General features: G+C 65.2%; 42 protein-coding genes, 1 tRNA gene and 2 pseudogenes. 19 read left to right on the top strand and 26 right to left on the bottom strand.

Annotated features, from left to right (window positions below; all coding sequences use genetic code 11):
- From ACU0BR_RS00580 to aroC, 3 genes and pseudogenes are all read left to right on the top strand, one after another.
- Nucleotides 1-561 (top strand): annotated as a pseudogene (locus tag ACU0BR_RS00580) (cytochrome b); the annotation flags it as partial.
- 18 nt (nt 562-579) lie between these two features.
- Nucleotides 580-1,407 (top strand): cytochrome c1, encoded by an 828-nt coding sequence (locus tag ACU0BR_RS00575; protein ID WP_446154892.1) that lies wholly within the window; start codon nt 580-582, stop codon nt 1,405-1,407.
- Between the two features lie 216 nt (nt 1,408-1,623).
- Nucleotides 1,624-2,730 (top strand): chorismate synthase, encoded by a 1,107-nt coding sequence (gene aroC / locus ACU0BR_RS00570; RefSeq protein ID WP_446154891.1) that lies wholly within the window; start codon nt 1,624-1,626, stop codon nt 2,728-2,730.
- A 4-nt stretch (nt 2,731-2,734) separates the two neighbouring features.
- Here aroC and ACU0BR_RS00565 read toward each other — a convergent pair whose 3' ends face one another.
- The 4 genes from ACU0BR_RS00565 to ACU0BR_RS00550 all read right to left on the bottom strand — a co-directional run bounded on the left by ACU0BR_RS00565 (nt 2,735) and on the right by ACU0BR_RS00550 (nt 7,514).
- Nucleotides 2,735-3,700 carry a DMT family transporter gene (locus ACU0BR_RS00565; protein WP_446154890.1) on the bottom strand — a complete coding sequence of 322 codons (966 nt, stop codon included), beginning with the start codon at nt 3,698-3,700 and terminating at the stop codon, nt 2,735-2,737.
- A gap of 92 nt (nt 3,701-3,792) precedes the next feature.
- Complete coding sequence (locus tag ACU0BR_RS00560; RefSeq protein ID WP_446154889.1) at nt 3,793-4,083, bottom strand: HU family DNA-binding protein; 291 nt, start codon at nt 4,081-4,083, stop codon at nt 3,793-3,795.
- A gap of 141 nt (nt 4,084-4,224) precedes the next feature.
- Complete coding sequence (locus tag ACU0BR_RS00555) at nt 4,225-5,709, bottom strand: AMP nucleosidase (RefSeq protein WP_446154888.1); 1,485 nt, start codon at nt 5,707-5,709, stop codon at nt 4,225-4,227.
- A complete protein-coding gene (locus tag ACU0BR_RS00550; protein WP_446154887.1) occupies nt 5,706-7,514 on the bottom strand; it encodes an adenine deaminase in 1,809 nt (602 codons plus the stop codon). Before ACU0BR_RS00550 ends, ACU0BR_RS00555 begins: the two co-directional genes overlap by 4 nt.
- 143 nt (nt 7,515-7,657) lie before the next feature.
- On the opposite strand from ACU0BR_RS00550, the gene ACU0BR_RS00545 reads away from it, so the two are divergent.
- The 5 genes from ACU0BR_RS00545 to ACU0BR_RS00525 all read left to right on the top strand — a co-directional run bounded on the left by ACU0BR_RS00545 (nt 7,658) and on the right by ACU0BR_RS00525 (nt 13,605).
- Complete coding sequence (locus ACU0BR_RS00545; protein ID WP_446154886.1) at nt 7,658-8,419, top strand: class II aldolase and adducin N-terminal domain-containing protein; 762 nt, start codon at nt 7,658-7,660, stop codon at nt 8,417-8,419.
- 27 nt (nt 8,420-8,446) lie between these two features.
- Nucleotides 8,447-9,607: an acyl-CoA dehydrogenase family protein gene (locus ACU0BR_RS00540; protein WP_446154885.1), complete on the top strand. Its 1,161-nt coding sequence runs from the start codon at nt 8,447-8,449 to the stop codon at nt 9,605-9,607.
- A gap of 218 nt (nt 9,608-9,825) precedes the next feature.
- Nucleotides 9,826-11,862 (top strand): acetate--CoA ligase family protein, encoded by a 2,037-nt coding sequence (locus tag ACU0BR_RS00535; protein WP_446154884.1) that lies wholly within the window; start codon nt 9,826-9,828, stop codon nt 11,860-11,862.
- Nucleotides 11,863-11,877: 15 nt separating this feature from the next.
- On the top strand, nt 11,878-12,666 hold the full coding sequence (locus ACU0BR_RS00530; RefSeq protein ID WP_446154883.1) for a carnitinyl-CoA dehydratase: 789 nt from the start codon (nt 11,878-11,880) through the stop codon (nt 12,664-12,666).
- Between the two features lie 45 nt (nt 12,667-12,711).
- Complete coding sequence (locus tag ACU0BR_RS00525; RefSeq protein ID WP_446154882.1) at nt 12,712-13,605, top strand: SDR family oxidoreductase; 894 nt, start codon at nt 12,712-12,714, stop codon at nt 13,603-13,605.
- Nucleotides 13,606-13,639: 34 nt separating this feature from the next.
- Here ACU0BR_RS00525 and dxs read toward each other — a convergent pair whose 3' ends face one another.
- The 6 genes from dxs to ACU0BR_RS00495 all read right to left on the bottom strand — a co-directional run bounded on the left by dxs (nt 13,640) and on the right by ACU0BR_RS00495 (nt 18,912).
- Nucleotides 13,640-15,568: a 1-deoxy-D-xylulose-5-phosphate synthase gene (dxs, locus tag ACU0BR_RS00520; RefSeq protein ID WP_446154881.1), complete on the bottom strand. Its 1,929-nt coding sequence runs from the start codon at nt 15,566-15,568 to the stop codon at nt 13,640-13,642.
- A gap of 17 nt (nt 15,569-15,585) precedes the next feature.
- Nucleotides 15,586-16,455, bottom strand: a complete 870-nt coding sequence (locus ACU0BR_RS00515; RefSeq protein WP_446154880.1) for a polyprenyl synthetase family protein — start codon at nt 16,453-16,455, stop codon at nt 15,586-15,588.
- Nucleotides 16,455-16,697 (bottom strand): exodeoxyribonuclease VII small subunit, encoded by a 243-nt coding sequence (locus tag ACU0BR_RS00510; RefSeq protein ID WP_446154879.1) that lies wholly within the window; start codon nt 16,695-16,697, stop codon nt 16,455-16,457. Before ACU0BR_RS00510 ends, ACU0BR_RS00515 begins: the two co-directional genes overlap by 1 nt.
- On the bottom strand, nt 16,694-17,629 hold the full coding sequence (locus tag ACU0BR_RS00505) for a histone deacetylase family protein (RefSeq protein ID WP_446154878.1): 936 nt from the start codon (nt 17,627-17,629) through the stop codon (nt 16,694-16,696). The genes ACU0BR_RS00510 and ACU0BR_RS00505 overlap by 4 nt, the downstream gene beginning before the upstream one ends.
- A 72-nt stretch (nt 17,630-17,701) precedes the next feature.
- Nucleotides 17,702-18,406: a response regulator gene (locus ACU0BR_RS00500; protein WP_446154877.1), complete on the bottom strand. Its 705-nt coding sequence runs from the start codon at nt 18,404-18,406 to the stop codon at nt 17,702-17,704.
- A complete protein-coding gene (locus tag ACU0BR_RS00495; protein ID WP_446154893.1) occupies nt 18,403-18,912 on the bottom strand; it encodes a MarR family winged helix-turn-helix transcriptional regulator in 510 nt (169 codons plus the stop codon). Before ACU0BR_RS00495 ends, ACU0BR_RS00500 begins: the two co-directional genes overlap by 4 nt.
- Nucleotides 18,913-19,094: 182 nt before the next feature.
- On the opposite strand from ACU0BR_RS00495, the gene ACU0BR_RS00490 reads away from it, so the two are divergent.
- The gene (locus tag ACU0BR_RS00490) at nt 19,095-19,964 is read left to right on the top strand and encodes a branched-chain amino acid aminotransferase (RefSeq protein WP_446154876.1); all 870 of its coding nucleotides are present in this window, start codon (nt 19,095-19,097) and stop codon (nt 19,962-19,964) included.
- 117 nt (nt 19,965-20,081) lie between these two features.
- On the opposite strand, the gene ACU0BR_RS00485 is transcribed toward ACU0BR_RS00490, so the two are convergent.
- The 8 genes from ACU0BR_RS00485 to ACU0BR_RS00450 form a co-directional block, all read right to left on the bottom strand.
- Complete coding sequence (locus tag ACU0BR_RS00485; RefSeq protein WP_446154875.1) at nt 20,082-21,017, bottom strand: DMT family transporter; 936 nt, start codon at nt 21,015-21,017, stop codon at nt 20,082-20,084.
- A gap of 85 nt (nt 21,018-21,102) precedes the next feature.
- Nucleotides 21,103-21,327, bottom strand: a complete 225-nt coding sequence (locus ACU0BR_RS00480) for a hypothetical protein (RefSeq protein ID WP_446154874.1) — start codon at nt 21,325-21,327, stop codon at nt 21,103-21,105.
- A gap of 51 nt (nt 21,328-21,378) precedes the next feature.
- A complete protein-coding gene (locus ACU0BR_RS00475) occupies nt 21,379-22,425 on the bottom strand; it encodes a phosphatase domain-containing protein (RefSeq protein WP_446154873.1) in 1,047 nt (348 codons plus the stop codon).
- A 7-nt stretch (nt 22,426-22,432) separates the two neighbouring features.
- Nucleotides 22,433-23,476, bottom strand: a complete 1,044-nt coding sequence (queG, locus tag ACU0BR_RS00470) for a tRNA epoxyqueuosine(34) reductase QueG (RefSeq protein WP_446154872.1) — start codon at nt 23,474-23,476, stop codon at nt 22,433-22,435.
- Nucleotides 23,473-24,138 (bottom strand): FtsZ-binding protein FzlA, encoded by a 666-nt coding sequence (gene fzlA, locus ACU0BR_RS00465; protein ID WP_446154871.1) that lies wholly within the window; start codon nt 24,136-24,138, stop codon nt 23,473-23,475. The genes queG and fzlA overlap by 4 nt, the downstream gene beginning before the upstream one ends.
- A 53-nt stretch (nt 24,139-24,191) precedes the next feature.
- Complete coding sequence (gene mtgA / locus ACU0BR_RS00460) at nt 24,192-24,959, bottom strand: monofunctional biosynthetic peptidoglycan transglycosylase (RefSeq protein WP_446154870.1); 768 nt, start codon at nt 24,957-24,959, stop codon at nt 24,192-24,194.
- 78 nt (nt 24,960-25,037) lie between these two features.
- The gene (gene gltB / locus ACU0BR_RS00455; RefSeq protein ID WP_446154869.1) at nt 25,038-29,573 is read right to left on the bottom strand and encodes a glutamate synthase large subunit; all 4,536 of its coding nucleotides are present in this window, start codon (nt 29,571-29,573) and stop codon (nt 25,038-25,040) included.
- A 119-nt stretch (nt 29,574-29,692) separates the two neighbouring features.
- Complete coding sequence (locus ACU0BR_RS00450; RefSeq protein WP_446154868.1) at nt 29,693-31,126, bottom strand: NAD(P)-dependent oxidoreductase; 1,434 nt, start codon at nt 31,124-31,126, stop codon at nt 29,693-29,695.
- A gap of 212 nt (nt 31,127-31,338) precedes the next feature.
- Between ACU0BR_RS00450 and ACU0BR_RS00445 the strand changes: the two genes are divergently transcribed.
- Nucleotides 31,339-32,142, top strand: coding sequence for an undecaprenyl-diphosphate phosphatase (locus tag ACU0BR_RS00445; protein ID WP_446154867.1), 804 nt, complete (start codon nt 31,339-31,341; stop codon nt 32,140-32,142).
- Between the two features lie 18 nt (nt 32,143-32,160).
- On the opposite strand, the gene ACU0BR_RS00440 is transcribed toward ACU0BR_RS00445, so the two are convergent.
- Nucleotides 32,161-33,141 carry a complex I NDUFA9 subunit family protein gene (locus ACU0BR_RS00440; RefSeq protein ID WP_446154866.1) on the bottom strand — a complete coding sequence of 327 codons (981 nt, stop codon included), beginning with the start codon at nt 33,139-33,141 and terminating at the stop codon, nt 32,161-32,163.
- 183 nt (nt 33,142-33,324) lie between these two features.
- Between ACU0BR_RS00440 and ACU0BR_RS00435 the strand changes: the two genes are divergently transcribed.
- The 9 genes from ACU0BR_RS00435 (at nt 33,325) to ACU0BR_RS00395 (ending at nt 44,020) form a co-directional block, all read left to right on the top strand.
- A tRNA-Leu gene (locus ACU0BR_RS00435) sits at nt 33,325-33,410 on the top strand.
- A 304-nt stretch (nt 33,411-33,714) separates the two neighbouring features.
- On the top strand, nt 33,715-38,916 hold the full coding sequence (locus ACU0BR_RS00430) for a DUF7507 domain-containing protein (RefSeq protein ID WP_446154865.1): 5,202 nt from the start codon (nt 33,715-33,717) through the stop codon (nt 38,914-38,916).
- A 202-nt stretch (nt 38,917-39,118) separates the two neighbouring features.
- The gene (locus ACU0BR_RS00425) at nt 39,119-39,730 is read left to right on the top strand and encodes a ribonuclease D (RefSeq protein WP_446154864.1); all 612 of its coding nucleotides are present in this window, start codon (nt 39,119-39,121) and stop codon (nt 39,728-39,730) included.
- 9 nt (nt 39,731-39,739) lie between these two features.
- Nucleotides 39,740-40,714 carry a KpsF/GutQ family sugar-phosphate isomerase gene (locus tag ACU0BR_RS00420; protein ID WP_446154863.1) on the top strand — a complete coding sequence of 325 codons (975 nt, stop codon included), beginning with the start codon at nt 39,740-39,742 and terminating at the stop codon, nt 40,712-40,714.
- Between the two features lie 4 nt (nt 40,715-40,718).
- Entirely contained in the window at nt 40,719-41,339 is a 621-nt protein-coding gene (gene lptC, locus ACU0BR_RS00415) for an LPS export ABC transporter periplasmic protein LptC (RefSeq protein WP_446154862.1), read from the top strand.
- Between the two features lie 7 nt (nt 41,340-41,346).
- On the top strand, nt 41,347-41,841 hold the full coding sequence (locus ACU0BR_RS00410) for an LptA/OstA family protein (RefSeq protein WP_446154861.1): 495 nt from the start codon (nt 41,347-41,349) through the stop codon (nt 41,839-41,841).
- Nucleotides 41,838-42,614 (top strand): LPS export ABC transporter ATP-binding protein, encoded by a 777-nt coding sequence (gene lptB, locus ACU0BR_RS00405; RefSeq protein WP_446154860.1) that lies wholly within the window; start codon nt 41,838-41,840, stop codon nt 42,612-42,614. The genes ACU0BR_RS00410 and lptB overlap by 4 nt, the downstream gene beginning before the upstream one ends.
- 328 nt (nt 42,615-42,942) lie before the next feature.
- A complete protein-coding gene (gene hpf, locus ACU0BR_RS00400; RefSeq protein ID WP_446154859.1) occupies nt 42,943-43,518 on the top strand; it encodes a ribosome hibernation-promoting factor, HPF/YfiA family in 576 nt (191 codons plus the stop codon).
- Between the two features lie 37 nt (nt 43,519-43,555).
- Nucleotides 43,556-44,020, top strand: coding sequence for a PTS sugar transporter subunit IIA (locus ACU0BR_RS00395; protein WP_446154858.1), 465 nt, complete (start codon nt 43,556-43,558; stop codon nt 44,018-44,020).
- 47 nt (nt 44,021-44,067) lie between these two features.
- On the opposite strand, the gene ACU0BR_RS00390 is transcribed toward ACU0BR_RS00395, so the two are convergent.
- From ACU0BR_RS00390 to ACU0BR_RS00360, 7 genes and pseudogenes are all read right to left on the bottom strand, one after another.
- Nucleotides 44,068-45,492, bottom strand: a complete 1,425-nt coding sequence (locus ACU0BR_RS00390; protein WP_446154857.1) for a nodulation protein NodH — start codon at nt 45,490-45,492, stop codon at nt 44,068-44,070.
- A 6-nt stretch (nt 45,493-45,498) separates the two neighbouring features.
- Nucleotides 45,499-47,196, bottom strand: coding sequence for a DUF5927 domain-containing protein (locus tag ACU0BR_RS00385; protein WP_446154856.1), 1,698 nt, complete (start codon nt 47,194-47,196; stop codon nt 45,499-45,501).
- A 12-nt stretch (nt 47,197-47,208) separates the two neighbouring features.
- Nucleotides 47,209-48,219 carry a glycosyltransferase family 2 protein gene (locus ACU0BR_RS00380; protein ID WP_446154855.1) on the bottom strand — a complete coding sequence of 337 codons (1,011 nt, stop codon included), beginning with the start codon at nt 48,217-48,219 and terminating at the stop codon, nt 47,209-47,211.
- A gap of 53 nt (nt 48,220-48,272) precedes the next feature.
- Complete coding sequence (locus ACU0BR_RS00375) at nt 48,273-49,538, bottom strand: glycosyltransferase (protein ID WP_446154854.1); 1,266 nt, start codon at nt 49,536-49,538, stop codon at nt 48,273-48,275.
- The gene (gene galE, locus ACU0BR_RS00370) at nt 49,519-50,544 is read right to left on the bottom strand and encodes a UDP-glucose 4-epimerase GalE (protein ID WP_446154853.1); all 1,026 of its coding nucleotides are present in this window, start codon (nt 50,542-50,544) and stop codon (nt 49,519-49,521) included. Before galE ends, ACU0BR_RS00375 begins: the two co-directional genes overlap by 20 nt.
- A gap of 2 nt (nt 50,545-50,546) precedes the next feature.
- Nucleotides 50,547-51,440 carry a UTP--glucose-1-phosphate uridylyltransferase GalU gene (galU, locus tag ACU0BR_RS00365; protein ID WP_446154852.1) on the bottom strand — a complete coding sequence of 298 codons (894 nt, stop codon included), beginning with the start codon at nt 51,438-51,440 and terminating at the stop codon, nt 50,547-50,549.
- A gap of 169 nt (nt 51,441-51,609) precedes the next feature.
- Nucleotides 51,610-51,811, bottom strand: a pseudogene (locus tag ACU0BR_RS00360) (glycosyltransferase family 2 protein); the annotation flags it as partial.

The following is a 51,811-nucleotide window of genomic DNA, read 5'->3' as shown; positions in this document are numbered from 1 at the left end:
CTGGTGGGCTTCATGCCCAATTACCTGGGGCACCCCGACAACTATATCGAGGCGAACCCGCTTTCGACACCTGCGCATATCGTTCCCGAGTGGTACTTCCTGCCGTTCTACGCGATCCTGCGGGCGTTCACCTCGGATGTCTGGGTGGTGCAGATCGCCAGTTTCCTGACCGCGGGCATCGTGGATGCCAAGTTCTTCGGCGTGCTGGCGATGTTCGGCTCCATCGCGGTGCTGGCGCTGGTGCCGTGGCTTGACACCTCGGGCGTGCGCTCGGGCCGGTACCGGCCGATGTTCAAGTGGTGGTTCGCGCTGCTGGTCGTCGACTTCTTCGTGCTGATGTGGCTGGGCGGGATGCCCGCCGAGGAGCCCTACGCCAGCTTCTCGCTGATCGCGGCGGCCTACTGGTTCGCGTATTTCCTGATCATCCTGCCGCTGCTGGGTGTGATCGAAAAGCCGCTGGCACGGCCCGAAACCATCGAGGAAGACTTCAAGGCCCACTATGCCCTGCACGGCGAAGGCGCGAGCGATACGCGTGCGACCCGCCCTGAACCGGCCGAGTGATTGGAAAGGACTGACCCCGTGAAATTCAAGATACCGGCCCTCGGCGCCATCGCGGCACTGGCTCTAAACGCAGCGGTCCTCCCCGCCCCCCTCCTGGCCGAAGAGGGCGGGGAGCCGCAGATCGAAAATATCGACTTCTCCTTCGACGGGATCTTCGGTTCCTACGATCCGCTGCAACTGCAGCGCGGGCTGAAGGTCTATACCGAGGTCTGTTCCGCCTGCCACGGCTTGAAATTCGTGCCGATCCGGTCACTGGCCGAACCCGGCGGCGTCGCCCTGCCCGAGGAGCAGGTCCGCGCCTATGCGACCCGCTTCGAGGTATTCGACAAGGAATTGAACGATTTCCGCCCGGCCAAGGAAACCGACAACTTCCCGCCGTCGCAGATGGCGAATGCGCCCGACCTCAGCCTGATGGCCAAGGCGCGCGCCGGGTTCCACGGCCCCTATGGCACCGGGATCAACCAACTGGTCAAAGGCATGGGTGGTCCCGAATACATCACCTCCCTGCTGCAAAGCTACACCGGCAAGGAAAAGGAAGAAGCGGGCGTCGTTCTCTATGAAAACACCGCCTTTCCCGGCGGCTGGATCGGTATGCCGCCGCCGCTGGCCGGTGGCGAGGTCGAATTCGACGACCAGCATCCGAACGAGCTGCGCAACGAGGCGGAAGATGTCTCTGCCTTCCTGATGTGGACGGCGGAACCCAAGCTGCCGGGTCGCAAGTACACCGGGCTGCTGGGCGTCTTGTTCCTGACGCTTCTGGCGGGGCTGCTTTACCTGACGAACAAGCGTATCTGGGCCCCGGTCAAGCGCCGCGACAAGCGCGAGACCACCGATACCAACGCCTGATCCCGCGCCCTGCGCTGGCCCAAGGACGCCACCGGAACGAAAACGCCCCCGCAGCCCTCTGCGGGGGCGTTTTCGCATCTGGGCGGACCGCCCTGCGGATGCACCCTTCCCCACGATGCCGAGCCGACACCGAGCCGACGCGCGCGGCCCCGGCCCGATTTCATCTTGAGGCACTGCCGCACGCCCGCTAGACCGCTGACAAAGGAGCCTGCGACCATGAGCATCAATACATTCGGCAGAGCGTTTCGCGTGACCACCTGGGGCGAAAGCCATGGCCCCGCCCTGGGCGCGACGGTCGACGGGTGCCCGCCGGGTGTGCAGCTGGACGAGACGATGCTTCAACGCTGGCTGGATCTGCGCAAGCCCGGGCAAAACAAGTTCACCACCCAGCGCCGCGAGGCCGACGCGGTCGAGATCCTGTCGGGCGTGTTCGAAGGGCAGACCACCGGCACGCCGATCCAGCTGATGATCCGCAACACCGATCAGCGGTCCAAGGATTATGGCGACATCGCCGAGAAATTCCGCCCCGGCCACGCCGATATCAGCTATTGGCAGAAATACGGCATTCGCGACTATCGCGGCGGGGGCCGATCTTCGGCCCGCGAAACGGCCGCGCGGGTGGCGGCGGGCGGTGTGGCACGGGCTGCGCTGGACATGCTGATGCCCGATCTGCGCATCGCCGGGTATATGCTGCGCATGGGCGCGCATGAGATCGCCCGCGAGCGCTTTGACGCGGAGGCGATCGCGCAGAACCCCTTTTGGTGCCCGGATGCTGTGATGGCGGATAAATGGGCCGAATATCTCGACGGGCTGCGCAAATCCGGCAGCTCGGTCGGCGCGGTGATCGAGGTGGTGGCGCAGGGCCTGCCCGCCGGACTGGGCGCGCCGGTCTATGGCAAGCTGGACACCGATCTGGCCGCCGCGATGATGAGCATCAACGCCGTCAAGGGGGTGGAAATCGGCGAGGGCATGGCCAGCGCCACCCTGACCGGCGAGGAAAACGCCGATGAGATCTTCATGGGCAACGATGGCAAGCCTGCCTATTCCTCGAACCACGCGGGCGGCATTCTGGGCGGTATTTCGACCGGGCAGGACGTGGTCGTGCGCTTCGCGGTCAAGCCGACGTCCAGCATCCTGCAACCCCGCCGCACCATCACCCGTTCGGGCCAGCCCACGGAGATCGTGACCAAGGGGCGCCATGATCCTTGCGTCGGCATCCGCGCCGTGCCCGTGGGCGAGGCGATGATGGCCTGCGTGCTGCTCGATCATCTGTTGCTGCACCGCAGTCAGGTCGGCGACGGGCCGCGCGGCGTGATCGGCTAGGCGGCTATTTCGACGCGTAACAGGCCGCGTCGGCCCGTGATGGCTCGGCTTTTGGTGTTTCGCTTTTCGGCCCCTCGGATCCTGGCGTAACGGGCCCCGCGACCGCGGGTTTCTGACGGCTCAGCTGGACGGCGAGGATACCGCCCATGATGATCGCCACTCCCAGCAGATCGCGCGGCCCCAGCGCCTCGCCCAGCAGCACGGCGGCGATCGCCACGCCGAAGAACGGGTTGAGGAAGTGATAGGTGGCCGCGCGGGTGGCTCCGATACGCCCCACCAGCCTGAACCAGACCCAGGTGGCCGCGAGGCCCGGAATCAGTGTGGTATACAGGAAAGCCACCACCAGCTCGTAGGACCAGGCAACATCCCACGGCTCGAACACGAAGGCGGGGCCTGCCAGGATCGCACTGCCGACCAGCAGCTGCAGGCCCACGACCATCAACAGATTTCCGCCGCTGGAAGCATTGCGCACCGTCAGCGTCGCGTAGGCCAGCGCCACCGCCGCGATGACGCACAACAAGATGGCGAACGGGTCGGTCCCGCCCGAGATGCGCGCGCTCATGATGATGGCGACGCCGATGAACCCCGCAATCACGCCCATGACGCCCACGACCGGCAGGCGTTCGCGAAAGATCAGCCAGTTCGCCGCCGCCACAAGCAGCGGCATGGTGGAGCCGATGACCGCGGCAAGCGAGGCCTGCACGGTCTGCATCGCGTAGAAGTTCAGCCCGAGATAAAGCGCATTCTGGCACAGCCCGAAGATCAGAACCGCCGTCCACTGCTTGCGGCTGAGACGCCACGACTGGCCCGTCGCGCGCGCCAGTGCGACCCCGACCAGCCCCGAGATCAGGAACCGGAACACCAGCGCCGTCATCGGCGGCGCGTCGGTCACGATGATGCGCGCGGCGGTAAAGGCGCTCGACCACATCAGCGCAAAGCCCAGCCCCATGGCCAGCGACTTCAGATCCATTTGAATTGCCTTCCGTTCCCCGACCCGATGACAGGCCAAAGAAAAAGGGCCGCCGGAGGCGACCCTAATCCGCTCATCGACAGGCGCAAGGCTCAGTCGTTGACACTGTCTTTCAGAGCCTTGGCGATGGTCACCTTGACCACGCGGTCGGCGTCTTTCTTGATCTGCTCGCCGGTGGCGGGATTGCGCACCATACGCTCGGGGCGCTCGCGGCAATAGAACTTGCCGACACCGGGCAGCGTCACGGCACCGCCGTCGGCGACGGTTTCGGTGATCATGCCGGTCAATGCCTCAAGCGCGGCATTGGCGGTTTTCTTGTCCACGTCGGCACGTTCGGCAAGCGTCGCAACCAACTGAGTCTTCGTCATGGGCTTTTGGGCCATCGGGGCGTCTCCTCGTTCCGATCCTTTTGGCGGATCTTCTGCGCGCAGTTAAAATGATAAAATCCCGCCACACAACTGTTAGCCTTCTAGCTATGGCGCTTTTTCACTGATTTTCTGCATTTGGGCCACGCAATCGCGCGATTACAGAAAGGCCGTCTCCTCAAAACTGCGCAATTTGCGCGAATGGAGTCGTTCCAGCGGCATTTCCGACAGCAGCTCCATCGCGCGGATCCCGATCTTCAGGTGCCGTCCGACCTGCGCGGTATAGAACTCCGACGCCATGCCCGGCAGCTTGAGCTCCCCGTGCAGCGGCTTGTCGGACACGCACAGCAAGGTGCCGTAGGGCACGCGAAAGCGAAAGCCGTTGGCCGCGATCGTCGCGCTTTCCATGTCGAGCGCCACGGCGCGCGACTGGCTCAGCCGGTGGACGGGGCCGGAATGGTCGCGCAATTCCCAGTTGCGGTTGTCGATGGTGGCGACGGTGCCGGTGCGCATGATCCGCTTGAGGTCATAGCCCTCCAGCGCGGTCACCTCCTCCACCGCGGTTTCCAGCGCGATCTGGATTTCGGCCAGCGCCGGGATCGGCACCCAGACCGGCAGGTCGGCATCCAGCACGTGGTCTTCGCGCAGATAGGCATGGGCCAGCACGAAATCGCCCAGCTGCTGGCTGTTGCGCAGGCCCGCGCAATGGCCGACCATGATCCAGGCGTGCGGGCGCAGCACCGCGATATGATCGGTCGCGGTCTTGGCGTTCGACGGGCCGACGCCGATATTGACCAGCGTGATCCCCCGGCCGTTTGCCTTTTTCAGATGAAAGGTCGGCATCTGCGGCAGCTTTGCCGGAAGTGCCATGGGCGCATCGGATTCGGTGATGACCTGATTGCCCGGCCCCACCAGCGCGATATAGCCGCTTTGCGGATCGGCCAGCGCGGTGCGGGCGTAGGCCTCGAACTCTTCCACATAGAACTGATAGTTGGTGAACATCACGTGGTTCTGGAAATGCTCGGGCCGGGTCGCGGTGTAATGCGCCAGCCGCGCCAGCGAATAATCCACCCGTTGCGCCGGGAAGGGTGCGAGCGGCCCGGTGCCGTCGGGATTCTTGAACCCGTGACCGTTGACGATATCGTCGTTGGTCGTCGCAAGATCCGGCACGTCGAAGACATCGCGCAGCGGGAAGGACAGCGCGCCTTCGTGGGGAACCGCCAGGTCGGGCACCTCCGAGACCGCGAAATGCATCGGGATCGGCGTGTCGGAGGCGCCGATCGTGACGCCGACGTTGTGGTTCTGGATCAGCAGGTCGATCTGCTGGCGCAGATAGCTCGCGAACAGATCGGGCCGCGTGACGGTCGTGGCATAGATCCCCGGCTGCGCGACGTGGCCAAAGCTCAACCGGCTGTCGACCCGCGCGAAGCTCGACGTCGAGATGCGGATCTCGGGGTAGAACGCGCGATAACGCACGCTCTGCCGCTCGCTGCGCAGGGCATGGGCGAAGCTTTCGACCAGAAAGGAGGTCGCGATATCGTAAAGCTCGCGCAGGCGCGCCACCGCCTTATCGGCATCGGTGAAGATCTCGGGCGTCGGCACATCGGGAGAGTGGACGGGAAAATTATGTTTTTCGTTGATCATTCGGCGTCCTCAAATAACGTCGTCAGTTCGAATTTCGTCACATCGACCAAGCCCAGGTCCGAAATCCTGAGTTCGGGGATCACGACCAGCGCCAGCAGCGAATGCTGCATGTAGGCGTTGTTCAGCGTGCAGCCGCAATCGGCCATCGCGCGCACCAGGGCGTCGGCGCTGGCCGCGACCTGCGCTGCGGGCGCATCCGACATCAGCCCCGCGACGGGCAGTTCGACCAGCGCAAGTTCTTCGCCGTCGCGCCAGACGGTGATGCCGCCGCCGACCGCGCCCAGCCGGTTCGCGGCCAGCGCCATGTCGGCGGCCGAGGTGCCCACCACGATCATGTGGTGGCTGTCATGCGCCACGGTCGAGGCCATCGCCATCCGCCCGCGATAGCCAAAGCCCGAGACGAAGCCGTTGACCACCTTGCCGGTGCCCCTGTGCCGTTCCACCAGCGCGATCTGGCAGATGTCCGCAGCTTCGTCGCCCGTGACCGCGCCATCCTCGACGCATAGTTCGGCACGCAGCGCCTTGGTCGGGGCCTGATTTTCCACGACGCCGATCACCTTGGCGGTAACGCTTTCCGCGCCCGCGGGGGCGGTGATGCGGAAATCCGCGGCTTCCAGCCTTTTGCCCAGCCTGACGGTCCGGCGCACGTCCTCGGGCCAATTCAGATGCGGGCAGTCGACGGTGATCGCACCGCCCTCGGCCACCGTCACCCCGCGCGCGATCACCCGTTCGATCGGCAGGCTGCGCAGGTCCGAGCTCAGCACCACATCCGCCCGCCGCCCCGGCGCGATGGAGCCGATTTCACGCTCCATCCCGAAATGGGTGGCGGTGTTGACCGTGGCCATCTGCAGCGCGATCAGCGGATCGCAGCCGCAGGCGATGGCATGGCGCACGACGCGGTTCATATGGCCTTCGTTCACCAGGGTGCCGGAATGGCAATCATCGGTGCACAGGATGAAATTGCGCGGGTCCAGCCCCTTTTCGGTCACCGCCGTGATCTGGCTCTCGACATCGTACCAGGCACTGCCCAGCCGCATCATCGATCGCATCCCCTGGCGCACGCGGGCGATGGCGTCGGCCTCTCCGGTGCCCTCATGGTCATCGGCGGGGCCGCCGGCGGCATAGGCGTGAAAGGCGGCGCCCAGATCGGGGCTGGCGTAATGGCCACCCACGGTCTTGCCCGCACCTTGGGTCGCCGCGATCTCGGCCAGCATCTTGGGGTCGGCGTTCACCACACCGGGGAAATTCATCATCTCTCCCAGTCCGACGATACCGGGCCAGGCCATCGCCTGCGCCACATCCTCGGGGGTGATTTCCATGCCCGTGGTTTCCAGCCCCGGCGCCGACGGCGCGCAGCTGGGCATCTGGGTAAAGATGTTGACCGGCTGCAGGAGCGCCTCGTCATGCATTAGCCGCACCCCGCGCAGCCCCAGCACATTGGCGATCTCATGCGGGTCGGTGAACATGCTGGTGGTGCCATGCGGGATCACGGCGCGGGCAAATTCGGCGGGCGTCAGCATGCCCGACTCGATATGCATATGCGCGTCGCAAAGGCCGGGGATCATGAACATTCCCTCCGCCTCGATCACCTGGGTGGCCTCGCCGATGCAATGCGAGGCATCTGGCCCGCAATAGGCAAAGCGCCCCTCGGCGATGGCGATATCGTGGCGTTCCAGCAGTTCGCGCGACTGCACGTTGACCCAGGTGCCGCCACGCAGCACCACATCCGCCGGGGCGCGTCCCGCGGCCACGGCGATCAGGGTCGGGGCCGTTTCGGCCCATGATTTGACGACAGGTATTTTCATGAACCAATTGTCATCAGATCGAATGGCTGCGCAACCCCCATCCACGTCAGTGCGCAAGCCGGAGGACGCCGGGCGCGCGCGGATGACAGGGGTAGTTTTCGCCGCCACGCCATGGTTACCTGCGCGAAACAGGAGGCCCTTTCATGCAACCCACCCAGCTGCACCCCCGCCCCAACATGGACCACTGGCAGGAACGCGTCGACCTGGCCGCCGCCTTTCGCTGGACGGCGCGGCTGAACATGCACGAAGGCGTCGCGAACCACTTTTCCCTGTCGATCAACGACGACGGGACCAGGTTCCTGATGAACCCCAACCAGGTCCATTTCAGCCGCATCCGCGCCAGCGACCTGATCGAGGTCGACGCCAACGACCCTGACACGCTGAACGCCCCCGGCGCGCCCGATCCCACGGCCTGGGGGCTGCACGGCGGGCTGCACCGCCACTGCGCCCACGCGCGCTGCGCCATGCATGTTCATTCGATCCACGCGACGGTGCTGGCCACGCTGAAAGATCCGCGCCTGCCGCCGATCGACCAGAACTGCGCCACTTTCTTCAACCGGTATGTGATCGACACCCACTACGGCGGCCTGGCCTTCGAAGAGGAAGGCGAGCGCTGCGCGCAGCTTTTCGACGACCCGAAGAAAAAGGTGATGATCATGGGCAACCACGGCATCATGATCATCGGCGACACCGTGGCCGACACCTTCAACCGGCTCTATTACTTCGAGCGCGCGGCGGAAACCTACATCCGCGCCCTGCAAACCGGCCAGCCGCTGGCAGTGCTGTCCGACGAGATCGCCGAGAAGACCGCGAGGGAGCTCGAAAACTACCCCGAGCAGGACGCCCGCCACCTGGCGGAGCTGAAGGCCATCCTCGACGAGGAAGGCAGCACCTACGCCCAGTAGCACGCCCAGCAGCCCGGAGGCGCCGCCATGCAATACGGCCTGACCCAGGACCAGGAGATGATCGCCGACACGGTCCGCAGCTTTGTCGAGCGCGAGATCTATCCGCATGAGACCGCCGTGGAACGCAGCGGCACCGTGCCCGCCGAGATCGCGCAAGAGATCAAGCGCAAGACGCTGGAGCTGGGGTTCTACGCCTGCAACTTTCCCGAAAGCGTCGGCGGCGCGGGGCTGACCCACCTGGAATTTGCCCTGGTGGAACGCGAGCTGGGGCGTGGGTCGATGGCGCTCACCCATTTCTTCGGACGGCCGCAGAACATCCTCATGGCCTGCGAAGGCGACCAGATCGACCGCTACCTGATGCCCGCCGTGCGGGGCGAACGGATGGACGCGCTGGCGATGACCGAACCGGGCGCCGGATCGGATGTGCGGGGCATGAAATGCACCGCCCGGCGCGACGGCGGCGATTGGGTGGTGAACGGCACCAAGCATTTCATCTCGGGGGCGGACCACGCCGATTTCATCATCGTCTTCGTCGCCACCGGCGAGGATCAGACGCCCAAGGGCCCGAAAAAGCGCATCACCGCCTTTCTGGTGGATCGCGGCACGCCGGGGTTCACCATCCGCGACGGCTATAAATCCGTCAGCCATCGCGGCTATGCCAACATGATCCTCGACTTCGACGATTGCCGCCTGCCCGACGCGCAGGTGCTGGGCACGGTCGATGGCGGGTTCGAGGTGATGAACAGCTGGCTCTACGCCACCCGCATCACCGTCGCCGCGATGAGCGTCGGGCGCGCCCGCCGCGCCTTCGACCACGCGCTGCATTACGCGGCCGAGCGCGAACAGTTCGGGCAGAAGATCGGCAAGTTCCAAGGCGTCGCCTTTCAGCTGGCCGACATGGTGACGGAAATAGACGCCGCCGACCTGCTGACGCTGGCCGCCGCCGACCGGCTGGACCAGGGGTTGAGCGCCAACCGCGAGATCGCCTCGGCCAAGCTCTTCGCCTCCGAGATGCTGGGCCGGGTGACGGACGCGGCGATCCAGTTGCACGGCGGCATGGGATTGATGGACGACTATCCACTGGAACGCTTCTGGCGCGATGCGCGGGTGGAACGCATCTGGGACGGCACCAGCGAGATTCAACGCCATATCATCGCGCGCGAGATGCTGCGCGCGCTGGGGGCCTGAGGTTTCATGCCTCCGGCGGGGATATTTTCGACCAGAAGAAACGGGTTGTTAACTCGACTCGCGCAAGTTCGAGGAGCGGTACAGGCGGGGACGCCGATGACCGCACCAGGAGAAGGCCCCCCGCGCCCTCGATCCGGCCGGGGGGCTGCCTGCCGCTTCTTCTGGTTGCAAATATCCTCGCCGAAGGCCGCCTTCGGTTTTCCCGCCAAGGGTCGATCATGGATCTGACGCGCCTGCTCAATCCCCGATCCATAGCCGTGGTCGGCGGCGGCGCGTGGTGCAGGCAGGTCATCGCGCAATGCCAAAGGGCGGGTTTTCCGGGCCGCCTGATGGCGGTTCATCCCGACGCGGATTCGGTGGGCGGCGTGGCGGCGGTGCGAGAGGTTGCCCAGCTGCCTTGCGCGCCGGATGCCGCCTTTGTCGGCGTGAACCGTCATGCGACGCTGGATGTTGTCGCGGCCCTGTCCAATGCGGGTGCGGGCGGTGCCGTCTGTTTCGCCTCCGGCTTTTCGGAGGCTGTGGCGGAAGATACATGTGCCGACGACCTCCAGCGGCAACTGCTGGATGCGGCGGGCCGGATGCCGATACTGGGCCCGAATTGCTATGGCTTCCTGAACGCGTTCGACGGCGCCATGATATGGCCCGATCAACACGGGCTGGCACGCGTGGATCGCGGCGTGGCGATCCTGACCCAGTCGTCCAATGTGGCGCTGAACCTGAGCATGCAACGACGCGCGCTGCCGGTGGGTTATGTGATCACCTGCGGCAACCAGGCTCAGCTGTCGCAGGCCCTGATCGCGCGCCAGCTGCTGGATGACGAGCGTGTCACAGCGATCGGGTTGCATGTGGAAGGGTTCGGCGATCTGCGGGAGTGGGAAGCCCTGGCGCGGGCCGCACGGGCGCGGGGCGTGGCGATAGTGGTGCTTAAGGTCGGGCGCTCGAGCCAGGCACAGCAGGCAACGCAGTCGCATACCGCCTCGATCGCGGGCGGGTCCGCGGGCGCGGACGCTTTCCTTGCGCGGTTGGGGATCCCACAAGCCGGCAGCCTGACGGTGTTTCTGGAAACGCTGAAAGTTCTGCACATGCGCGGGCCGCTGGCGGGGGGCAGACTGGCCTCCGTCAGCTGTTCGGGTGGGGAAGCGGCATTGATTGCCGATGCGGCCACGCGCCTGCCGGATCTGAGCTTTCCGCAGCTGACGGGGGAACAGGACCATGCGCTGCGAAAGGCGTTGGGGCCCATGGTGGCGCTGGCCAACCCGCTGGATTACAACACTTACATCTGGCGCGACACCGCTGCGATGGCACGCGCATGGGCCGCCATGGAGGCGCCCGGCTTGGACATGGTCCTGGTGATTGTCGATTTTCCGCGCGCGGATCGCTGCGACGCGGCCGATTGGGAGTGCGCGATCGAGGCCGCGCTGCTAGCCTCACGCTCCTGCCCCACGCCCATGGCGATGGTGGCCACCCTGCCGGAGCTTTTGCCCGAAGACGTCGCGCAGCGGTTGATGGCGGGCGGGGTTGTGCCGCTTTGCGGGTTGGATGATGCGCTGGCGGCGCTCGACGCGGCGCGCGCGCGGGCGGGTGTGGCGGAGGAGCGCCTGCCTGTCCTGCTGCCCGGCCTGCCGCGCGAGGCAGCTCTTTTGGCGGAGGCCGAGGCCAAGCGGCTGCTGGCGCGTCACGGTCTCGACCGGCCATCAGGATTTCGCGCGACGTCCCCGGCCGATGCCGCGCGCCTGACGGCGCGGCTGCGCGCACCTTTCGTCCTCAAGGCCGAAGGCCATGCGCATAAGACCGAGGCAGGCGCGGTCCGGCTGAACCTGCAAGATGCAGATGCGGTAGAGGCCTCCGCCCGGGCCATGGGTGCGGCCGCCTTTCTGGTGGAAGAGATGGTACACCCCATACGGCTGGAGCTGCTGATCGGGATTCACCGCGATCCGGCGCATGGGTTCGTACTGACCTTGGCCGCCGGCGGCATTCTGGCGGAGCTTTTCGACGAGCGCGCGCATCTGTTGTTGCCGGTGCGGGCGCAGGATATCGACGCGGCGCTGGCGGGGCTGCGGCTTGACCGGATCGTGCGCGGCTATCGCGGCGCCGCGCCGCTGCCGCGCAGGCGGATACTGGAGGCGGCCCTCGCATTGCAGGATTTCGCCGTCACCCACGCCGACCGTCTGGAGGAGGTCGAGATCAATCCGCTTTTGATAACCGACGGGCGTGCCATCGCGGCCGACGCGCTGATCCGCATGACCCCGAGCTGAACCAAGGAGCGACACATGCAAGAGACATCCCCGGTAAGGCCCCACCGCGACGGCCCGGTGCTGGAGGTGACGCTGGACCGTCCGAAGGCGAACGCCATCGATCTGGAGACCAGTCGTCTGATGGGCGAGATCTTTGCCCAATTTCGCGACGACCCCGATCTGCGGGTCGCCATCGTGACCGGCGCGGGGCAGAAATTCTTTTGTCCCGGCTGGGATCTGAAGGCCGCCGCCGGGGGCGATGCCGTCGACGGGGATTATGGCCGTGGCGGCTTTGGCGGGCTTCAGGAACTGCGCGGCATGAACAAGCCCGTGATCGCCGCCGTCAACGGCATCTGTTGCGGCGGCGGGCTGGAGCTGGCGCTGTCGGCCGACATCATCCTGGCCGCGGATCACGCCAGCTTTGCGCTGCCGGAAATCCGGTCGGGCACGGTGGCGGATGCGGCCAGCATCAAGCTGCCCAAGCGCATTCCCTATCACATCGCGATGGAAATGCTGCTGACCGGGCGCTGGCTGAACGCGCAGGAGGCGCGGCGCTGGGGGCTGGTCAACCACCTGTATCCGGCAGCGGACCTGATGCAGCAGGCGCGCGAGATGGCGCGGCTTCTGGCTTCGGGGCCGCCGCTGGTTTACGCCGCGATCAAGGAAATCGTGCGCGATGCCGAGGATTCGAAGTTCCAGGATGCCATGAACCGGGTCACCGGGCGGCAGTTGGAAAGCGTCGATGTGCTCTATGGCTCGGACGACAACAAGGAGGGCGCGCGCGCCTTTGCCGAGAAACGCGATCCGGTCTGGAAGGGCCGCTGAACGCGGCTCCTTGCATCCGCGCGCCCTTCGCCGCATCGTCGCGCCATGACAGGCACGCTTTTCAGTTTCGGGCACGGGTATTCGGCGCAGGCGCTGGCCGATGTGCTGATCCCCTGCGGATGGACGATCATCGGCACCACGCGGTCCGCCGACAAGGCCCGCGCGCTCACCGACAGCGGCGTGACCGCGCTGTTACTGGGGCGCGACGATGTGAACGAGGCGCTGGAGCGGGCCTCGCATCTGCTGATCTGTGCCGGGCCGGACACGGCGGGCGACCCGCTGCTGACCGGCTGGCAGGATACCCTGGCCCGGGTGGCGGGCCGTCTGGAATGGGCGGGGTATCTTTCGACCACGGGGGTTTACGGCGATCACGGCGGCGCCTGGGTCGACGAAGACACCCCCCTGACCCCCGGCACCCGGCGCGGGCAGATGCGCGTCCAGGCCGAAACCGCCTGGCAGCGGTTCGCGGCGGAAACCGGGTTGCCGCTGCATATCTTCCGGCTTGCGGGGATATACGGGCCGGGCCGCGGCCCCTTCGCCAAGGTGCTGAACGGCACGGCGCGCCGCATCGTCAAGCCCGGCCAGGTGTTTTCCCGCATCCACGTGGAGGACATCGCGCAGGTGCTGGCGGCATCCATCGCCCGGCCCGATTTGCGCGCCGATCGGAACGCGATCTACAACCTCTGCGACGATGACGCCGCGCCACCGCAGGATGTGATCGCCTTCGCGGCGGAGTTGCTGGGCGTGCCGGTGCCGCCCGAAATTCCCATCGAGCAGGCGGAAATGACGCCGATGGCATCAAGCTTCTATGCAGAATCCAAGCGCGTCCGCAACGACCGCATCAAACACGAATTGGGCGTTGCGTTGAAGTACCCCGACTACCGCAGCGGTCTGCGCGATCTGCTGGCGCGCGAACGCGAGGCGCGGCACACGGGCTGACGTACACGGGCCGACGTACACGGGCCGACGTCGTTCAGGCGCGCTTGCTGTCGAGTTTGTCCACGCCCAGAACCTGCAACACCTTGCGCTCGATGTGCTCGGCATCCAGCCGGGCGGTCGCGTACATGTCGGCGGGGCTGGCCTGATCTATGAATATGTCGGGCAGCACCATGGAGCGGTATTTCAACCCGCCGTCGAACACGCCCTCTTCGGCCAGCAGCTGCGCGACGTGGCTGCCAAAGCCGCCGATCGCGCCTTCCTCGATGGTGATCAGCGCCTCATGGTCGCGTGCAAGTTGCAGGATCAACTCGCGGTCCAGCGGTTTGGCAAAGCGCGCGTCGGCGACGGTGGGGCGGATGCCGCGGGCGGAAAGCGCCTCGGCGGCGCGGCGCACCTCTGACAGGCGGGTGCCGAAGGACAGCAGCGCGACGCGCCCGCCGTCGCTGATGATGCGGCCCTTGCCGATTTCCAGCGGCACGCCGGCTTCGGGCAGATCGACGCCCTCGCCCTCGCCGCGCGGAAAGCGGAACGCGATCGGGCCCTCGTCATGCGCGGCGGCGGTGGCGACCATATGCATCAGCTCCGCCTCATCGGCGGCGGCCATCACGGTGAACCCGGGCAGATTGGCCAGGAAGGCCACGTCGAAGGCCCCCGCGTGGGTCGCGCCGTCGGCCCCCACCAGCCCGGCGCGGTCGATGGCGAAACGCACCGGCAGGCGCTGGATCGCCACATCGTGCACCACCTGATCGTAGCCACGTTGCAGAAATGTGGAATAAAGCGCGCAGAAGGGCCGCAGCCCGCCCGCCGCCATGCCCGCACAGAAGGTCACCGCGTGCTGTTCCGCAATCCCCACGTCGAAACAGCGACTGGGATAGCGTTCGGCGAACAGGTCGAGCCCGGTCCCGTCGGGCATCGCCGCCGTCACGGCGGTGATACGCGCATCATCGGCCGCCTGCGCGATGAGCGCACGAGCGAAGACCTTGGTATAACTCGGCGCGTTGGACGGCGCCTTGCGCTGCTCGCCGGTCACAACATCGAATTTCGAGACCCCGTGCCCCTTGTCGCGGGCGGTTTCCGCGGGGGCATAGCCCTTGCCCTTCTTGGTGATCGCATGGATCAGCACCGGGCCGGTGGCGCGGTCGTGCACGGTGCGCAGCACCGGCAGCAACTGGTCCAGATCATGCCCGTCGATGGGGCCGATGTAGGAAAAGCCCAGCTCCTCGAACAGGGTGCCGCCGACGGTCATGTGCTTGAGCAGATCCTTGGCGCGCCGCGCGCCGTCCTGGAAAGGTTGCGGCAGCAGGCTGACCGCCCCTTTCGCCGCCGCCTTGAAATCCTGGAACGGCGCCCCGGCGTAAAGCCGCGACAGATAGGACGACATCGCGCCCACCGGCGGAGCGATCGACATCTCATTGTCGTTGAGAATCACGATCAGCCGTTTTTTCAGCGCGCCCGCGTTGTTCATCGCCTCATAGGCCATGCCCGCGCTCATCGCGCCGTCGCCGATCACCGCGACGGCATCGCCCAGCCCATGCTCGGGCGCGCCGCCCAGATCGCGCGCCACGGCGAAGCCCAGCGCCGCGGAGATCGAGGTGGAGCTATGCGCCGCGCCGAAGGGATCAAAGGGCGACTCGGATCGTTTGGTGAAACCCGACAGCCCGTCTTTCTGACGCAGGGTGCGGATACGGTCGCGGCGGCCGGTCAGGATCTTGTGCGGATAGCATTGGTGGCTGACGTCCCAGATGATCCGGTCGCGCGGGGCGTCGAACACGGCGTGCAGCGCCACGGTCAGCTCGACCACGCCCAGCCCCGCGCCCAGATGCCCTCCGGTTTCGGACACCGCGCTGATCGTCTCGGCCCGCAGTTCGCGCGCCAGCTGGTGCAGCTGTGCGTCGCTGAGCGGCTTGAGGTCGACAGGGCGCCTGACCTGATCCAGCAGCGGGGTTTTGGGTCGTTCGGACATGGGTTGCCCTCCGGGGCTTAACTGTCGCGCTCGATAACGAAGCGCGCGGCCTCCCGCAAGGTTCCGGCGCGGGCACCGAATGGCGCCAGCGCCGCCTCGGCCTGGGCGACCAGATCCGCCGCCTGCGCGCGCGCGCCCTCGATCCCCAACAGCGACACGAAGGTCGCCTTGCCGGCCTCGGCGTCCTTTTGCAGCCGCTTGCCGGCCGTCGTCGGGTCGCCTTCGGCATCCAGCAGATCGTCGGCGATCTGAAACGCAAGCCCCAGCGCCATCGCATAGTGGCGCAGCGGCGTCGGATCGGCACCCGCCAGCACCGCGCCCGCCGTGGCCGCCCATTCGATCAGCGCGCCGGTCTTGCTCTTCTGCAAAAGCACGATCTGATCCAGATCGAGCGCCTCGGGTGCGGATTCGGCGGCGATATCGAGCGCCTGCCCATGAACCATCCCCTCCGCCCCCGCGGCCCGCGCCATAGACGCGACCAACGACAGGCGCACCGCCGGGTCCGAATGCCCGTCTTCCCGCGCCAAAAGGTCGAACGCCAGACATTGCAGGGCATCGCCCGCCAGAACGGCCGTCGCCTCATCCCATTCGCGATGCACGGTCGGGCGGCCCCGCCGCGTGTCGTCATCGTCCATGCAGGGCAGATCGTCATGGATCAGCGAATAGGCATGCATCGCCTCGACCGCAGCTGCCGCGTTCAACGCGAGGTCAGGATCGAGGTCGTTCAGACGCGCCGATTCCAGCACCAGAAACCCGCGCAGCCCCTTGCCGCCCTTGCAGCCATAGGCCATCGCGTGGCTGACCGGCTGATCGGGCAGCGCGGCCAGCGCCGCTTGCAGATGCGCCGTGACGGTATCGGATGCGTCCAGCAGGCGGGCCGCGAACATCACAGACCTTCGGCGGGTGTCGTCCCTTTCGGGTTGCCATCGCCGTCAAGCGTGATCGAGGCGACCTTTTCCTCCGCTTCCTTGAGCTTCTGCTCGCAGCGCTTCTTCAGCTCGGCGCCGCGCTCATAAAGGCGGATCGAATCCTCCAGCGCGACATCGCCGTGTTCCAGCTGGCCCACGACCTGCTCCAGCTCCTTCATCGCGGCTTCGAAGGTCATTTCGGATACCGGGCTTTCATTCATGCGGAATGCTCCATCAACACTTTGACATGGGCCGATGCTGCCTCGGCCAGCGCCTGAAGATCATACCCACCCTCGAGAGTCGAGACGACGCGCCCGTCGCAGATCTCATCCGCCAGCGCGCATATCCCGGCAGTGATCCAGGCGAAATCCTGCGTCGTCAGCACCATCTGCGCCAGCGGATCGGCGGCATGAGCGTCGAAGCCTGCCGAGACCAGGATCAACTGTGGCGCGAATTCGCGCACGGTCGGCAGTACCCGCCCGGTGAACACCTGGCGATAGGCGGCGCTGCCGGTGCCCGGCGGCAGCGGCAGGTTCAGCACGTTGTTATGCGCGCCGGTTTCATCGGCCGCCCCCGTACCGGGGTAAAGCGGCGATTGATGGGTCGAGACGAACAACACGCGCGCGTCGTCTTCCAGCAGATCCTGCGTGCCGTTGCCGTGGTGCACATCGAAATCGATGATGGCGACGCGATCCAGGCCGTGATGGTCCAGCGCATGTGCGGCGCCGATCGCAACATTGCCCAGCAGGCAAAAGCCCATGGCGGTTTCGCGTTCCGCGTGATGCCCCGGCGGGCGCGTGGCGCAGAACGCGTTGCGCACCTCGCCGGACAGCACCATGTCCACCGCGCGCACGGCCGCCCCCGCGCCGCGATAGACCGCGTCCAGCGTTCCCGGCGAAGCGTATGTGTCCGCGTCCAGCGCCACGACCCCCGCCTCGGGCATGTTGTCGCGCAGCCTCTGCACATAGGCGGCGGGATGCACGCGCAGGATATCGTCATCCGCCGCCTTCGGCGCGCTGACCCGCTGCAGGGCGGCGAATTGCGGCGCGTCCAGCGCGGCCAGCACCCTTTCCAGCCGTGCGACCTGCTCCGGGTGCCCTTCGGGGGTCAGGTGTTTCAGACCGTCGGGATGGGTGATCAGGGCCGTTGGCATGGGCGAGCCTCCTTTCGCGCGGGGCCGCCGCCTGCGGCCCCTTGTCATCGAAACACGACCCTCGGGCGGTTTTCAATCGGGCGCAAGCATGTAACCCGACCCGCGCACCGTCTGCAAATACCGGGGCTGCTTGGGGTCGGCCTCGATCTTGCGGCGCAGGCGGGTAATCTGCACGTCGACGGCGCGCTCCTGGGCCTGGTCGCGATCACGGCCGAGATCCTCGACCAGCTTGCTGCGGCTGACGGCCTCGCCGGGACAGGACGCGAATATGCGCATCAGCTGAACCTCGGTCGCGGTCAGCCGGACCTGCTCGGCCCCGTGCCAGAGCTCGGCGCGCTCCACGTCGTAGCGCACGTCGCCCAGATGCAGGACCTTGGGCCCGTCGGAGGTCTCCGGCGACTGCGGCACGCGGCGCAGAATCGCGTTGATGCGCAACAGAAGTTCCTTTGGCTCGAACGGCTTGGGCAGGTAGTCGTCGGCGCCCGCCTCCAGGCCCGCGATCCGGTCGTCGGTGTCGCCGCGCGCGGTCAGCAGCATGATCGGCGTGCTCGATTCCGCGCGCAGGGCACGGGTGAAGCTGACGCCGTCCTCGCCGGGCATCATCACGTCCAGCACGATCAGGTCGAAATCCAGCCCGTCGAGAAGCCGCCGCGCATGTGCCGCGTCGCGCGCCGCCGACACATAGAACCCCTGCCTGATCAGAAACTTCTGCAACAGCGCGCGGATGCGCGCGTCGTCGTCGACGATCAGCAGATGGCTTTCGGCCTGTTCGCTCATCTGTCCTCGTCCTTCACGGCATTGAAATGTCGCCGCAACTCCGGGTCCATCATCGCTTCGAGCACCTGCCGGAACCCCGCCACGGCCTCGGGGCCCGCGGCCCGGAACGCGCCGCGCATCCGCCGCCGCTGCGCGGCGCTGATCTTCTGTTCCAGCGCAACGCCCTTCTCGGTCAGATACATGTGCCGTTCCCGCTTGTCGCGCGTGCCCACGCGCGATTCGACCAGACCATCCTCGATCAGGCTGCGCAACACGCGGTTCAGCGATTGTTTCGTCACCCCGAGGATATCCAGAAGATTGTTCACCGTCGTCCCGGGGGTGCGGTTGATGAAATGGATCGCCCGGTGGTGCGCGCGGCCATAGGCGTGTTCGGCCAGAATCCGGTCGGGATCGGCCGTAAAGCCGCGATAGGCGAAGAACATCGCCTCGATGCCCTTGCGCAGCTGTTCATCCGTCAGGAACAGCAGCGCCTCTCCGCCCTGTGCCCGCGGCGGGTGATCCGGCATGTCCAGCCCTTCCATCACAAATTCATCGCCTCTCCCTGTTTTTATGTCAGTCATGTTGACTTTCCAACGGTCAATTGCTAGCGATCGCGATTATTGGCGCAATAATATGTCTTGCGCAGGGATTGGCTGAGCAATTTTAGCAATTTCAGCGCACTGCCTGCATAACATAGAGGATAGGTTCGATGGCTGGCGGATACGATGACCGTGACGGAAAGATCTGGATGGATGGCAGGCTGGTGCCCTGGCGCGACGCCAATGTGCATATCCTGACCCATGCCATGCACTATGCCTCCTCCGTGTTCGAGGGCGAGCGCTGCTACAACGGCACGATCTTCGAATCCCGCAAGCATTCCGAACGCCTGCTGGCCTCCGGCGCGGCCATCGACATGCCGATCCCCTACACCGTGGATGAGATCGAAGCCGCGAAATACCAGGTTCTCGAGGCGATGGGCCTGACCGATGCCTATGTGCGCGCCGTGGCCTGGCGCGGCGCGGGCGAGGACATGGGCGTCGCCAGTCAGCGCAACCCCGTCCGCCTGGCGGTCGCGGCCTGGGAATGGGGCGCCTATTACGGCGATGCCAAGATGAAGGGCGCCAAGCTCGACATCTCCAAGTGGAAACGCCCCTCGCCCGAAACCATCCCCAGCCACGCCAAGGCCGCCGGTCTCTACATGATCTGCACCATGTCCAAGCACGCGGCCGAGGCCAAGGGCTGTTCCGACGCGATGATGTTCGACTATCGCGGCTATGTGGCCGAGGCGACGGGCGCCAACATGTTCTTCGTCAAGAACGGCGAGGTCCACACCCCCGACCCCGACTGCTTTCTCAACGGCATCACCCGCCAGACGGTGATCGGCATGTTGCGCGACAAGCAGATCAAGGTGCATGAGCGCCATATCATGCCCGAGGAGCTCGAAAGCTTTGAGCAATGCTGGCTGACCGGCACCGCGGCAGAGGTCACGCCCGTGGGCCAGATCGGCGATTACAGCTTCGAGGTCGGCGCCCTGACCCGCGACATCGCGCAAAGCTACGAAAAGCTCGTCCGCAGCTGATCCTCTCCGCTCCCGCCCCGGTGCGACCCGGTGCGCCCCGTTGAACGGGCGCGCCGTGGCCGCCCCTGGCACATCTCGCTTCTTCTGGTCGAAAATATCCTCGCCGAAGGCGATCTTCTAATGCATCCCCTTGCCCGCCACCTTGCGCTCCGCCGTGGCTTTCAGCCCAAGGTGGCGTTCGCGCAGCACGATGGCCACGCCCGCGCAGATGATCAGACCCGCACCGCCCAGCATCGGCAGCGTCGGCACCTCGGCAAAGACGAAATAGCCGATCAGCAGCGACCAGATCATCGTGACATAGGTGAAGGGCGCGAGCACGCTGGCATCGGCATAGCGGTAGGAGGCGGTCAGCAGGATCTGGCCGATCCCCCCGATCAGCCCCATCCCGATCAGCATTGCCGCCTCGCCGGGTGCGGGCAGGACCCAGCCGAACGGCAGCGTGAACAACGACAGCACCGTCGAGGTCGCGGTGAAGTAGAACACGATCGCCGCGGTCTTCTCCACGCGCGACATGGACTTGATGAACACCTGGGCAAAGGCGGCGAATGTCGCCGAGGCCAGCACGATCAGCGCGCCGATCGCCTCGGTCCCGCCAGTGCTCCCGCCGGTGCTCCCGCCGGGCGACAGGGTCAGGCGCGGCGACACGATGACCAGCACGCCGATCAGGCCGACGAATACCGCGCTGATGCGGAACAGGCGCACCTTTTCCTTCAGGATCACCGCGGCGAAGACGACGATCAGGATCGGCGTGGCGAACTGAAGTGCCGTGACCTCGGGCAGCGGCAGGAACCGCAACCCCGCGAAGTTCAGAGCCATCGCGCTGGTGCCCATCAGGCCCCGCCAGGCGTGGCCCTTCCAGTTGGCGGTCCGCAGATCGCCGCGCAGATTGCCGCGCCACAGCAGCCAGCCCAGGATCGCCGGCAATGCGAAGGCCGAGCGGAAGAACACCGTCTCCCCGGCCGGAATACGCTCCAGCGCCTTGACGAGGCTGGACATCACCACGAACAGCGACACCGCCAGCGTGCTCAGCAGGATACCGCGAAGCGGCTGCATGGGACCTCCCTCGCCGGTCAGTCCGGCGGGGGTGTTCTATGCAGTCGGCGGCGCGGTTGAAACCCGCGCCCGATGCAAATGCGGATCAGACCTGTTCGCCGCGTTCGATCCGCAGATAGCTTTGCATGCGCGCGCCCGGTACGCTGCCGGGCCTCGGCCTGCGTTGCAGCGCCAGTGACGCGCGATGCGGCCCGGCCGCGCCCGTGCGCCGCGCAACCTCAGCGAGCGATTGCAGGGTGTGCTGCCGCACCACGCCTTCGGCCGCGCGCCGACGGGTGATCCGGTTGTGATCCATGATGTGACGGGACATGCGGTACCTCCGGTAACGACGGACCCCAGCATAGCAGATTCGCCGCCCCTCTCAAAGCGCGCCCGACGCCGGATCCAGCGGGATGCCCGCGCGGGACAGCCAATCCGCCGATCCGGTGAAATCCGCATCGTGCAGCACCGGGACACCCAGCGCGGCGATGGCCTCGATCGCGCTCAGGCTTTTTGCGTCGGCGCCCGGCCGGGGCTCTCGCAGCAGGATCGCCGCGACCCGGCCCGGAAACTCTATGCAGCTTTGGAGATAAGCCTGCGCATCACGCTGCGCCGTGTCGCCGATCAGGACGAAGCGCAGCCGCGGATTGGCCGCCATCACCCGCGCGATCGCGCTGCCCTTGTGATCGTTGTGCGAGCCCGCCAGATAGCGGCTGGGCGCAAGCCCCAGATCGCGCAGGAACATCGGCCCGCGCACCAGTCCCGCACGCTCGAAGATCCGGTCGAGAAAGGCGTGCAGGTTCCACGGCGAGGAGCTGACATAGAACACCGGGTTGCGCCCCTGCCCGTGCAGGCGGCTCATCAGGCTGACCGCGTCGGGATAGACATGCCGCGTCAGCGCATTTCCGGTCAGCGACGTCCACAGGTTGCGCAGGATCGAATAGGCGCCGGTTTCCATCATCGTGTCGTCTATGTCCGAGATCACCCCGAACCGCGCGTCCTCGCGCGGGATCAGCACCGGCAGATCGGCCTGCACCTCGGGGTGGTCGCGCAGCGCCACCCGGACATGCGCCCAGCCCGCGCGCTGCGCGCCGCGCGGCACCTCCAGCCACAGGTAGCCCTCCTTGTCGCTCAGACCCTCCGCGTCCGATCCGGCGGCACGCACCGGGACGGCGGCGACCTCATGCGTCAAAAACAGGCTCAGCATCTGGATCAGGTTGCGCAGCACACGCTGCCCCTCGCTGGGGTCGGTCCGGCGCAACCGGCGCAACAGGCGGGCGCGCAGGACCAGACCGTCGGGCGTGGCAAAGCCGCGGTAGGCGTCGATCACCGGCGGCATGTCATAGCTGCGCCAGTTGCGCGGGCGCAGCCGGTCGAAGGCGCCCTCGGCCCGGAGCGACAGGCGGTGGATGACGGCCATCAGCCCCATGCGCGGCTCAGCCGGGCAACCGGGCCGCCGCCCAGCGGCCGGCCTCCGCAACGGTGGGATCGGCGTCTTCGGCCAGACGCTGGGCCGTGGGCCGCAACGCCGCGTCCTGCGAATTGCCGATGGCATAGGCCACGTTACGCTGAAAGCGGTTCCTGCCGATCCGCTTGATCGGCGAGCCGGAAAAATGGCGGCGGAATGCCGCGTCGTCCAGACCGGCCAGTTCCGCCAGCGGCGGGGCCAGCAGATCGGGCCGCGCCGCCAACCGCGCATCGCGGCCTGCGCGGGCGAATTTGTTCCACGGGCAGACCGCCAGGCAATCGTCGCAGCCATAGATGCGGTTGCCCAGCAGCGGGCGCAGCGCCGGGTCGACCGGCCCGTCATGTTCGATCGTCAGATAGGAAATGCAGCGCCGCGCATCCAGCTGGAAGGGCGCCGGAAACGCCCCCGTGGGGCAGATGTCCAGGCAGGCGGTGCAGCTGCCGCAGCGCTCGGGCGGCTTGGCGTCGGGCGGCAGATCCAACGTGGTGAAGAGCGCGCCCAGAAAGAACCAGTTGCCCAGATCGCGCGACAGCAGGTTGGTATGCTTGCCCTGCCAGCCCAGCCCGGCCGCCGCCGCCAGCGGCTTTTCCATCACCGGGGCGGTATCGACGAAGACCTTGATCGACGCATCCCGATCGGGCGCCTGTTCCAGCAGCCAGCGCCCCACCTTTTTCAGGCGTTTCTTGACGACGTCGTGATAATCGCGGTTCTGGGCATAGACGCTGATCGCGCCGCGGTCGCGTTGCGACAGCACCGCCAGCGGGTCGTGATCCGGGGTGTAGATCTCTGCCAGCATGATGACGGAGCGCGCTTCGGACCACAACGCGGCCGGATCGCCGCGCCACCCCATCCGTTCGGCCATCCACCGCATCTGACCGTGCCGCCCCGCCTGCACGAACTCATGCAGCCGCCCGGCGATCTCCGGCACCCCGTCCGGCCGACACACCCCGACCGAGGAAAACCCCGCCTGCGTCGCAAAGCTGATCAGATCGCGCTTGAGCGTCGCGCTCAAAAATCCAGATCCGCGTAATGGGACGGCTGCGGAAAGCCCGAAACCTGATCGGCCAGGATCGAGCGGAACGCGGGCCGCGACTTGATCTTGGCGTACCAGTCCTTGACCTGTGGGCAGCGGTTCCAATCCACATCGCGGATATAGTCGAGCGAGGACAGATGCGCCGCCGCCGCGAAATCCGCCAGGGTCAGCACGTCGCCCGCCAGCCAGCGGCGCTGATCCAGCAGCCAGCCCATGTAATCCAGGTGGTACTTGATCCGCTTGGCCCCCGACTTGACATTGGTGCTGTCGGGATAGCCCTTGCCGGTGATCTTCTTGTTGACGCGCTCATAGAGCAGTTTGGAGGTCACCTCATGGTGGAACTTGTCGTCGAACCACATCACCAGCCTGCGCACCTCGGCACGGGCGGCGGGATCGCGCGGCATCAGCGGGGGTTCGGAGATGGTTTCCTCAAGGAATTCGCAGATCGCCTGACTTTCGGAAAGCGTATGCCCGCCGATGCGCAGGACCGGCACCTTGCCGGCCGGATTGCGCCGCAGGAACTCGGGGTTTTCCTCCCAATAGCGTTCCTCGACCAGTTCGACCTCGACCTTCTTTTCCGCCAGCACCAGCCGGACCTTGCGGCAGAAGGGAGAAAGGGGAACGTGGTAGAGCCTGTTCATCATGTCACCTGAGTAGCATCCATGATGGTTATTGCCTTGCAAAGGCGTGAGTTTCAACTCTCGAAACAGGCTGAGCGGCCATCCGCGCGCAACGTCGCCGCGCCATCCGCGATGTCTGCGCTGCGTTTGCGCAGGAAGGCCGTCGGCCGCGCCGCGTTGCGATCCTTGGGATCGGGCAGGATCGCGGCCAGCCGGGCGGCCTGCGTGGCGGTCAGATCGGCGGGGGCGACCTTGAAATAGCGTTGCGCCGCCGCCTCGATGCCAAAGACGCCTTCGTCGAATTCAATGATGTTCAGATACATCTCAAGGATGCGCCGTTTGGACCACAGCGTTTCCATCACCGGGGTCAACAGGGCCTCGAGCGCCTTTCGCGGCCAGCTGCGCCCCTGCCAGAGAAACAGGTTCTTGACCGTTTGCTGCGATATGGTCGAAGCCCCCCGCGCGCCCCCGTCTTCGAGCGCGCGGCGGATGGCGGACATGTCAAAGCCCCAGTGCTCGCAGAAATTCGCATCTTCGGCGGCGACGACGGAACGCGCCATGACCGGCGCGATGCTTTCCATCGGCACCCATTGGTAATCGACCTCGCCCAGCCTGCGCTTTTCGGACGCTATGTAGAAGGTCGTCGGCGGGCGGATGAAGCTGAACAGGAACACCACCACAAACACCAGCGCCACGAGCCCCAGGACGCCGCGCAGCCCGTAGCGGCGCAGCCGCCGGCGCAGCGGCGGTCTTTCGGCCCGCGCGGGCTTTACGGTGGCCTTGCGGGCCGCGGTCTTGCGGGCGCTGCCGCCGCGTGGCCTGGGTGTGGTCTTTCTGCTCATGCCAGCCCTTAAGCCACGCTTTGCCGAAAGGGGTCAAGCGCGCGCGGAACGCCCCGGCCGGGACGTCCGCAGCTGCGTTCATTCCGCCGGGATCGCGGCCTCTTCGATCCCGATGGGATGTTCGAGCGCCGACAGCATCTCCTTGGGGCAGATCTGAAGGAAGTTTTCCTTTTCCCGATCCCAATGCTGAAGCAACTCCCCGGCCTTGCGGCTGCCCGTTTCCTTCGCGTGGCGCTCGACCAGCGATTTCAGGTCCTGCATCCAATGATCCTGTGTCACCGCACAGGACACCAGCGTCTCATGGTTCATCAGTGCCTGCGCGCGGCCCTCGGGGTCGTAAAGGTAGGCCATCCCGCCGGTCATGCCCGCGCCGAAGTTGGCGCCGATCGGCCCCAGGATCACCGCGGTGCCGCCGGTCATGTATTCGCACCCGTTGGAGCCGCAGCCCTCCACCACCACCCGGGCGCCGGAATTGCGCACCGCGAAACGCTCCCCCGCGCGGCCGGCGGCAAAGAGATAGCCGTCGGTCGCGCCGTAAAGCACGGTGTTGCCGATGATGGTGTTGTCGGCGGCGATCAGCGGGCTGGCCATCGGCGGCCGCACGACGATGATCCCGCCCGACAGACCCTTGCCGACATAGTCGTTGGCATCGCCCGAGACCTCCAGCTTGAGCCCCGGCGCCAGGAAGGCGCCCAGCGACTGGCCGGCACTGCCGTTCAGCTTCACCGTCAGGTGATCGGGTTGCAGGTTGTTGCGCATCCCGAAGCGGCTGACGATGTGGCTGGAGGTGCGGGTGCCGATGGTGCGCAGCGTGTTCTGCACCGCGTATTGCAGCTGCATCTTTTCGCCGTCTTCGAGGAAGCGCGCGGCGTCCTTGACGATTTCGACGTCCAGCGTGTCGAGCACCGGATTGCGCGGCTTGTCGCGGTCGTAGGTGATCCGGTCCGCACCGTCGACGGTGATCAGCAGCGGGTTCAGGTCCAGATCGTCCAGATGCGCCGACCCGCGGCTGACCTGGCTGAGCAGATCGGCCCGGCCGATGACCTCATCGAGCGAACGCGCACCGATCTGCGCGAGCAATTCGCGCACCTCCTGCGCGTAGAACCCGATCAGGTTCACGACCTTGTCGGCATTGCCGGTGAACTTGGCGCGCAGGCTTTCGTCCTGCGTGCACACGCCCACCGGACAGGTGTTCGACTGGCACTGGCGCACCATGATGCAGCCCATCGCGATCAGCGCGGCGGTGCCGATGCCGTATTCCTCGGCCCCCATCATCGCCGCCATGACGATATCGCGGCCCGTGCGCAGCCCCCCGTCGGTGCGCAGCGTCACCCGGTCGCGCAGGTTGTTCATCGACAGCACCTGATGCGCTTCGGTCAGGCCCATTTCCCACGGCAGACCCGCGTATTTGATCGAGGTCGCGGGGCTGGCGCCGGTGCCGCCGTTATGCCCCGAGATCAGGATCACGTCGGCCTTGGCCTTGGCCACGCCCGCCGCGATGGTGCCCACGCCCGATGAGGCGACCAGCTTGACCGTGACCTTGGCGCGCGGGTTGATCTGCTTGAGATCGTAGATCAGCTGCGCCAGATCCTCGATCGAATAGATATCATGGTGCGGCGGCGGCGAAATCAGCGTGACGCCCGGCGTCGAATGACGCAGCCGCGCGATCAGCTTGGTCACCTTCATGCCGGGCAGCTGGCCGCCCTCGCCGGGCTTGGCGCCCTGGGCCACCTTGATCTCCAGCTCTTCGCATTGGTTGAGGTATTCCGCCGTGACGCCGAACCGCCCCGAGGCCACCTGCTTGATCTTGGCGCTGGGGTTGTCGCCGTTGGGCTCGGGCGTGAAATGCGCCGGATCCTCGCCGCCCTCGCCGGAATCGGATTTGGCGCCGATGCGGTTCATCGCGACGTTCAGCGTCTTGTGGGCCTCGGGGCTGAGCGCGCCCAGGGACATGCCGGGCGTCACGAAACGCTTGCGGATCGAGGTGATCGATTCGACCTCTTCGATCGGCACCGGCGCGCCCAGCGGCTTGATCGCCAGCAGATCGCGCAGATGGATCGGCGGGTTGGCTTGCATCGCCTTGGAATACTGGGACCACAGCGCATAGGACGCCTGGTTGCAGGCCGCTTGCAGCATATGCATGGTCTGCGCTTCCCAGGCGTGTTTCTCGCCCGTCCGGCGCGCCTTGTAGAACCCGCCGATGGGCAGCACGTCCTGCCCGCCGCGCCAGCCCATGGCGTGGACGTCTTCCAGCTTCTTCTGGATGCCCACCACGCCGATGCCAGAAATCCGGCTGTGCATGCCGGGGAAATATTCGGCGCACATCGCGCGGCTCAGCCCCACCGCCTCGAAATTCAGCCCGCCCCGGTAGGACGATATCACCGAAATTCCCATCTTGGAGATGATCTTGAGCAGCCCCTGATCGATGGCGTTGCGATACCGCGCCACGGCCTCGGTCAGGGTGCAATCGAGCAGCCCGCGCTCGATTCGGTCGGCCAGGCTGTCCTGCGCCAGGTAGGCGTTGACCGTCGTGGCCCCCGAGGAGATGAGAACCGCGAAATAATGCGGATCGACGCATTCGGCGGACCGCACGTTGATCGAACAGAAGGTCCGCAACCCCTTGCGCGTCAGCCAGGAATGAATCGCGCTGGTGGCCAGGATCATCGGCATCGGCACCTTGTCGGGGCCCTGGTGCTGATCGGTCAGCACGATATGCGCCGCACCGGATGCGACGGCGTCCTCGACCTCGGCGCGGATGCGGGTCAGCGCATCGGACAGCGCATTCGCCTTGCCCGACGGAAAGGTGCAGTCGATCTCCACGGCGGCATCGCCGAACCGCGCCAGCAGCGCCTCGAAATGCGCATTGCCGACAAAGGGGCTGTCGAGCGACAGGATTTCCGTCTGTGCGGAGCTTTGATCCAGCACGTTCTTGAGGTTGCCGAACCGCGTCTTCAGGCTCATCACACGGAATTCGCGCAAGGAGTCGATCGGCGGGTTGGTGACCTGGCTGAAATTCTGACGGAAGAAATGCGACAGCGGACGGTATTTCTCGCTCAGCACGGCGGAGGGCGTGTCGTCACCCATCGAGGCGAGCGATTCCTTGCCGTCCTCGGCCATCGGCGCCAGGATCTGTTCCAGCTCCTCAATGGAATAGCCGGCCGCGATCTGGCGGCGGCGCAGGTCGGCTCCGGCGAAAAGCGCGGATTCGGCCACGCCGCTGGTCTCTTCCTCCAGATCGACGATCTTGCCGACCCATTCGGCATAGGGCTGCCCGGCGGCGAGCTTGTCCTTGATCTCCGTGTCGTGGAACAGCTTGCCCTCAACCATGTCGACGGCGATCATCTGCCCCGGACCGAGCGCGCCCTTTTCCACCACGATCCCCTCGTCGACCGGCACCATGCCGGCCTCGGACCCCGAAACCAGCATGCCGTCGCCGGTGACGACGTAGCGCATCGGGCGCAGGCCGTTGCGATCCAGACCCGCGCAGACCCAGCGCCCGTCTGTCATCGCCAGCGCGGCCGGGCCGTCCCAGGGTTCCATCACCGAATTGCAGTAGGAATACATGTCGCGCCAGGCGTCGGGCAGCTCGACCGCCTGCTTGGACCAGGATTCGGGCACCAGCATCGTCTTGGCCATCGGCGCGATGCGGCCCGCGCGCACCAGCACCTCGAACACCGAATCGAGTGCCGCGGAATCGCTGGAGCCCAGCGGCACGATCGGCTTGATGTCCTCTGCCATCTCGCCGAAGGCGGAGGAGGCCATGCGGATCTCATGGCTTCTCATCCAGTTGACGTTGCCCTTGAGGGTGTTGATCTCGCCGTTATGGGCCAGCATGCGGAACGGCTGCGCCAGCCACCACTGCGGAAAGGTGTTGGTGGAATAGCGCTGATGATAGATGGCAAAGGCGCTCTCGAACCGCTCGTCCATCAGGTCGGGGTAGAATTCCGACACCTGTTCGGCCAGCATCATGCCCTTGTAGATGATCGACCGGCACGACAGCGAACACAGGTAGAGCGTGGGCACCTGCGCGGCGGCGGCGGCCTTTTCGATGCGGCGGCGGATGACGTAAAGCTCGCGCTCGAAGGTCTCCTCGTCGACGCCCTTGGCGTTGGAGATCAGGATCTGCTCGATCTCGGGGCGGGTGGCGTTGGCCTTTTCACCCAGGCAGGCGACGTTCACCGGCACATGGCGCCAGCCGTAGATGTAATAGCCCATCCGCAGCACTTCGGTTTCCACGATGGTCCGGCAGGTTTCCTGCTGGCCGAAGTTGGTGCGCGGCAGGAAGACCTGACCCACGGCGATCAACTCGTTCTCCCGCGGTTCATGCCCGGTGCGCTTCACCTGGTCGTAGAAGAAGGGCACGGGGATCTGTACGTGGATACCCGCGCCATCGCCGGTCTTGCCATCGGCGTCGACCGCGCCGCGGTGCCAGACCGCCTTGAGCGCGTTGATCCCCTTTTCGACCACGCGGCGGCTTTTCGAGCCGTCGATGTTGACGACCAGCCCGACGCCGCAGGACGCGTGTTCGTCCTCCTCGCGGTACAGGCCGTTTTCAGCCATCCATGCGCGTTTCGCTTCTTCGGCGGCGACCCATGCAGAATCATATTTGGTCATTGCGATCCTCCTTGCGGCCCCGCGGGGTCCGCAGCCTGTTCGGGCCGCACGCTGGGGCCCGAGTGTTGATGTTCCTGCCGCGGCGCGCGGGGCGAAGACGCCCGGCGCCGCAGGACCTGTCATTCCGCAGCGACGCGGGCGGAGGCGTTCATCCGGTCCAGGATGGCCGCGGCGGCCTCGCGTCCGTCGCGGATCGCCCAGACAACCAGCGACGCGCCGCGCACGATGTCGCCCGCCGCATACACCCCCGGCAAGCTGGTTTCGTGGGTGCGGAAATCGGCCTTGACGGTGCCCCAGCGCGTGACCTCCAGTTCGGGCTGGCCCCACAGCGTGGGCAGGTCCTCCGGCTCGAATCCCAGCGCCATGATGACCAGATCGGCGTCCTCGACGTAATCGGCGCCCTCGATGATCTCGGGACTTTGACGGCCAGTGGCATCGGGCGCGCCCAGGCGCATCTTGGACACCATGACGCCGGCCACGGATTCGCCGTGGAACCCCTTGGGGGCCGAAAGCCAGACGAACTCCACGCCTTCTTCTTCCGCGTTCTGCACTTCGCGCTGCGATCCGGGCATGTTGGTCCGGTCGCGACGATAGAGGCATTTGACGCTTTCGGCGCCCTGCCGGATCGAGGTGCGCACACAGTCCATTGCGGTATCGCCGCCGCCGATCACGACGACCTTCTTGCCCTCGGCGTTCAGTTCGCCGTCGTCGAAGGTTTCCACCGCGTCGCCGAAGCCCTTGCGGTTGGAGGCGGTCAGGAAGTCGATCGCGCGCACGATGCCGTTCGCGCCGATCCCCGGCGCTTGCAGGTCGCGCGACTTGTAGACGCCGGTGGCGATCAGCACCGCATCATGGCTTTCGCGCAGCTCGGCGAAGGAAATATCGCGCCCGACCTCGCAATTCAGGCGGAATTGCACGCCCGATTGTTCCAGCTGGTCGACGCGGCGCATCACCACATCCTTTTCCAGCTTGAAGCCGGGAATGCCGTAGGTCATCAGCCCGCCGCCGCGATCGTAGCGGTCATAGACGGTGACCTGTACGCCCGCGCGGCGCAGCATGTCCGCCGCCGCCAGCCCGCCGGGGCCCGCGCCGATGATGCCGACGCTTTCGCTGCGTTCCTGCGCGGGTTGCACCGGCTTGACCCAGCCCTTTTCCCAGGCGGTATCGGTGATGTATTTCTCCACCGCGCCAATGGTCACCGTGCCGTGGCCCGATTGTTCGATGACGCAGTTGCCTTCGCACAGGCGATCCTGCGGGCAGATGCGGCCGCAGATCTCGGGGAAGGTATTCGTCGACTGGCTGATGGCATAGGCCTCTTCCAGCCGCCCTTCGGCGGTCAGGCGCAGCCAGTCGGGGATGTTGTTGTGCAGCGGACAATGGCTCTGGCAATAGGGCACGCCGCACTGGCTGCACCGGGCCGATTGTTCCGCCGCCTTGGCGTCGGCGTATTCGCGGTAGATCTCGCCAAAGTCGTGCGCGCGCAGGTCGGGCGGCCGTTTTTCCGGCATGTCCCGCGCGACGGTCACGAATTTGAGCATGGGCTGCTTGGCCATGGTGGACTCCTGCGGAATGCTGTTCGCTGCTCTTTTACCCGTCTTTCGAGGGAATAAAAGTAAGTAATGCTGACCTATATGACATTTATTTTCCGACGCCACAAGCTCGACGGCCTATATGAGGTGAAAATAGGTCAGCAATACTGTCTTTCTATTTAACTTTTCAATGGCGGGCAAAGGTCTAGTCTGCGCGCAAAAATTACAGGTGCCCCATGCCATTCCTGACGCTCTTTCTTGCCGCTGTGATCCAGGGGCTGACCGAATTCCTGCCGATCTCTTCCTCGGGGCATCTGATATTGCTGCCCCGGCTGACCGGCATGGCAGATCAGGGGCTGATCATCGACGTGGCGGTCCATGTCGGCACGCTGCTTGCGGTGGTGCTGTATTTCTGGCCCGATGTCAGATCGGCGCTGGCGGGGCTGCTGCGGCTGGTGCGCGGCAAGGTGGACACACCCGGCGCCCGGCTGGCGCTGCTGCTGATCCTGGCCACCGTCCCGGTGGTGGTGGCGGGGCTGATTCTGAAGCTGACGGGCGTGGATGAGGCGATGCGCTCCACCGCGGTGATCGGCTGGACCATGCTGATTTTCGGCATCGTCCTCTACGTGGCCGACCAGCGCGGCCGCGAAGACCGCGTGGCGGAGCAGTGGACAATGCGCGAAGCGTGGATCATGGGCGCCTGGCAGGCGGTGGCGCTGATCCCCGGCACGTCGCGGTCGGGCATCACCATCACCGCCGCGCGCTGGCTGGGCTATCGCCGCGAGGATGCGGCGAAACTGTCGATGCTGATGTCGATCCCGACGATCATCGCCTCGGGCACGCTGATCGGCGCAGAGGTGGCGATGACGGCCAATGCGCAGATGGCGCTGGATGGCGCCATCGCGGCGGCGCTGTCCTTCGTGGCGGCGCTGCTGGCGCTGAGCCTGATGATGCGCCTGCTGAAATCCATCAGCTTCACGCCCTATGTGATCTACCGGGTGGTGCTGGGCATCGTGCTGCTGTGGCTCGCCTACGGCTGATCGGGCGCGGGTGCCGCCTCAGGTCTTCAGGTTTTTTGCCGAATCCTTGATTGCGGCGTATTGGCCCGAGGGGCGATACCGCCACAGGTAATCCGGCAACACCGCCTGCAACGAGCTCGGCTCGATTCCCAGATCGGCAAATGTCTTCGCCCCCGGGGCGACCACGTTGTCATGGCGCAGATTCACCACCTGATCGGAAGTGAGGGGCGCGGGAACCAGACCCAGCGACAGGACCTTCACCAAACCGAAGCCGCCCGCCATGATCCGCGCGATCCAGAACGGCACCCCCACCACCAGGCGGCGGCGCTGGATGATGTCGAGCATCTGCCCCATCAGGTCGCGGAAACTGCCCACATCGGGGCCGCCCAGCTGATAGATCCCCGGTGCCGCGCGTCCCGTCGCGCCCATCACCGCCGCCTGGGCCACGTCATCGACATAGACCGGCTGGAACCGCGTCTTTGCCCCGACCAGCGGCAGGACCGGCGACATGCCGGTCATCCCCGCGAACCGGTTGAAGAACTCATCCTCGGCCCCGAAGATGATCGAGGGGCGCAGGATGACCGCGTCCGGCATGTGCCGCAGCACGCCCTCTTCGCCCGCGGCCTTGGTCCTGGCATAGGCGCTGGCCGCGGCGCTGTCGGCCCCGATCGCCGAGAGCTGGACGAAATGCCCGATCCCCGCCTCAGCCGCCAGCCGCGCCACGCGCTCCGCCCCGTCGGCCTGCACGGCCTCGAAGCTGTTGCCGCCGTGTTCCGCCAGCAGGCCCGCGCAGTTGACGACCGCATCTGCCCCCGCCAGCACCTGCCGGACCGAAGCCTCGTCCCGGATATTCGCGAAAACCGGCTCCACCTGTCCGACGACGCCATAGGGGCGCACGAAGATCGCATCGTTGGGACGCCGGGACACGACCCGCACCCGCCAGCCTTCCTTGGCCATGCGGCGGGCGACATACCGCCCGACAAACCCAGCGCCGCCAAAGATCGTGACAAGTTTCGACATTTCCGTCTTCCCTCAGATAAAGGCCGAGCAAGGTTTAACCCCGCACCCGCTGGCAGACAAGAAACAATCCCCCGACGGCGGACCGCTCCGCACGGCCGCGATCCGACCGAAACGAAGATTTTTCTGCGCGATAGCCGTTGACACCTCCCGCCACCCTCTGTAAATCGCGGCCTCACGACACCTGCCCAGGTGGCGGAATGGTAGACGCGCTAGCTTCAGGTGCTAGTGTCTGTATGGACGTGGAGGTTCGAGTCCTCTCCTGGGCACCAAAGTCAAGCCCAAAAACCCGGCAATGCTGGGTTTTTTGCGTTTTTACGGGTGTTTTTCAAACTGCCCCGCATCTCCCTTTGCCCGACCTGGTCACCCGGCTTGTCCCATCAGCTTGCAACGCCTGAACGGGGACATTCGCCGAACCGGGCCGACCGACACGCTGCTGTGCAAGCTTGCCGCGCGCGACCTATCCCTTTGGTCATGAGACTACCTGCAATAGCAAGCTGACACCGCTTCATCGCAATGCTCTCTTAGCCTTTTGCGGGCCTGATGGACTGCAAGACGCCAACGAGTGAGCCAGCATTGCGAAAACTGTCAGAAACCTGCTTCCTCCGTCCTCTGGGCAATGCGCTGCGGCCTTTTGCGGCCAGCGGCCTCAGGCTTGCGATTGCGGTGCTTGCGGCGGTGCTCTGCGTGGCCGGGGTGACACCGCTGGCGGCCCAACAGCTTGTCCTGAACACCGTCGGCGCGCCCACGGTCATCGGAAACGGCACGGGCAAACGGGCACTGTGGCGGAATGCGGGCAACGTGGCCGGAACGCCGGTCGATATCGTGGGCGTGCTGAGTTCGACGACGCTCAATCACGCGCTGGGAACGGGCGGCGGCCTGATGCAGATCACCTCCGCCGCTCAGGATCCGCATTTTGTCGACTTCTTCATCTATCAGGCAGGCACGTATGACATCGGCAGCGATTCCGGCGGTGTGCCGGTCTCCGCCGATGTCCATGTCCAGATCAATGACATCGACGGTCCCGCCAATGAGGAGGTCTATGCCGAGATCTGCAGCGGCTCCATCGAATACATCCGCATCGACCGGTCCGCCACGACCTACCGGACATTCGTGCCCGGCCCCAACAGCCTGGGCACCGAACTGTTCACGCTGGTCGGCGACCGGAACTATGCAAACCAGCCGGTGTCGGGCCTGGAAATCTTCTATCCCAACACCTCGACCTTCCGCTTTGGCCGCACGGCAAATACAGGGTTCCTCGTGCGCATCGCCAATCCGACCTACGACATCGCCGATACCTTCGACCTGCAATGCGCCGATTTCCGCACGATCACGCTGAACGACGACATCAAGGAACAGGTTTTGGGCGAGCCGGTGACGCTGAACATCCTCTACAACGACACGCTCGCGACCGAAAACAACATCCCGCCCGCGAACGACTCCCGGCAACCGAGCAGATATGCGATGCAGGCGATCGACCTGATCGCACCGGCCGTCGCCGTCAATCGCGTGATCGACAGTGCGGGCCATCTGGTCGCCTTCGACGTGCCGGGGGAAGGAACCTGGAGCTATGACGACAGCACCGGAGAGCTGACCTTCACCCCGTTTGTCGCCTTCTTTGCCGCGCCCACGCCGATCGACTACAGGTTCGAGCTGCCCGACAACACGGCCGGTCGACGCTACTCGGCAAGCGCGAATGTCGCGATCGACGTCGGCGCCGTCGGTCTTCTGAAACTGGCGACGCTGGTCGACACCAACCTGAACGGCTATGCGGATCCGGGAGAAACCATCGCCTATGTGTTCACAGCGGAAAATTTCGGCAACGTCGATCTGACCAACGTCACGCTGGCGGACACGCAGTTCAGCGGCAAGGGCGTGCCGCCGGTCATCACCTTTCAGGCCGCCACCGCCCTGTCACCCGAGGGATCGCTGAAAGTCGGGGAAAAAGCCGTCTATACCGCCACCTATACGCTGGTGCCGGACGACATGGACACCACCATAAGCAACCAGGCGGAGGTGACGGCCACAACTCCGGGCGGCACGGCGGTATCCGACAAATCCGACTCGGAAAACCCCGGCGATGGTGACGGGGTCGCCACCAACGGCCCGGGACCCAACAATGACGATCCGACGACGATCTACATCTCGTCGGGGCCGGACCGCGGCGATGCGCCCGCCACCTACGGCGACCCGCAGCACATCGACACCGCCAGCCTGTGGATCGGGCCGGTCAATGGCGATGGCGATTCGTCCCCGCAACAAAGCGCGACCGCCGATCTGGACGACACTGACGGCATCGACGACGAAAGCGAAGAGGCCTTCCCCCAGCTTTACGGCACGCTGACCCGCAATGTGACCATCGAGGTCCATGAACCCGTGCCCGGCACAGCGTATCTTCAGGCGTTCGTGGATTTCAATGCGGACGGCAGCTTTCTGACCCCCGGCGATCAGGTCGCAACCGACCTGCGCGACGGTGCGCCGGGCGACCTTGACGGGGTGGTGAACGGCCAGATCCAGTTTCCGGTCGTCGTCCCCATCGCGGCCCCGCTGTTACCGACCTTTGCACGGATCAGATGGTCGACGAGCGCGGGGCTCGATTCCATCTCCGCCGCGCCCGATGGGGAGGTCGAGGATTATGCCATCGTCATCAAGACACCGCCCGACGCCGATCGCGGCGATGCCCCGGTCAGCTACGGCGACCCGCGCCATGTGGTTGAGGCGCCCGGCCCCTCGACCGTCTATATGGGCAGCGCCCCGCCCGACGTTGACCTTCTGCCGCAGCCCGACAATGCCGCCGCCAGCGATGATCTGACCGGCATCGACGATGAGGAAGGCGTCACGCTGCCCCCGCTCTATGCGGGTGGATTTGCCGACATCACGGTCAGCGTGACCGAACCGGCCGCAGCAACAGCTTTCCTGCAAGCATTTGTGGATTTCGACGCCGACGGCAGCTTTGCCGAGCCGTCGGATCGGATCGCGCGAAACCTTCAGGACGGCGGCAGCCTGGACAAGGACGGCATCGTGAACGGCAGCATCACGTTCGAAGTGACGGTCCCGTCCGACGCATCGGCCCTGCCGACCTATGCCCGGTTTCGCTGGTCCACCGACACCACCGACGCCGATGTCGCTTTCGACGGCGAGGTGGAGGATTACCCGCTCACCATCTCGAACACCCCGCCGCCGTTCATCTGCGACGCCAGTCTTTACAGGTTCGACAGCGGGCCGACCTCGCTTCAACGGCTGACGTTCGCGACGAACGGGTCTGCCTACGACATGACGCTGCAGGAGCTTGGCACGACCGGCACCAATCTCAACAGCGGCTGGGGATTCAACGAACTCGACGGCTTTTTCTATACCGTGCGACCGGGCAGGCGGGAGCTGTGGCGCGTCGATGCTTCGGGCACCTTCTCGGAAATCGGCCAACTGCCCAATTCCGCTGCGCGCGGCTCCACCAGCGGGGACATATTGCCCAACGGTATCATGGTCTATGTCGACGAAGACGATTCCTGGCAGCTTGTCGATCTGACCGTCCCTGCCTTGCCCACGGATGCGGGCACGCTGGAGCTCAACAGAAAGATCGAGCCCGAAGATATCGCCTACAACCCCGTCGACGGCAATCTCTACGGGATAAATCAAGCGAGCGGCCGCGTCTTCCGTGTCAGCGCGAATGGCGGCGCACCCGGCAATGTCGCCGTGACCGAATTCGGCCCCGCGATCTATGTCGGCACCTTCGGCTCCGTTTGGTTCGACGCTGACGGGCGGTTCTATGGATACAGCAACACGACGAACTCTGTATTTCTCATCGACACCGTGACGGGAGGGGCGCAATTCCTCAGCCGATCGCCCACGGATGAAGGCGGGGACAGTGACGCCGCCTCATGCCGCGGACCCGCGCCCTTTCCGATGGGAGGGATCAGCGGCAATCTCTATGAAGACAGCGATGGCTCCGACACGCGCGACGGCACCGAGATCAATCTGGCCGGCGGTATCCGGATCGACCTCTATTCCGACAATGGCACGCCCGCCAATGTCGCGGACGATACCTTTATAAAAACCGTGGATACCCTGCCCGATGGCACCTATAGCCTGTCCGACCTGCTGACGATCCTCACCTATCGGGTTGAGGTCGACGAAGCCGATCCCGACCTTGGCACCGACAGGTTGATCGGCACGTCGAACCCGCGGCTTTCCGTGCCCGTCACCGACAACAGCGTCACGACCGACCAGGATTTCGGCTTCGATCCGTCAGGCGCGGATCTCTCCATCACCAAGCTGGCGACGCGATCCGGCACCACCACGGCCAGAACCTCCGTCGCCGAAGGGGATGTGATCGACTGGATCATCACCGTGACCAACGCAGGGCCGGGATCGCCCTCGGGCGTCAAGGTCATCGATCAGATCCCGAAAGGTTTCACCTACCTGTCCGATGACGCACCTGCGGCAGGCGACAGCTATGACCCGGCGACCGGCCTCTGGTTCGTGGACGAGATACTGGCGGGCACGTCCGAAACGCTGGTCATCACGACGCGCGTCAATGCCGCGGGCGCGCTCACGAACCGAGCGGAGATCATCTACAGCTCGCTGCCGGACCCCGACAGCGATCCCGGCGTTGGGGCGCTGGTCGATGACCTGTCGGACGAGATCGTCGACGACGACGAAGCCGAATATGCCATGGTCCGCGTCACCAACGCCCGGCGGCTGACCGGACGGTTGTTTCTGGACAACGGCGCAGGCGGGGGCCTGGCGCATGATGCGCAGATAAATGGCGGGGAACGCGGCTTCGCGGGGGCAGAGCTGGAAATCCTGGATGGCAGCGGCACCCTTCTCGACCGCCCCGAGGTTGCCGCGGACGGCACCTGGTTTTATGGGCTCGATGCAGGGTATTCCGACACGATCACGATCCGTGCGACTTCCCCTGCGGACCATATCACCGTGTCGGAGGCCAGCGCCGGGCTGCCGGGCCCGGCGGACAGCGATCCGCATGACGGCAGCATCACCTTTACCCCGGAACCGGGCGAGGCCTATTTCGACCTGAACATCGGGTTGGTCGCATTGCCCGGCTGGACACAGGATCAAACCGCCGAAGTCGGGCCGGGGCAGGTCGTACTGCTGCCCCATCTTTATACCGCCACCACCAGCGCCACGGTCACATTCACCGCCGCGGATCGCTCCATGACCCCCGCGGGTGGTTTCGGGCTGGGGCTTTATCACGACACCGATTGCGACGGCACACCCGACACGCCGCTGGACGCAGGCATTTCCGTGGCGGCAGATGAAACGCTTTGCGTGATCGCGCGGGTGTCGGCCGGGTCGGGCGTGGGGCCGGGCAGCCGCTACAGCTATGCGGTTACCGCGCTGACGACGCTTTCCGCCACACCCCTCAGCGACACGCGTTCGAATATCGACACGGTCGGCACGTCAGAGCAAGGCGGGCAGCTGGTATTGCGCAAGACCGTGCGCAACGTGACGAAGAATTCTGCGGAAGGGGCCGCCAACGGCGGGGCGCCAGGCGATGTGCTGCACTACCGCATATATATCGAAAACCCGTCGGACGCGCCGATTTCAGACGTCAACATCTTTGACCGGACACCCGCCTACACCGCGCTTTCCGAACCGCTGGACAGCCCTGTTGCCGTGACCCCGGGGCTGACCTGCGTGGTCTCTGAACCCGCGCCTTCCGCCGCCGGGTATGAGGGACCGCTGCGCTGGACCTGTACCGGGCAGGTTTATCCCGGCGGTGCGGGGCTGGTCAGCTTTCAGGTGCGGATCGCGCCGTAGCGCCGGGTGTCGCATCTCGGCAGCCGCGGCAGACCGCGCCCCCGCGTGCGCCACCCGGGCTGCAGGCGCGCGTAACGTAGGCCCTGCTTCCGTCGGCACCGCTCCCGCGGCGGTGGCCGCCCCGACGGCGCAGTTGCTAAGCCCGCGCCGAGCCAGTATTGGCCAATGGAAATCGGTTTTGGGGCAGAAAGGAAAAGGGCTGATGAAACCGCATCTTTATCAGGGCGATCTGCCCGACGGTCTGAACCTGGGGCCGGTGGTCGCCATCGATTGCGAAACGATGGGGCTGCATCCGCATCGCGACCGGCTGTGCGTTGTCCAATTGTCCGGCGGGGATGGCAAGGCCCATCTGATCCAGATCGCGCGCGGCCAGACCGACGCACCCAACCTGTGCCGCTTGTTGCGCGACACGCAGGTCCTGAAGCTGTTTCACTTCGGGCGCTTTGACATCGCCGCGATGTACAACGCCTTCGGCGCGCTCGCCGAACCGGTCTATTGCACCAAGATCGCGTCCAAGCTGGTGCGCACCTATACCGATCGTCACGGCCTGAAAAACCTCACGCAGGAACTTCTGGGGCAGGATATCTCAAAGCAGCAGCAGTCCAGCGACTGGGGCGCCGCCGAGCTCAGCGCCGCGCAGTTGAACTATGCCGCAAGCGATGTGCTGTATCTCCACCAGCTGCGCGAACACCTCGATGAGATGCTCGCACGCGAAGGCCGCAGCGAACTGGCGCAGGCCTGTTTCGACTTTCTGCCGACGCGCGCCCGGCTGGATCTGGCCGGATGGCCTGACATCGACATATTTGCGCATTAGATAGGCTACATGATCAAATCACCGACCGACCCATTGCTGAGCGCCGGCAGGCGCGTGATCACGCGGGAAGCGGATGCGCTGGTCGCGCTGTCGAAGACGCTGGACGACAGCTTTTCCGACGCGGTGCGGCTGATCCTGGGCGCGCGCGGGCGCACCATCGTTTCCGGCATGGGAAAATCGGGGCATATCGCGCGCAAGATCGCGGCCACCTTCGCCTCCACCGGCACCCCCGCGCATTTCGTCCACCCGGCCGAGGCCAGCCACGGCGATCTGGGCATGATGACCCGCGGCGACGTGGCGCTGGTGCTGTCGAATTCCGGCGAAACGCCCGAGCTTGCAGATCTGATCGCCTACACCCGCCGGTTCTCCATCCCGCTGATCGGCGTCGCCAGCCGCGCCGACAGCACGCTGATGAAGCGCAGCGATGTGCGGTTGCTGCTGCCCCCGGCCGAAGAGGCTTGCGACAAGGGCATCGTGCCAACCACCTCGACCACGATGACGCTGGCCCTGGGCGACGCCCTTGCCATCGCCCTTATGGAACACCGCCGGTTCACGCCCGAGGATTTCCGCGATTACCACCCCGGCGGCAAGCTGGGCGCGCGCCTGGCGAAGGTGCGCGACCTGATGCATGCCGACACGCAGATCCCGCTGATCGCCCATGACGCTCCGATGTCGGAGGCGCTGCTTGCCATCAGCCGGAAAGGCTTCGGCGTGGTCGGCATCGCGGATGAGGCGGGAGCGCTTTGCGGTATCATAACCGACGGCGACCTGCGGCGTCACATGGACGGGCTGCTGGAGCTGCGGGCCGCCGATGTCATGACCCCCTCGCCCCAGACCATCGCGCCGGACGCGCTGGCCGAAGAGGCGGTGGCGCTGATGAACCGGGCCAAGATCACCTGTCTGTTCGTCGTCGATCCCGCGCAGGATGGCCGTGCATCGGGTATCCTGCATATCCACGACTGCCTGCGCGCCGGGGTCGTCTGACGCGATGGCACGCGCCGACAACCGATATTCGCGGTTCGTGTCCTGGGCCAAGATCATCCTGCCACTGGCGGCGCTGGCGCTGCTGTCGTCGCTCGTGCTGTTCTCACGGCGGATCGACCCCGAGGCCTCGATCCCCTACGCCAAGGTCGATGTGGCCGAGCTTGCGCGCAAGCAGGCGGTGGGCCGTCCGACCTATTCGACCATGACGCGCGACGGCGCGGCCATTTCCGTGACCGCGACAAGCGCCCTGCCCGATCTGACCAATCCGGCGCGCGCGACCGCGCAGGAGCTGAACGCGCGCATCGACACGCCCGACGGCGTCACCATCGACATTACCGCGCGCGAGGGGCGTATCGATTCGGATCACGCGCAGGTCGATTTGCAGCAGGATGTGGAAATCGCCACCTCCACGGGCTACGTGATCCGCAGTCAGGCGATGACCACCGCGACCGACCGGACGGAGGTGACCTCCCCCGGGCCGATCACGGCCGAGGGGCCGTTTGGCACGCTCGATGCCGGAAGCATGACCCTGACATCCGCGCCCGGCGCCGGTGATGGAACGCAGGGCGGATTGCTTCTGGTATTCCAGAAGGGCGTCAAACTGGTGTACGGTCCTGAAAAATGAGGTCATTATGAACAGCATCCGCATGATTTCGCTTTCGGCCGCGTTGCTTGCAGCCGCGCCCGCCATGGTTTCGGCGCAGGGGGCCCAGGTGGCCTTCGGCGGCCTGAAACACGACAGCACGCTCCCGGTGGAGGTGACATCCGATCAACTGGCCGTCGACCAGACCGATGGCAGCGCGGTGTTCACCGGCAATGTGGTCGTCGGTCAGGGCGCAATGCGCCTGACTGCGGGCAAGATGCGCGTCGAATACGCCAAGGGTCAGGGCACCCAGATCGACCGCATTGTCGCGTCCGGCGGCATCACCTTCGTCAACGGCAACGAGGCGATCGAGGGGCAGGAAGCCGTCTATTCGCTGAGCAGCAGTCAGATCGTGGTGACCGGCGACGTGCTGCTGACCCAGGCGCGCAGCGCGATTTCCGGCAGCAAGCTGGTCGTCAATCTCAACGACGGGACCGGCACGATGCAGGGCCGCGTCAAGACCATCCTTCAGACAGGGAAATGACGCAGGCGCAGGTGTCGCAGCCACCCGACGCGGTGTCGGCCGATGAGCACGTCGGCCTGTCGGTCGTCAAGCTGCGCAAGAGCTATCGCAAACGCCCGGTGATCAGGGACGTATCGCTGCATCTGGGCCGCGGCGAGGTGGTGGCGCTGCTGGGGCCGAACGGGTCGGGAAAGACCACCTGCTTTTACTCCATCGCCGGGCTGGTCATGCCCGAGGGCGGACAGGTCAGCATCGACGGGCGCGACATCACCACCCTGCCGATGTACCGCCGCGCGAAGCTGGGGATCGGTTATCTGCCGCAGGAAATGTCTATCTTTCGCGGGATGACGGTGGCGGAAAACATCATGGCCATCCTCGAAATCTCGGGGCGCAAGCGCAACCGGCGGCGCGACCAGCTCGAAGAGCTGCTGTCGGAATTTTCGATCGGCCATCTGCGCCGCGCCTCGGCGCTGTCGCTGTCGGGCGGGGAGCGCCGCCGCGTCGAAATTGCGCGCTGTCTGGCCGCCGATCCGAAATACCTGCTGCTGGATGAACCTTTTGCAGGGGTCGACCCGATCGCCGTGGGCGAGATCCGGGGCCTTGTGTCCGACCTGAAAAGACGCGGCATCGGCGTGCTGATCACCGACCACAACGTCAGCGAAACCCTGTCGATCGTGGACCGGGCCTATATCCTGCACGACGGCGAAGTTCTGATGAGCGGCACCACCGAGCAGGTCGTCCGGGACGAAAACGTGCGCAAGATATATCTTGGCGAAAATTTCCGGATTTCCTGAAGAAGACACGGGAACTTAGGACCCGGGCCGCCATTAATCCTATGGCAACGGTTCTGCGTCTTTGCTGTCGAAACGCCACTCTGCCGCGGCAGGTTAGGCGATTTCCAGCAAAGTACAAGGATTGACAGGTCATGGCAGGATAGGCGCAAATGGTTCCGATGACAGAAGGTTCTCCCTTTGCCCCGGCATCCCCGTCTTCCGCCATGCTGACAGGATGCCCCCGTAATTCCGGGCGCGAAAGCCCCCTATCTTTTCCGGATTCCGCCGCCGCACCCTTTCGCGGCGCGCCGTCACGCTGTTTCACCAGGCTTAACTTTCAGGAGGTGCCATGAGGTATCAAATCAGCGGCAAGCAGATCGACATCGGGGAGGCGCTTCAGTCTCACGTCCGTTCGGAGCTTGACGGAATCGTCGGCAAATACGCCGAACGTCCGACCGATGCCCAAGTGGTCTTTTCGCGCAGCGCGCACGAGCATGTCTGTGAGGCAACGGTGCATCTTTCGACCGGGCTAACGGCGCAGGCGAAAGCGCATGCCACTGAAATATATGCCGCTTTTGATCAGTGCGGCGAAAAGATGGAAAAACAGTTGCGCCGATACAAGCGGCGGCTGAAGAACCACCACAGGGACCGGTCGCAGCCGGTTGAAATCTCCGGCGTGCCGTCCTATATCCTCGCCTCATCTGATAATGCCGATGAGGTCGAGCCGGATTCACTGCAACCCATGATCATCGCCGAGATGGAGACGAAGGTTCCCTCTCTGTCGGTGGGCGAAGCGGTCATGCAGATGGAAATTGCGGGCGCCCCGGTATTGGTGTTTAGGAACGAAGGACGAGACGGGGTCAATGTCGTATACCGGCGCGATGACGGAAACATCGGCTGGATTGACCCTTCCCGCAACAGCTGACACACAGCGCCACGCGTAAAGGGAGCCGATCTTACCCATGGATTTGGCAAGCATTCTCAAACCCGAAGCCATTCGAATCATCGGTCAAAGCACCAGCAAGAAGCGGCTCTTCCAATCGTTGGGGGAGCTCGCCGCCAGCGCGTATGGCATCTGCCCCAACAGCGCCTTCGACGCGCTGCAAGAGCGTGAGAGCCTGGGACCGACGGGCGTGGGCCACGGGGTTGCCTTGCCACATGCGCGGCTTGCCGGGCTGGACCGGGTCAAGGGCGTGTTCATGCGTCTTGAATCGCCCCTGCCGTTCAATTCCGTTGATCGGCAGCCGGTCGATCTGGTCTTTGCGCTGTTCGCCCCGCAGGAAGCGGGCGTCGATCACCTGAAATCGCTGGCGCTGGTATCGCGCACGATGCGCAACGGCGACATCTGCAACAAGTTGCGGGCCAATCTGACGCCCGCGACGCTGTTCGCCATCCTCACCGAAGAACCCGCATCGCAGGCCGCCTGACCACAGGCGGCCCGGCTGCAAACGGCCGCGGCTGGCTGGGCCGCGGCTCAGCGCCAGTCGGTAAATCCGAAAGTCTGATAGTCCTTCTGATAGATCCGGCGCACCCTGTCCTCGAGCTGTTCGCTGTAGATCGCGCGCAGCGGGATGGGGGACGGGTCATCGGGCGGCGGCGGCGCGCCCGCTTCGACCCCGACCGCCCGTGCCAATGCCGACAGCTCTTCCTCCAGGGTTTCCTCGCGGATCAGCCGGTCGGGCAAGGCGACGTCCTGCATTCCCTGCAACACGGCCGCCTGCGTGGCCCAGCCCGAATCCACCCGGATTTCCGTCTGGCCGGAGAGGTTTCCCGCAACGAACCGCAAGAACACGTCGAACGCGGCCGCGTGACGGGTGGCGTCCCAGTCGTGCCCCACCGCGCCCTCGGGCACGGGCAGGTCGTAGCGGCGCCGCAACTGCTTGCGCAGTCGGCCATAGGCCGCGTCCCCGGTCGCGAGGATGCGGCGGCAAAACACGTCATGCGCGCGCGCCACCGGATGGCGCAACACCGCAAAGCTGCGGTGGCCGGGATGGTCGCGCCGCCATTGGCGCAGCGTCTTCTGGTTGAACCCGCTCAGCAGCGCGTCGGCGCCGGGCTCGTCTTCCAGCGCAGCCATCCAGGCACAGATCCGTTCCACCGGGCCGCCGTTGATCGGCAGGAACATCAGCGGCACCCGTGCGGAGGCGAAATAGCTCGGCACAGCCGGGGCGCGCCGCGGCTCGAACTGGGGGGTGCGGTTCAGATCAAACGTATCAAGCCGGGACAGGTCGGCCATCATCTGATCGAAATTCGCCACCTTTTCCTGTAACGGCGCGGGGTTTTGCGGCTTGAGCGCGCGTTCCAGCGCCTCGATCCGGGTGCGGGCCCCGAGGAATTCGGCCAGCCCGTTCAACACCGAGACATCGTTGATATCGGCGTGATTGATGTAAAAGGGCGCCTGCCCCGCCACCTGACAGCCGTGGAGAATGCGCATCTGGAACGCTTGCAGCCGATCCAGATGCGCCTCGAACTCCGCCAGATCGAAGGTGACCGTCGCGGTCTTCGCATCGGCCATGTCGGTCAGCATCCACTGCTTGGTCTTCTTGGCCAGCTTGACCGAGACGTAGCTTTCCAGCGGATTGCGCGTCAGCACCACCTTGCCGCAGCGCGGATCGGCCAGCATCCGGTCCAGAATGCGCGGCTCATGGTCGTGAAAATAGCGAAACCCCGGCAGCCGGTCGTCGGCGGCCATCAACCTGTCCAGCAGCCTGGCCGGGTCCGCATCGCGCTGGTCCCGGGTGATGCCGCAGATCTGCTTTCGGTTCGGGCGTCCGATGAAATGCGGATTGAAGGCCTCACCATGCAGGGCGAGTTCCTCGAACTGGCTCAAATTGCTTTCGAGAAAATTGGATCCGGTCCGCATCTCGGCGAAAATGACGAAGTAATCGAATTTTGGCACGCGGGCTCACCTCACGAGATAGGGTTTCTGCGGAGTGGCGGGAACGGCGGACACCTCGTTGGAGGCAGGGAAATCGCCCATCAGGATCGGTTTCATTCCCTGATTCTTGAGGTTTTGCAGAAATTGGCCAAAGCCGTTCATGTCGACCATCTTGGGCACTTCGGTCAGCCTGCGGGCGGATCGGGGGCTGATCTCATCCACGATGGATTGCAAGTGGTGCATCGGGTCCTGCACGAAATCGGCCAGCGTCCAGATCCGCACCCGCGCCTTGGTGTGCGGCGAACGCAGGATATCCAGATGCGCCGATTCGACTTTTTGCAGCTGCGCGGCGCGTTTGCGGATGGCCGAAAAATTCCGGTTCGAGTGGAAGAGCGGCAAGGCCCAGGCGCCGGTGATCACGCTGATCTGGGCGTTGGAATCGGTGGCCATGTACCAGCTGATGTCCTGAACATCGCCGGGTCCGAACTGGAAACACTGGCGTTCGCCGCGCGTGGCCCAGATCAGATTGCCCAGAAAGGCATGGCTGTTGTAGTCGCGCAGGGCCGCGCTGTCGGAAAGCGCCCCGTTGAACAGCGTCTCGTTGCCGGCGTAGCGCACACGTTTGGGGTGGAACAGGTTGCCATGCACGCGGGTCCCGGTGCGGCGGCTCAGCCAATGTTCGAAATTGGCGAAAAGGGCGTTGAACACCTCGAACACCGAATAGGGCGCGGCGGTCTTGCCGTTTTCCCAGCCCTCGTTGGGATACCGGCTTTGCATCACCAGCCCGGTGCGCCCGCGGGTTCGCCGCTCCACCGCCTGGGCGAAGACGCGGTCGATTTTTTCGGGGCTGGGCTCGGCCTCCGCCATGGAGGCGCTGTCGTTGGACAGGAACGTCTCATAGAGCCGGTCCGCGTGCGGCCAGATCTTGCGCGCCACAAAACAGTCGGACCGCCTCAACAGTTGCAGATGGTCGTCGTAGAAAATATGCGGCTTGCCCTGGAAATCGAATTTGCTGAGCGTCAGTGAACGGCTTTCGATCCTGCGCGAATAGAGCCGGGCAAGCGTCTGGAAATAGCTTTCGTCGGGAATCCACACGCGGCGGAAATAGCGGTCGTGGACGGCGCGGCGGGGATCTTCCAGCATGGCCGAAAGGGTCTGGCGCGTCAGACACCACCACTGGCTGCCCAGATGCGGCACCAGCCCGTCGGGGATCTTGCGGCGCACCCCCAGCCGTCGCTGCCAGACAACATAGCGGTCGAACAACAGGCGCTGGCGCTTCCACGAAAAGGGGAACCGCAGCGTGAACCGTTCATGGTCCAGCCCGCCGACCGCCCATGGCACGTCTTCGGTGGTGACGCTTTCGATGAAATCGGTGGTGGGTCTGCGGTCGAGATAGCTGCGCAGGTCGTCCACCGGACGCAGCGGCAGGCAAGAGCCGGAGGCGAAGTAGATGTGCCGCACCTCGGGGAATTCGGCCAGCATGAGTTCCGAAACCATCTGCGTGGCCCGCACCAGCGACCAGGTGCCCCATTCGCAGCGCAGCCGCTCGGTAAAGCGCACGTTTTCCAGATCCGACAGCGATTCCACGAAACTGCGATAGCGTTTGGGCCCCACGCGCTTGTCGGTATGCACCACCACCGGGCAGCCGTGCGAGGCCCAGTGCCTGATGATCTGGCTGGACCGGTCCAGAGCCGTATGGACCAGCATGATGAAACCGACGCTCACCGCTTACCTACCTCACGCCCAATTGCCCTTGGACATCAAACCCAAAATCTCCAACTGGCGCCAATTGATGTATTTCTCCGACCATTTGCACCAGAAATCCGGGTTGTCCTTCAGCACTTCGTTGTAGGCCTTATACTCATGAGAATTGGCATAATGTTGACGCCGCTGAAGCTCTTCGGCTGATTTTGCGATGAATGTGTCCAGAAACTTGGCGTGAAGAAGGCAGCCGGAGGCCTTTTCCCCTCCCCATTCATCGTAAACCAGATTCAGACCGCGCGGCAGCAGCATATGGGTGGAGCTGACATAGGCATAGCTGCGATGCCATTTCACCAGCGGGATCTTGTTGAGCGCGGGTGCACGTTCGGGATTGTCCGGGAAAAAGGCGCGCGCGCGTGGTCCGCCCTGTATCCACAGGTTGCCGTAGCGGGCATTGCGCCTGATCTTGTAATTGCCGCTGTCGAACCATGACGCGATTTCAAAGGGGTTCTGGCCTTCCTGATAGGGAATGCCGTCGATCTTGCCCTTGGGGTACATGTCGAGCAGCATCGCACCAAACGATTTGATCGACGAGGCATCCAGCCAGTCGGTAAGCGCGTTGAGCGGGCGCGTGTCACAGAACGGATAGACAAAGAATTCGTCGACATCGACCACCAGCGCCCAATGCCCGTGCGCATAGCGCATCTGAAGCCAGTTCAGCCAATCCACCCCGAACCGCGCGCGCTTGTAGCTTTGCCCGGTCGTCCAGACGGAAACGTCGCGGTGGTCGGACAGGTATTCGGCCGATCCGTCGGTGGAACCGTTGTCCACGAACAGAAAGTGCTGCACGCCCAGTTCCCTGTAATATTGCAGGAAATAGGGCAGCCGTGCGCGTTCGTTGCGCAGGGTCGAAAAAACCAGGATGTCGCCGTTGCGGATCGCGCCGGTGCGGTTGACCACGGGCTTGAGGTCGCGGCGCTTGCGCATGGCGCGGATGCGCCAGCGTTTCCGCTGAAGCCGAAGCCGGTAGGACGTCAACGCGCTCATGCCTTGTTCATTCCGATCGCCCGCGAAGCAGCCCGTCTTGGCGGCGCGGCGGATCACGTCCGGGCAAAAACCGTTTCGAAATGATCCCGCCAGGTCGGAAGCGCGACCGTGGCTGCCGCTTTTCGATCTGCCTCCCCGGCCGCGTCTGTCCGCGTGCTTCTTTGCTCAATTTCCTGCCGCCAAAGATATCGCTCATCCAGGGGCAGGTAAACGGGATAGTCGCCTAGAAACTCTCGATAAACCGGCAGTGGCGCGCAGAGGACGGGCGTGCCCAGCGCCGCCGCCTCGATCGCGGGCAGGCCGAAGCCTTCGGCGAAACTGGGAAAAAGCAGTGCCCGCGCGCGCGCCAGCAACGCCGCGACCGTCGCGTCGGAAGCGCCCGGCATCTCGATCACGCTGCGCCCGTAGAGGCGGCTTTCCTCCAGGCGTTGCAAAAAAGCCTCACTCATCCACCCGCGACTGCCCAGAATGTAAAGCCTGGGCAGCGCCTGCGGCGGCAGATCCTGGGCCATTTCCTCCCAGATCGAAAGCAACAGGGCGTGGTTCTTGCGCGGCTCTATCGTGCCCAGCACGACGAAATAGGGCTCGGTCGGCGGGAAATCGGCAGCGGTTGCCGAGCCCGACAGCGGGATCGAGATGCCCAGATGCGCCACGACCCCCGGCGGGCAGCGGCCCATCGCGCCCAGGTGCCGCTCGGCATCGCTTTGGCTTTGGTGCGAATTGTAGATGATCCGATCGGCGTGATCCGCCACCGCCTGCAACTTGCGCCTGAACCTTGCGACGGAGCGCGCCGTCTGAAACTGCGGGTGATCCAGCGGGATGGTATCGTGCAGCAGCACGCAGATCCGCAGCCCGGGCAGGGTTTTCAGCGATGAAAAGGTATCGTGGCGCAGGTTGCTGTGGCCGACGTTGTAATAGACCGTCCGCGCCGGCAGATGTCGGGCCAGCATCCGCGCCAGCCCGCGCCCGCCCCCTCGCAGACCGCGCCGCGCCCGCGCGAAGGCAAGGCGGCGCGTCGTCGCCTCGGCCTGCTGGCGCATCTTGCCCAGCTTCGGCGACAGGCGCGCCAGCAGATCGCGCGCGCCCCAGGGGGCGCCGTCGAAATGACCGGCAAGAACGCGCCCCGCCTCCCGATCGAGCAGCAGGAAGCCCCGTGCGGTGCGTATCAGAAAGCAGCAGGGTGCCGGATCGTCGAGCAGCGCCTCCAGATAGGCGCGCTCCACCCGGTCCACCCCCGTCATCGCCCCGCGTCCCGCCCGCGACAAGAGCCGGGTCAGGTCCAGCAGCCGCATGTCGGGGTCAGCGGTCGTAATGGCCATTCTGGTGCCACCGCCAGGCGTCCGCGATCATCGTCGCCATGTCGGACCGGCGGGGCGCCCAGCCCAGTTCGGCCTTGGCGCGCGTGCTGCCCGACACCAGGCGCGTGCAGTCGCCCGCGCGCCGCGCGCCTTCGACAATCGGCACGTCGCGGTTGGTGACGGCGCGGCTGTTGTCGACCACCTCTCGCACGGAAAAGCCGGTGCCGGTGCCCAGGTTGAACACCCGGCTGTTGCCGCCTTCCAGCAGATAGCGCAGCCCCAGCACATGGGCGTCGACCAGATCGCTGACATGCACGTAGTCGCGAATGCAGGTGCCGTCGGGTGTGTCGTAATCGCTGCCGAAGACCGTCAGCGCCGGTCGGCGCCCGTCGATCGCATCCAGCATCAGCGGGATCAGATGCGTCTCGGGCCGGTGAAATTCCCCGATGTCGCCATCGGGATCGGCGCCCGCCACGTTGAAATACCGAAAGATCACGCTGCGCAGGCCGTGGCTTTCGCCGAAATTCGCCAGCATGTCTTCGATCGCGCGTTTGGAGGCGCCGTAGGCGTTGATCGGCAGCTGCGCGGCAGTCTCATCAAGCACCACGCCGTCCTGATCGCCATAGGTGGCGCAGGTCGAGGAAAAGACAAAGGCCCCGCATTGCGCCTCGGTGGCCGCTTCGATCAGGTTGAGCGAGCCGAGCGCGTTGTTCAGCCAGTATTTCCCCGGCTGCGCCATCGATTCACCGACCTGCGACAGGGCGGCGAAATGCATGACGGCGACGGGCCGGTGCTGCGCAAAGACCTCATCCAGCCTTTTGCGGTTCAGCAGATCGCCCTGTTCCAACGGGCCGAATTTCACCGCATCGGCCCAGCCGGTGCACAGATTGTCATAGCTCACCGGCAGGAACCCATCGCGTTCAAGCGCCTTGCACGCGTGCGATCCGATATAGCCCGCGCCGCCCGTGACCAGAACCACGGGGCGCGGGGCCGAAGCGTCCGCCCGATCGTCGCGGGATGGGGGCATTCCTACTCCGCCGCCTGTTGCTGCTGGGTGAGGCCGGTCAGATAGGCGCCGAATTCATCGCGCAGATCGGGACGCGACAGACCGAAGGCCACGGTCGCCTGAAGAAACCCCGCTTTCGATCCGCAGTCGAAGCGCTGGCCGCGAAAGCGGTAGCCGAAGACCTCTCCGCCATTGCGGACTTCCTGTTCGATCGCGTCGGTGAGCTGAATTTCCCCGCCCGCGCCGGATTTCATCCTGTTGAGGTTCTGCATGATCTTGGGCGTCAGGATATAGCGCCCGATAACCGCCAGGTTCGACGGCTCGGTGCCTGTTTCGGGCTTTTCGACCATGCCCCTGACCGACACGACCGATCCCATGTCTTCTTTCACGTCGAGGATACCGTAAGCGCGGGCACGGTCGCGCGGCACCTCCATCGCGGCCACGATATTGCCGCCGGTTTCGGCGAAAGCCTCGGTCATCTGGGCCAGGCAGGGCGTCTCGGCGGCGATCACGTCATCCGGCAGGATCACGGCAAAGGGCTCGTTGCCGACCAGCCGACGCGCGCACCAGACCGCGTGCCCCAGCCCCAGCGCCTTGTGCTGACGGATGTAGGCGATCGCGCCGCTGTCCATGTTGGTGGTCTTCAGCACCTCGAGCAGTTCGTCCTTGCCCTTCTTGCGCAGCGAATGTTCCAGTTCGGGGGCGTGGTCGAAATAATCCTCAAGCGCGCTTTTCCCACGCGACGTCACGAAAATGAACTCCTTGATCCCGGCCGCCCGGGCCTCGTCGATGGCATATTGTATCAGCGGGCGGTCCACCAACGTCAGGATTTCCTTGGGGATCGCCTTTGTCGCCGGCAGGAACCGCGTTCCCATGCCCGCGACGGGGAAAATGGCTTTCGTGACTTTGTTTTTCATAACTCAACTCTCACAATTTTTTCCGCAACAACCGCGCTGCCCGATTGTTGCGGTGTTTTCGACAGAAGAAACCTGCGCCGCGCCGCATGGATTTCGCCGCATGGTTTTCCAGGCCTGAAAACACGGGCACCTGCCCGTATCTCCGTTATTCCCCAACCTCGCCGCACACTCAACCTTTCTCGCCCATCGGACGCCAGATGGATTGCCTGCGCGCTTCCTCCCGGACCCGTGCGGAAAATCCGATCAGCCGGAAAAACGGCATTCCGCGCGTGGACTTGCCGAAAATCCCGCCCTTCTGAAGCCAGAAGCCGCGCGGATCGAAATGAACCGAATGAAAGCTCGACGTGGGGGAAAACACCATGACAGTGACT

This window comes from Brevirhabdus sp. (assembly GCF_052826345.1).
The sequence above is the reverse complement of the archived record's forward strand: the minus strand, read 5'-3'. Positions and strand labels throughout refer to the sequence as shown.

Coding starts and splice junctions, on each gene's coding strand:
- ACU0BR_RS00505 (WP_446154878.1), bottom strand. CDS start 17,629: ATGCCAACGGCCCTGATCACCCATCCCGACGGTCTGAAACACCTGACC.
- dxs (WP_446154881.1), bottom strand. CDS start 15,568: ATGTCCGAACGACCCAAAACCCCGCTGCTGGATCAGGTCAGGCGCCCT.
- ACU0BR_RS00395 (WP_446154858.1), top strand. CDS start 43,556: ATGGATTTGGCAAGCATTCTCAAACCCGAAGCCATTCGAATCATCGGT.
- ACU0BR_RS00380 (WP_446154855.1), bottom strand. CDS start 48,219: ATGAGCGCGTTGACGTCCTACCGGCTTCGGCTTCAGCGGAAACGCTGG.
- ACU0BR_RS00525 (WP_446154882.1), top strand. CDS start 12,712: ATGACAGGCACGCTTTTCAGTTTCGGGCACGGGTATTCGGCGCAGGCG.
- ACU0BR_RS00495 (WP_446154893.1), bottom strand. CDS start 18,912: ATGCCGGATCACCCGCCGCGGGCACAGGGCGGAGAGGCGCTGCTGTTC.
- lptB (WP_446154860.1), top strand. CDS start 41,838: ATGACGCAGGCGCAGGTGTCGCAGCCACCCGACGCGGTGTCGGCCGAT.
- ACU0BR_RS00515 (WP_446154880.1), bottom strand. CDS start 16,455: ATGTTCGCGGCCCGCCTGCTGGACGCATCCGATACCGTCACGGCGCAT.
- ACU0BR_RS00565 (WP_446154890.1), bottom strand. CDS start 3,700: ATGGATCTGAAGTCGCTGGCCATGGGGCTGGGCTTTGCGCTGATGTGG.
- ACU0BR_RS00500 (WP_446154877.1), bottom strand. CDS start 18,406: ATGAGCGAACAGGCCGAAAGCCATCTGCTGATCGTCGACGACGACGCG.
- ACU0BR_RS00375 (WP_446154854.1), bottom strand. CDS start 49,538: ATGGCCATTACGACCGCTGACCCCGACATGCGGCTGCTGGACCTGACC.
- ACU0BR_RS00425 (WP_446154864.1), top strand. CDS start 39,119: ATGAAACCGCATCTTTATCAGGGCGATCTGCCCGACGGTCTGAACCTG.
- ACU0BR_RS00555 (WP_446154888.1), bottom strand. CDS start 5,709: ATGATCAACGAAAAACATAATTTTCCCGTCCACTCTCCCGATGTGCCG.
- ACU0BR_RS00420 (WP_446154863.1), top strand. CDS start 39,740: ATGATCAAATCACCGACCGACCCATTGCTGAGCGCCGGCAGGCGCGTG.
- ACU0BR_RS00550 (WP_446154887.1), bottom strand. CDS start 7,514: ATGAAAATACCTGTCGTCAAATCATGGGCCGAAACGGCCCCGACCCTG.
- ACU0BR_RS00535 (WP_446154884.1), top strand. CDS start 9,826: ATGGATCTGACGCGCCTGCTCAATCCCCGATCCATAGCCGTGGTCGGC.
- ACU0BR_RS00485 (WP_446154875.1), bottom strand. CDS start 21,017: ATGCAGCCGCTTCGCGGTATCCTGCTGAGCACGCTGGCGGTGTCGCTG.
- ACU0BR_RS00510 (WP_446154879.1), bottom strand. CDS start 16,697: ATGAATGAAAGCCCGGTATCCGAAATGACCTTCGAAGCCGCGATGAAG.
- ACU0BR_RS00540 (WP_446154885.1), top strand. CDS start 8,447: ATGCAATACGGCCTGACCCAGGACCAGGAGATGATCGCCGACACGGTC.
- ACU0BR_RS00560 (WP_446154889.1), bottom strand. CDS start 4,083: ATGGCCCAAAAGCCCATGACGAAGACTCAGTTGGTTGCGACGCTTGCC.
- ACU0BR_RS00450 (WP_446154868.1), bottom strand. CDS start 31,126: ATGGCCAAGCAGCCCATGCTCAAATTCGTGACCGTCGCGCGGGACATG.
- ACU0BR_RS00480 (WP_446154874.1), bottom strand. CDS start 21,327: ATGTCCCGTCACATCATGGATCACAACCGGATCACCCGTCGGCGCGCG.
- gltB (WP_446154869.1), bottom strand. CDS start 29,573: ATGACCAAATATGATTCTGCATGGGTCGCCGCCGAAGAAGCGAAACGC.
- ACU0BR_RS00545 (WP_446154886.1), top strand. CDS start 7,658: ATGCAACCCACCCAGCTGCACCCCCGCCCCAACATGGACCACTGGCAG.
- ACU0BR_RS00490 (WP_446154876.1), top strand. CDS start 19,095: ATGGCTGGCGGATACGATGACCGTGACGGAAAGATCTGGATGGATGGC.
- galE (WP_446154853.1), bottom strand. CDS start 50,544: ATGCCCCCATCCCGCGACGATCGGGCGGACGCTTCGGCCCCGCGCCCC.
- ACU0BR_RS00475 (WP_446154873.1), bottom strand. CDS start 22,425: ATGGGGCTGATGGCCGTCATCCACCGCCTGTCGCTCCGGGCCGAGGGC.
- lptC (WP_446154862.1), top strand. CDS start 40,719: ATGGCACGCGCCGACAACCGATATTCGCGGTTCGTGTCCTGGGCCAAG.
- galU (WP_446154852.1), bottom strand. CDS start 51,440: ATGAAAAACAAAGTCACGAAAGCCATTTTCCCCGTCGCGGGCATGGGA.
- fzlA (WP_446154871.1), bottom strand. CDS start 24,138: ATGAACAGGCTCTACCACGTTCCCCTTTCTCCCTTCTGCCGCAAGGTC.
- ACU0BR_RS00530 (WP_446154883.1), top strand. CDS start 11,878: ATGCAAGAGACATCCCCGGTAAGGCCCCACCGCGACGGCCCGGTGCTG.
- ACU0BR_RS00440 (WP_446154866.1), bottom strand. CDS start 33,141: ATGTCGAAACTTGTCACGATCTTTGGCGGCGCTGGGTTTGTCGGGCGG.
- ACU0BR_RS00445 (WP_446154867.1), top strand. CDS start 31,339: ATGCCATTCCTGACGCTCTTTCTTGCCGCTGTGATCCAGGGGCTGACC.
- hpf (WP_446154859.1), top strand. CDS start 42,943: ATGAGGTATCAAATCAGCGGCAAGCAGATCGACATCGGGGAGGCGCTT.
- aroC (WP_446154891.1), top strand. CDS start 1,624: ATGAGCATCAATACATTCGGCAGAGCGTTTCGCGTGACCACCTGGGGC.
- ACU0BR_RS00410 (WP_446154861.1), top strand. CDS start 41,347: ATGAACAGCATCCGCATGATTTCGCTTTCGGCCGCGTTGCTTGCAGCC.
- mtgA (WP_446154870.1), bottom strand. CDS start 24,959: ATGAGCAGAAAGACCACACCCAGGCCACGCGGCGGCAGCGCCCGCAAG.